This is a genomic window from Lysobacter sp. CFH 32150 (assembly GCF_022758295.1).
Classification (GTDB): domain Bacteria; phylum Pseudomonadota; class Gammaproteobacteria; order Xanthomonadales; family Xanthomonadaceae; genus CFH-32150.
The window spans coordinates 225,257-280,245 of the sequence record NZ_JALDWJ010000007.1 but is presented as its reverse complement, the minus strand read 5'-3'; the positions used below and the strand labels follow the sequence as shown (position 1 = coordinate 280,245).

The 54,989-nt window shown below is 63.9% G+C and carries 59 protein-coding genes and 1 pseudogene (2 of these 60 running past the window's edge); 27 read left to right on the top strand and 33 right to left on the bottom strand.

What is annotated here, in order from left to right; genetic code table 11:
- The 4 genes from MO486_RS11290 to MO486_RS11275 form a co-directional block, all read right to left on the bottom strand.
- Positions 1-1,212, bottom strand: partial view of a hypothetical protein gene (locus MO486_RS11290; protein ID WP_242907560.1) — the 5' portion only. It extends 51 nt beyond the left edge of the window; the window shows 1,212 of its 1,263 coding nt (coding positions 1-1,212); it begins with the start codon at positions 1,210-1,212; the stop codon falls past the left edge of the window.
- Positions 1,213-1,329: 117 nt separating this feature from the next.
- The gene (locus MO486_RS11285) at positions 1,330-2,283 is read right to left on the bottom strand and encodes a hypothetical protein (protein WP_242907558.1); all 954 of its coding nucleotides are present in this window, start codon (positions 2,281-2,283) and stop codon (positions 1,330-1,332) included.
- Positions 2,284-2,624: 341 nt separating this feature from the next.
- On the bottom strand, positions 2,625-5,492 hold the full coding sequence (locus tag MO486_RS11280; protein ID WP_242907556.1) for a serine/threonine-protein kinase: 2,868 nt from the start codon (positions 5,490-5,492) through the stop codon (positions 2,625-2,627).
- Positions 5,489-6,052 (bottom strand): ECF-type sigma factor, encoded by a 564-nt coding sequence (locus MO486_RS11275; RefSeq protein ID WP_242907555.1) that lies wholly within the window; start codon positions 6,050-6,052, stop codon positions 5,489-5,491. The genes MO486_RS11280 and MO486_RS11275 overlap by 4 nt, the downstream gene beginning before the upstream one ends.
- A gap of 221 nt (positions 6,053-6,273) precedes the next feature.
- Between MO486_RS11275 and MO486_RS11270 the strand changes: the two genes are divergently transcribed.
- Entirely contained in the window at positions 6,274-6,984 is a 711-nt protein-coding gene (locus tag MO486_RS11270; RefSeq protein ID WP_242907553.1) for an NnrU family protein, read from the top strand.
- A gap of 93 nt (positions 6,985-7,077) precedes the next feature.
- Positions 7,078-7,812 carry a hypothetical protein gene (locus tag MO486_RS11265; RefSeq protein WP_242907551.1) on the top strand — a complete coding sequence of 245 codons (735 nt, stop codon included), beginning with the start codon at positions 7,078-7,080 and terminating at the stop codon, positions 7,810-7,812.
- Between the two features lie 311 nt (positions 7,813-8,123).
- Here the strand turns inward: MO486_RS11265 and MO486_RS11260 are convergent, their stop codons facing one another.
- Positions 8,124-8,750 carry a hydrolase gene (locus MO486_RS11260; protein ID WP_242907549.1) on the bottom strand — a complete coding sequence of 209 codons (627 nt, stop codon included), beginning with the start codon at positions 8,748-8,750 and terminating at the stop codon, positions 8,124-8,126.
- A 340-nt stretch (positions 8,751-9,090) separates the two neighbouring features.
- Here MO486_RS11260 and MO486_RS11255 point away from each other — a divergent pair, with 340 nt between their 5' ends.
- From MO486_RS11255 to MO486_RS11245, 3 genes are all read left to right on the top strand, one after another.
- The gene (locus MO486_RS11255; RefSeq protein ID WP_242907688.1) at positions 9,091-10,554 is read left to right on the top strand and encodes a catalase; all 1,464 of its coding nucleotides are present in this window, start codon (positions 9,091-9,093) and stop codon (positions 10,552-10,554) included.
- Between the two features lie 104 nt (positions 10,555-10,658).
- Complete coding sequence (locus MO486_RS11250; RefSeq protein ID WP_242907546.1) at positions 10,659-11,243, top strand: ankyrin repeat domain-containing protein; 585 nt, start codon at positions 10,659-10,661, stop codon at positions 11,241-11,243.
- 238 nt (positions 11,244-11,481) lie between these two features.
- Positions 11,482-11,865 (top strand): hypothetical protein, encoded by a 384-nt coding sequence (locus tag MO486_RS11245; protein WP_242907544.1) that lies wholly within the window; start codon positions 11,482-11,484, stop codon positions 11,863-11,865.
- 72 nt (positions 11,866-11,937) lie between these two features.
- Here MO486_RS11245 and MO486_RS11240 read toward each other — a convergent pair whose 3' ends face one another.
- On the bottom strand, positions 11,938-13,035 hold the full coding sequence (locus tag MO486_RS11240) for a serine hydrolase domain-containing protein (RefSeq protein ID WP_242907542.1): 1,098 nt from the start codon (positions 13,033-13,035) through the stop codon (positions 11,938-11,940).
- Positions 13,036-13,191: 156 nt separating this feature from the next.
- Between MO486_RS11240 and MO486_RS11235 the strand changes: the two genes are divergently transcribed.
- Complete coding sequence (locus MO486_RS11235; RefSeq protein ID WP_242907540.1) at positions 13,192-13,569, top strand: hypothetical protein; 378 nt, start codon at positions 13,192-13,194, stop codon at positions 13,567-13,569.
- 33 nt (positions 13,570-13,602) lie between these two features.
- On the opposite strand, the gene MO486_RS11230 is transcribed toward MO486_RS11235, so the two are convergent.
- Positions 13,603-14,538, bottom strand: coding sequence for a cyclase family protein (locus MO486_RS11230; protein ID WP_242907538.1), 936 nt, complete (start codon positions 14,536-14,538; stop codon positions 13,603-13,605).
- 98 nt (positions 14,539-14,636) lie between these two features.
- On the opposite strand from MO486_RS11230, the gene MO486_RS11225 reads away from it, so the two are divergent.
- Positions 14,637-15,488: a LysR family transcriptional regulator gene (locus MO486_RS11225; RefSeq protein WP_242907536.1), complete on the top strand. Its 852-nt coding sequence runs from the start codon at positions 14,637-14,639 to the stop codon at positions 15,486-15,488.
- 178 nt (positions 15,489-15,666) lie between these two features.
- Here the strand turns inward: MO486_RS11225 and MO486_RS11220 are convergent, their stop codons facing one another.
- From MO486_RS11220 to MO486_RS11185, 8 genes are all read right to left on the bottom strand, one after another.
- The gene (locus MO486_RS11220) at positions 15,667-15,933 is read right to left on the bottom strand and encodes a hypothetical protein (RefSeq protein WP_242907534.1); all 267 of its coding nucleotides are present in this window, start codon (positions 15,931-15,933) and stop codon (positions 15,667-15,669) included.
- Positions 15,934-16,106: 173 nt separating this feature from the next.
- On the bottom strand, positions 16,107-17,300 hold the full coding sequence (locus MO486_RS11215) for a hypothetical protein (RefSeq protein WP_242907532.1): 1,194 nt from the start codon (positions 17,298-17,300) through the stop codon (positions 16,107-16,109).
- Positions 17,301-17,361: 61 nt separating this feature from the next.
- Positions 17,362-17,910: a hypothetical protein gene (locus MO486_RS11210; RefSeq protein ID WP_242907530.1), complete on the bottom strand. Its 549-nt coding sequence runs from the start codon at positions 17,908-17,910 to the stop codon at positions 17,362-17,364.
- Between the two features lie 165 nt (positions 17,911-18,075).
- Positions 18,076-19,170, bottom strand: a complete 1,095-nt coding sequence (locus MO486_RS11205; protein WP_242907529.1) for a S41 family peptidase — start codon at positions 19,168-19,170, stop codon at positions 18,076-18,078.
- A gap of 113 nt (positions 19,171-19,283) precedes the next feature.
- Positions 19,284-19,949, bottom strand: coding sequence for a response regulator (locus tag MO486_RS11200; protein WP_242907527.1), 666 nt, complete (start codon positions 19,947-19,949; stop codon positions 19,284-19,286).
- Entirely contained in the window at positions 19,946-21,388 is a 1,443-nt protein-coding gene (locus MO486_RS16500; RefSeq protein ID WP_242907525.1) for an ATP-binding protein, read from the bottom strand. The genes MO486_RS11200 and MO486_RS16500 overlap by 4 nt, the downstream gene beginning before the upstream one ends.
- A gap of 130 nt (positions 21,389-21,518) precedes the next feature.
- Positions 21,519-22,184, bottom strand: coding sequence for a sulfotransferase family protein (locus tag MO486_RS11190; protein WP_242907523.1), 666 nt, complete (start codon positions 22,182-22,184; stop codon positions 21,519-21,521).
- A gap of 118 nt (positions 22,185-22,302) precedes the next feature.
- The gene (locus MO486_RS11185) at positions 22,303-22,653 is read right to left on the bottom strand and encodes an RcnB family protein (RefSeq protein WP_242907521.1); all 351 of its coding nucleotides are present in this window, start codon (positions 22,651-22,653) and stop codon (positions 22,303-22,305) included.
- 245 nt (positions 22,654-22,898) lie between these two features.
- On the opposite strand from MO486_RS11185, the gene MO486_RS11180 reads away from it, so the two are divergent.
- Positions 22,899-23,516 carry an FMN-binding negative transcriptional regulator gene (locus MO486_RS11180; protein WP_242907519.1) on the top strand — a complete coding sequence of 206 codons (618 nt, stop codon included), beginning with the start codon at positions 22,899-22,901 and terminating at the stop codon, positions 23,514-23,516.
- 21 nt (positions 23,517-23,537) lie between these two features.
- Here the strand turns inward: MO486_RS11180 and MO486_RS11175 are convergent, their stop codons facing one another.
- Positions 23,538-24,233 (bottom strand): helix-turn-helix domain-containing protein, encoded by a 696-nt coding sequence (locus MO486_RS11175; RefSeq protein WP_242907517.1) that lies wholly within the window; start codon positions 24,231-24,233, stop codon positions 23,538-23,540.
- Positions 24,234-24,373: 140 nt separating this feature from the next.
- Here MO486_RS11175 and MO486_RS11170 point away from each other — a divergent pair, with 140 nt between their 5' ends.
- The 4 genes from MO486_RS11170 to MO486_RS11155 all read left to right on the top strand — a co-directional run bounded on the left by MO486_RS11170 (position 24,374) and on the right by MO486_RS11155 (position 28,852).
- On the top strand, positions 24,374-25,753 hold the full coding sequence (locus MO486_RS11170; protein WP_242907515.1) for an FAD-binding oxidoreductase: 1,380 nt from the start codon (positions 24,374-24,376) through the stop codon (positions 25,751-25,753).
- A gap of 136 nt (positions 25,754-25,889) precedes the next feature.
- Entirely contained in the window at positions 25,890-27,590 is a 1,701-nt protein-coding gene (locus MO486_RS11165) for a tetratricopeptide repeat protein (RefSeq protein ID WP_242907513.1), read from the top strand.
- Positions 27,587-28,429 (top strand): N-acyl homoserine lactonase family protein, encoded by an 843-nt coding sequence (locus MO486_RS11160; protein WP_242907511.1) that lies wholly within the window; start codon positions 27,587-27,589, stop codon positions 28,427-28,429. Before MO486_RS11165 ends, MO486_RS11160 begins: the two co-directional genes overlap by 4 nt.
- A 117-nt stretch (positions 28,430-28,546) precedes the next feature.
- Complete coding sequence (locus MO486_RS11155; protein WP_242907509.1) at positions 28,547-28,852, top strand: PilZ domain-containing protein; 306 nt, start codon at positions 28,547-28,549, stop codon at positions 28,850-28,852.
- Between the two features lie 13 nt (positions 28,853-28,865).
- On the opposite strand, the gene MO486_RS11150 is transcribed toward MO486_RS11155, so the two are convergent.
- The gene (locus tag MO486_RS11150) at positions 28,866-29,237 is read right to left on the bottom strand and encodes a cupin domain-containing protein (RefSeq protein ID WP_242907507.1); all 372 of its coding nucleotides are present in this window, start codon (positions 29,235-29,237) and stop codon (positions 28,866-28,868) included.
- 334 nt (positions 29,238-29,571) lie between these two features.
- Here MO486_RS11150 and MO486_RS11145 point away from each other — a divergent pair, with 334 nt between their 5' ends.
- From MO486_RS11145 to MO486_RS11135, 3 genes are all read left to right on the top strand, one after another.
- On the top strand, positions 29,572-30,108 hold the full coding sequence (locus MO486_RS11145; RefSeq protein ID WP_242907506.1) for an outer membrane beta-barrel protein: 537 nt from the start codon (positions 29,572-29,574) through the stop codon (positions 30,106-30,108).
- A gap of 100 nt (positions 30,109-30,208) precedes the next feature.
- Complete coding sequence (locus MO486_RS11140) at positions 30,209-30,955, top strand: glucose 1-dehydrogenase (protein WP_242907504.1); 747 nt, start codon at positions 30,209-30,211, stop codon at positions 30,953-30,955.
- A gap of 137 nt (positions 30,956-31,092) precedes the next feature.
- A complete protein-coding gene (locus tag MO486_RS11135; protein ID WP_242907502.1) occupies positions 31,093-32,520 on the top strand; it encodes a M64 family metallopeptidase in 1,428 nt (475 codons plus the stop codon).
- Positions 32,521-32,616: 96 nt separating this feature from the next.
- On the opposite strand, the gene MO486_RS11130 is transcribed toward MO486_RS11135, so the two are convergent.
- From MO486_RS11130 to MO486_RS11115, 4 genes are all read right to left on the bottom strand, one after another.
- The gene (locus MO486_RS11130; protein WP_242907500.1) at positions 32,617-33,210 is read right to left on the bottom strand and encodes an N-acetylmuramidase family protein; all 594 of its coding nucleotides are present in this window, start codon (positions 33,208-33,210) and stop codon (positions 32,617-32,619) included.
- Between the two features lie 89 nt (positions 33,211-33,299).
- Positions 33,300-34,355: a hypothetical protein gene (locus tag MO486_RS11125; RefSeq protein WP_242907499.1), complete on the bottom strand. Its 1,056-nt coding sequence runs from the start codon at positions 34,353-34,355 to the stop codon at positions 33,300-33,302.
- A 96-nt stretch (positions 34,356-34,451) separates the two neighbouring features.
- Entirely contained in the window at positions 34,452-34,883 is a 432-nt protein-coding gene (locus tag MO486_RS11120) for a hypothetical protein (RefSeq protein WP_242907497.1), read from the bottom strand.
- 118 nt (positions 34,884-35,001) lie between these two features.
- Positions 35,002-36,081, bottom strand: a complete 1,080-nt coding sequence (locus MO486_RS11115) for a hypothetical protein (protein WP_242907495.1) — start codon at positions 36,079-36,081, stop codon at positions 35,002-35,004.
- Here MO486_RS11115 and MO486_RS11110 point away from each other — a divergent pair.
- Both MO486_RS11110 and MO486_RS11105 read left to right on the top strand, forming a co-directional pair.
- Complete coding sequence (locus MO486_RS11110; RefSeq protein WP_242907493.1) at positions 36,080-36,352, top strand: hypothetical protein; 273 nt, start codon at positions 36,080-36,082, stop codon at positions 36,350-36,352. The genes MO486_RS11115 and MO486_RS11110 overlap by 2 nt on opposite strands.
- A gap of 33 nt (positions 36,353-36,385) precedes the next feature.
- Positions 36,386-36,847, top strand: a complete 462-nt coding sequence (locus MO486_RS11105) for a hypothetical protein (protein WP_242907491.1) — start codon at positions 36,386-36,388, stop codon at positions 36,845-36,847.
- A 20-nt stretch (positions 36,848-36,867) separates the two neighbouring features.
- On the opposite strand, the gene MO486_RS11100 is transcribed toward MO486_RS11105, so the two are convergent.
- Positions 36,868-37,563, bottom strand: a complete 696-nt coding sequence (locus tag MO486_RS11100; protein WP_242907489.1) for a hypothetical protein — start codon at positions 37,561-37,563, stop codon at positions 36,868-36,870.
- Between the two features lie 530 nt (positions 37,564-38,093).
- Here MO486_RS11100 and MO486_RS11095 point away from each other — a divergent pair.
- Positions 38,094-38,291, top strand: coding sequence for a hypothetical protein (locus tag MO486_RS11095; protein ID WP_242907487.1), 198 nt, complete (start codon positions 38,094-38,096; stop codon positions 38,289-38,291).
- Here the strand turns inward: MO486_RS11095 and MO486_RS11090 are convergent.
- The 5 genes from MO486_RS11090 to MO486_RS11070 all read right to left on the bottom strand — a co-directional run bounded on the left by MO486_RS11090 (position 38,270) and on the right by MO486_RS11070 (position 41,164).
- On the bottom strand, positions 38,270-38,581 hold the full coding sequence (locus tag MO486_RS11090) for a hypothetical protein (RefSeq protein ID WP_242907485.1): 312 nt from the start codon (positions 38,579-38,581) through the stop codon (positions 38,270-38,272). The genes MO486_RS11095 and MO486_RS11090 overlap by 22 nt on opposite strands.
- Before the next feature lie 150 nt (positions 38,582-38,731).
- Positions 38,732-39,265: a hypothetical protein gene (locus MO486_RS11085; protein ID WP_242907483.1), complete on the bottom strand. Its 534-nt coding sequence runs from the start codon at positions 39,263-39,265 to the stop codon at positions 38,732-38,734.
- A 35-nt stretch (positions 39,266-39,300) separates the two neighbouring features.
- The gene (locus MO486_RS11080; protein WP_242907481.1) at positions 39,301-39,942 is read right to left on the bottom strand and encodes a DUF1570 domain-containing protein; all 642 of its coding nucleotides are present in this window, start codon (positions 39,940-39,942) and stop codon (positions 39,301-39,303) included.
- Positions 39,896-40,231 (bottom strand): hypothetical protein, encoded by a 336-nt coding sequence (locus MO486_RS11075; protein WP_242907479.1) that lies wholly within the window; start codon positions 40,229-40,231, stop codon positions 39,896-39,898. Before MO486_RS11075 ends, MO486_RS11080 begins: the two co-directional genes overlap by 47 nt.
- A 15-nt stretch (positions 40,232-40,246) precedes the next feature.
- Entirely contained in the window at positions 40,247-41,164 is a 918-nt protein-coding gene (locus MO486_RS11070) for a tetratricopeptide repeat protein (protein WP_242907477.1), read from the bottom strand.
- Positions 41,165-41,367: 203 nt separating this feature from the next.
- Here MO486_RS11070 and cysK point away from each other — a divergent pair.
- Both cysK and MO486_RS11060 read left to right on the top strand, forming a co-directional pair.
- Positions 41,368-42,366: pseudogene (gene cysK, locus MO486_RS11065) on the top strand (cysteine synthase A); the annotation flags it as partial.
- A gap of 6 nt (positions 42,367-42,372) precedes the next feature.
- Positions 42,373-42,891 carry a glutaredoxin domain-containing protein gene (locus tag MO486_RS11060; RefSeq protein WP_242907686.1) on the top strand — a complete coding sequence of 173 codons (519 nt, stop codon included), beginning with the start codon at positions 42,373-42,375 and terminating at the stop codon, positions 42,889-42,891.
- A 37-nt stretch (positions 42,892-42,928) separates the two neighbouring features.
- On the opposite strand, the gene MO486_RS11055 is transcribed toward MO486_RS11060, so the two are convergent.
- Positions 42,929-43,543, bottom strand: a complete 615-nt coding sequence (locus MO486_RS11055; RefSeq protein ID WP_242907474.1) for a TetR/AcrR family transcriptional regulator — start codon at positions 43,541-43,543, stop codon at positions 42,929-42,931.
- A gap of 79 nt (positions 43,544-43,622) precedes the next feature.
- Between MO486_RS11055 and MO486_RS11050 the strand changes: the two genes are divergently transcribed.
- Positions 43,623-44,822, top strand: a complete 1,200-nt coding sequence (locus MO486_RS11050) for an MBL fold metallo-hydrolase (protein WP_242907472.1) — start codon at positions 43,623-43,625, stop codon at positions 44,820-44,822.
- 94 nt (positions 44,823-44,916) lie between these two features.
- Complete coding sequence (locus tag MO486_RS11045; protein WP_242907470.1) at positions 44,917-45,171, top strand: hypothetical protein; 255 nt, start codon at positions 44,917-44,919, stop codon at positions 45,169-45,171.
- 57 nt (positions 45,172-45,228) lie between these two features.
- On the opposite strand, the gene MO486_RS11040 is transcribed toward MO486_RS11045, so the two are convergent.
- Together MO486_RS11040 and MO486_RS11035 are read right to left on the bottom strand one after the other, a co-directional pair.
- Positions 45,229-46,107 carry a hypothetical protein gene (locus MO486_RS11040; RefSeq protein WP_242907468.1) on the bottom strand — a complete coding sequence of 293 codons (879 nt, stop codon included), beginning with the start codon at positions 46,105-46,107 and terminating at the stop codon, positions 45,229-45,231.
- A gap of 131 nt (positions 46,108-46,238) precedes the next feature.
- A complete protein-coding gene (locus tag MO486_RS11035; RefSeq protein WP_242907466.1) occupies positions 46,239-46,757 on the bottom strand; it encodes a cupin domain-containing protein in 519 nt (172 codons plus the stop codon).
- Between the two features lie 257 nt (positions 46,758-47,014).
- Between MO486_RS11035 and MO486_RS11030 the strand changes: the two genes are divergently transcribed.
- Positions 47,015-47,425, top strand: coding sequence for an SRPBCC family protein (locus MO486_RS11030; RefSeq protein ID WP_242907464.1), 411 nt, complete (start codon positions 47,015-47,017; stop codon positions 47,423-47,425).
- Positions 47,426-47,478: 53 nt separating this feature from the next.
- Here the strand turns inward: MO486_RS11030 and MO486_RS11025 are convergent, their stop codons facing one another.
- Both MO486_RS11025 and MO486_RS11020 read right to left on the bottom strand, forming a co-directional pair.
- Complete coding sequence (locus MO486_RS11025) at positions 47,479-48,642, bottom strand: GGDEF domain-containing protein (protein WP_242907462.1); 1,164 nt, start codon at positions 48,640-48,642, stop codon at positions 47,479-47,481.
- 155 nt (positions 48,643-48,797) lie between these two features.
- Complete coding sequence (locus MO486_RS11020) at positions 48,798-49,016, bottom strand: hypothetical protein (protein ID WP_242907460.1); 219 nt, start codon at positions 49,014-49,016, stop codon at positions 48,798-48,800.
- A 430-nt stretch (positions 49,017-49,446) separates the two neighbouring features.
- Here MO486_RS11020 and MO486_RS11015 point away from each other — a divergent pair, with 430 nt between their 5' ends.
- Both MO486_RS11015 and mddA read left to right on the top strand, forming a co-directional pair.
- Positions 49,447-50,514 carry an alpha/beta fold hydrolase gene (locus tag MO486_RS11015; RefSeq protein ID WP_305037370.1) on the top strand — a complete coding sequence of 356 codons (1,068 nt, stop codon included), beginning with the start codon at positions 49,447-49,449 and terminating at the stop codon, positions 50,512-50,514.
- A 172-nt stretch (positions 50,515-50,686) separates the two neighbouring features.
- The gene (gene mddA / locus MO486_RS11005; RefSeq protein ID WP_242907458.1) at positions 50,687-51,472 is read left to right on the top strand and encodes a methanethiol S-methyltransferase; all 786 of its coding nucleotides are present in this window, start codon (positions 50,687-50,689) and stop codon (positions 51,470-51,472) included.
- A gap of 22 nt (positions 51,473-51,494) precedes the next feature.
- Here the strand turns inward: mddA and MO486_RS11000 are convergent, their stop codons facing one another.
- Positions 51,495-53,288 carry a sensor domain-containing diguanylate cyclase gene (locus MO486_RS11000; protein WP_242907445.1) on the bottom strand — a complete coding sequence of 598 codons (1,794 nt, stop codon included), beginning with the start codon at positions 53,286-53,288 and terminating at the stop codon, positions 51,495-51,497.
- 214 nt (positions 53,289-53,502) lie between these two features.
- On the opposite strand from MO486_RS11000, the gene MO486_RS10995 reads away from it, so the two are divergent.
- Both MO486_RS10995 and MO486_RS10990 read left to right on the top strand, forming a co-directional pair.
- Entirely contained in the window at positions 53,503-54,273 is a 771-nt protein-coding gene (locus tag MO486_RS10995; protein ID WP_242907430.1) for an SDR family oxidoreductase, read from the top strand.
- Positions 54,274-54,369: 96 nt separating this feature from the next.
- A protein-coding gene (locus MO486_RS10990; RefSeq protein ID WP_242907428.1) for a VTT domain-containing protein crosses the window boundary here: on the top strand, positions 54,370-54,989 show its 5' portion. 85 nt of this gene lie beyond the right edge of the window; 620 of the gene's 705 nt are visible here — the first part of the coding sequence; the start codon lies at positions 54,370-54,372; the stop codon falls past the right edge of the window.

Genomic DNA, 54,989 nt, shown 5'->3' with positions numbered 1-54,989 from the left:
GAGCGTGGCCGGGTCTTCGCAATTGTCTGATGGCATGTGCTGCATCAGGTTTGCGTATGCAGGACGTTTGGAAGGGAAATCCGCGGCCTTCCCGAACATGACGCCATCGATGCGGAAGAAGTCTCCGATATCGAACCTCGGGAAGTAGGAAGTCAGCAGAGGGAAGGTTTCGCCAGGGGCGGGGAGCCCAACGTTGAAGTCGCCGACAAGGATCGGTGGATACAGAACGTCCCCACGGCGGAACCGACCTTCCATGTCCGTCACCAGCGCATTGATGTTCTGTGATCCGAAGTCCTCCACCTGGGGCGCTGGCGTGTGATGGCGATCTTCCCAGTCCTGGTTCCAGCCACGGTGCACGTTGTAGATGTGCACGAAGTTGCCCGGCTGGTTGACCAGCTCGAAACGAGTGAAAACGGCGTCCGTGGTAGGCCGTTGGCGATTCTCGCCCTGCGTTGCCAACCGGCTCCGTGCAAAGGCGGCGCCCAGCGGCGTGGCGCAGGTTCCAATGGCGCCCTCATATTCGCCGGCCATCGGCGTGCTGAGCGGACCATCGATGACCGAGCAGACGTCGGTGCGATCGGCTGCCGGGTGGCAGCACTGCAGGCTGCGTGCGAGGTACGTCGACTGCAACGGGATCTGGTACGCCGACACAACCGTGTCGCCGGAACCCGGTGAGGTGATGACATTCCTGAGGCGACTGGGCCGGTACAGCAAAGCCCTTTCCCCTTGCGTGGAGCAGCCTCCCACGCTGGCCGTCCCCATCCAGTCACTACCGTGGCTGCCATGCGGTGTTCCGCCGATCAGGTAGGCCACCCGGTATTGCTCGCCGCTGGCCATGCGGATTCCGTCCAGCAGGAAGTCAATCGCCGCGTAATCGGGCAACTGCCGCCCGTTGCCGGCGCATGACCAGTAACCGGGTGCTTCCTGCAGGACGATCACGTCAGGGAAGTTGCCGGTCTGCGTCATCCAGTCGGAGATGCGCGTATACCGCGTTTGCCACGGCACTCCCGTCGAGCTTGCCCTTGGCGTGTTCAGGGCATCCAGCAGGTTCACCGAGAGAACCGAAATTCCAAACTGCTCGCGGTCCAGAGCTGCGGCCGAATCCCGGACAACGGGATCCGGACATCCGGTCAGCGACAGCAGGAGCGAAGCCAGGATGAGTGGCCGACATAGATTGCGCATGCAGAAGTCCTTGTCGTCGAAGTGATGCACCTTGGGAGTAGACCGAGGCGTGGCGCATCGGTCGAAGGAAGGGCGGAGGTGATTGAGTTGCCTCCGCCCCGTCGCGTTGCGAGCGGGCTTGAGCCCCCCGCGTTTACGGTGTGGCGGTCACGGGCACTTCGTGCAGGCGGCTTCCAGTGGGTTGGGCAAACCGGGATGCAACTCAGGCTCGGCACGGTCGATCTGCGGCGGGCCGGATTCGATGCCGACGTAGTCGCTGTACTCGGGATCGATCAGGATGATGTGATCGCCCCGATCGACAATGGTCGAGGGATCTTCGCCGCCGATCGGCTCGCGGTTCACTACGGTGCGTTTGGTGGCGTTCTGGACGCGCTTCCACGCTGCAAACTGTTCCGGCGTTGGTTCGCCGGTGCCGGTGTCTGCGTCCGGATTGACGTACCAGTCGTCGATGATGTTTCCATCTTTGTCCTGGCGTAGGCCGTGGCCGTCGGCGCCGTCGTAGAGAAAGTCGCCGTTGTCGAGCAGGTAGCCGGTGGAGCCGTCGTCGTAGTTGTATATCTCGGTAACGTCATTGAGCACCGGATCTTCACCGTCGTCGGCACTGATCAGGCTGATCACGACGCCACCCATGCGCGCCTCCGGCAAACCGCTCTTCTGATCATGTTGCAGGGTGAGCGTGATTCCGTCGTGCTCGACATCGAAGCCGTGTTCGGCCATCAGCTCCGTCGGCAGGCCGATCAGCGACATTGCGTCCGCGCGCTTGCCCATCGGGAAGGCCGCGAGTGGATCTTTCAGCCCGGCTTCGATCGTGGATTGGAGCTTGTCCGGATAGACGATGACCTTGCCGACGCCGAACTCGTAGGTCGGCAGCAGTCCCTTGCCGAGCAGCGCCACGACGACGCTCAGTGGAGGCTTGCTGTTCGGGTCGTACGGATCGCTGCCGACGGCGATCTCGTCGGCATCGCAGACGCCGTCGCGATCGGAGTCGACGACGTTCCATGCGTAGTAGCAGGCGGACGTGTCGCAGATGCGGATATGGCGCAGTTCGGGGTCCGCAGCGCGAGCGGGCTGCGCGGTGCACGCCAGTGCCGATGCAAGCAAGGTCGTTGCGAGAAAAGCGGGTGTCCTTGAAGTCCCTTTGGGGTTTACAACAATCATCATGGCTCTCCGATGTGAGGTGTCTTCCTTCGCCCCGGGAACGAGGCATTCATGGGATGCGAAATGCAGCGGAGAATCCGGACACGACCGCAGGGCGGACACGCGGCTGTGCCGTCCGGATTAAATCCGGCGCTGCGCGAGTGTCCGGAATCGCACGCGTTTACCGCATATCCCCGCACCAGCGGCACGGACGCCGCATGAGGAGGCGGGTGATCAGGCAGGTGTTCTTCGAGGCCGTGCTACCCGCGCGTGTACCAGCCGCGGCTGTAGCGGCTGCGATGCGCTCAGATGCCCAGCGTGCGGGCCAGCGCCTCGGCTTCGAGGCGCTGGACGTGTTGTCGTTCTACCGAATGCCGCATGGCCGGCAATGCCTCGCTGAGCAGGCTTCGCGCCCCGGTGCTGTCGCCGCGCTCGAAAAGGATGCCCGCCAGTTCCGCGCGTGCAAAAGCGACATCCATCGGAGGCGCCTTGTCGACGAGTTGCCTGGCCAATGCTGCACGTTGCTCGCGTTCGGCAAGCACCAGGTTGCCTTGCATCTTCGCGAAGCTGGCTCTGAGGCGATGCGCCAACGCGAACACGCGGTGGCGCGTCGGAACCAGTGCCGACCACAACGGCATTGATTCCTCCAGCAGCGGCAAGCCCTGATCCGGGTTGCGCATGCGCTGCGCCAGGAGCGCCAGGTACAACGTGGTGAGGGCGTACTCGTAGGAGTCTTTGCCATCGCGTGCGCGAGCCAATGCTCGCAAACGCTCCAGCCGCACCTGCGCCTCGGTGAAACGGCCGGACAATCCGAGGCATTTTGCGTAACTGCGCTCCGTCATCCGGTATCTCACCTGGTCCACCGGCATGCCGGACTGACGCAGCGTGTCCAACGCATCCTCCATGAGCGCCAGTGCTTTCGGGTAGTTGCCTGCGCTCTCCCATACCAGGCCGAGATTGACCAGGTTGATCGCGGTGTTTTCCGGCCCGGTGGCAGCGTCTTCGAGGCTGTCCGAATGTTGTAGCGCCTCGATTGCCTCGCGATAGCGCCCCAGATCGCTGAGGGTCAGGCCCAGGTCGTTGTACAGCACAGACACCAACGTACCGCCTTTGCCCGCGCTCCGTTCCTGCACGGCGATGGCTTGGCGAATCGCTGCTTCGGCACCGGCCAAGTCGCCGCTCCCCCGGAGGGCAATGGATTTGTTCTGGAGCAGACTGGCTCGCAACGGGGATTCGGCCGGCACGGCCTGCTTGTCGGCGAACGCCAACCCGCGTTCGGCTTGCTCCATCGATTGGGCAATGTCGCCGTTGAACGCAAGCAAGTGGCTCAGCATCTGGTAGGCGTTGATCGTCAAGTCCGCCGGCGGCGCCGGCAGCGTTTCCGCTACCTTCAGTGCCTCGCGCCAGGCTTCCGTCGCCCGATCAAGATCGTTGGCGCTGTAATGGGCCGAGCCCAGCGTATTCAATGCGCGCAATCGCTGTTCCGGGTCGTTCGGGGCAAAGCGCGCGCGCAACGCCGCTGCACGCTGGGCCGCCGCCAAGCTCTCCTTGCCACGTTCCAGTGCGCCGAGCGCATCGACAAGGCCGGACAAGTCATCTGCGACTCCCAGCGCCTGTTCGCGATCCTGCGGTTCCAGGCCCCGCAATCCCGCCTCGTAAAGATCGATGGCTATCGTCGGTTCGCCCAACGAGTAGTACAGATGTCCCAACATTCGCTGGATGGGTTGTCGTACCCGCGGTTCGACGACGCTGCGTTTGTCCAGTTCGGCGCGTGCTTTGTCCAGCAGCTGGCGCACGCTGACCTCGGTGTTCATTGCCCGCTCCGGCGCTGCCGCGGCCAGGGTGTCGGTGAGGAAGCCCAACGCGGCACGGGCATTGGCGTTCTCACGTCCGGCGATGCGGGCTTGCTCGCGCGCTTCGTGCGCTTGCCACAGCGCCACGCCGGTGCCGGCCAGCAGTGCCAGCGCGATCGCGGCGGCCGACACCGCCAGCGTGCGGTTGCGGCGCAGCCACAGTCGTGCACGTTCATTGCGCGACAGCTGCGTGGCGGCGATCGGGCGGTCGTCCAGCCACGCGCGTAGATCGTTCGCCAGCGCGTCGGCGGAGGCATAGCGCGCCTCCGGGTCGCGCCGGAGGCAGGCCTGGACGATCTGCGCCAGGTTGCCGCGCAGCGCGCGCGACAACGAAGCCGGTGTATGGCTGCCGCGTTGCGCGGCCTGTTCCGCGTTGGCGTGCGCGGCGGCGCGGGTCAGCGGTTCGGGCTCGCGTTCCAGCTGCTGCAGCTGCTTCGCCACCGGTGTGTCGCGGGTCAATCCGAAGGGGTGCGCGCCCGAGAACAGGCGATGCAGGATCACGCCCAGCTGCCACAGGTCGGTGGCGGTGGTGATCGGCGCGTCGTGCAGCTGCTCGGGCGAGGCGTATTCGAAGGTCAGCGCGCGATCGTGGGTATTGGTGACATCGGTTCCTTCGAGCTGCTTGGCGATGCCGAAGTCGAGCAGCTTGACCCGTCCGTCCGCGTCCACCAGCAGGTTGGATGGCTTCAGGTCGCGATGCACCACCAGGTTGCGGTGGGCGTAACGCACCGCGTCCAGCACTTGCAGGAACAGGATGGCGCGCTCGCGCAGTCCGAGTCGCCGCGCATCGCACCAGCGATCGATCGGTTCACCATCCACCCGCTCCATGACGAAGTACGGCTCGCCCCCGGCGCTGATGCCGCCGTCGAGCAGGATGGCGATATTGGGGTGCTGCAGCTGGGCGAGGATCTGTCGCTCGCGCAGGAAGCGCTCGCGTGCGGCGGGCGAATCGGCGCTGGCGCGGATCAGCTTGAGCGCCGCCTGCTGCGCATACGCACCGTCGCTGCGTTCCGCCGCATACACCGCGCCCATGCCGCCGCGGCCGATCACCTCGACCAGGCGCCAGGCGCCGATCGTGCGACCCAGCATCGGATCGGTCGTATCGACATCGCTCCCCAGCGCGTCGCCCCACGATGCCGCATTGCCGCGGAACGGTTCCGCGTCGCCCGCATCTGCCGCCAGCAGCGCCCGCGCCTGCGCGAGCAGCTGCGCATCGCCTGCGCACAGTTCGGCGAGCCGTTCTTCGCGCTCTGGATCCGCGAGGTCGGCCACCTCGTCGAAGACCGCCAGTGCACGGCGCCGGCGTTCGGTATCGATCATCTGCCCATCTCCGCGAGCAGGAAGGCCCGGGCCCTGCGCCAGTCGCGGCGCAGGGTGCGGTCGCTAATGCCCAACATCTGTGCGATCTCGGTTTCCGAGTAGCCGCCGAAGTAGCGCAGCTCGACGATCTGCGCGGCGCGTTCGTCGGCCCGGTGCAGCGCCTGCAGCAGTTCATCCAGCGCCAGCACTTCGACCACCGCGCGCTCGCCTGCGTCCAGTCGTTCGGTCAGCGTCAACGCTTGCTGCCCGCCGCCGCGTTTGTCCGCCTTACGCACGCGCGCGTCGTCCACCAATACCTGTCGCATGGCGCGAGCGGACAGCGCCAGCAGGTGGTCGCGGTCGAGCGCCGCCAGTTGTGCGCCGCCGGCCAGCTTGAGGTAGGCCTCGTGCACCAGCGCGGTGGTCTCGAAGGCGTCGCGCATGCGCCGCAGCTGCAACCGCGCGGCGCGCTTCAGTTCGTCATAGACCGCCGCGTAGGCGGCATCGAGCGCGCCGGCCTCACCTGCTCGGGCGCGGGCCAGCCATTGAGTGACGGGGACCGCGTGCGGGGCCTCTTCCATGGCGCCTACCCTTCGTGTCCGGATCTGCGGCCGAGTTTCGCATGCGCGGATCGCGACCGGCGTTCCGCCTGCTCGCCCGTAGACCCAAGCGCATAAACAAAGGGCATAAACAAAGGGGACGGAGGTCATTAAGCGGGGGCCATTTCCCTCCGTTCCTTCGTCCACAAAGCGGCCTAAGATCGCGGACAGGTGACCCCGCCACGTCCAGAAGGACTCCGCCCATGACACCGGAACTCGCCTCGCTCATCGCTGCCGCAGTCGTGTGGGTCTTCGTGCATATCGGGATCGCCGGCACCACGCTGCGCGAACGATTCGTCCAGGTGTTGGGCGAACGCGGTTTCCGCGGCGCGTTCTCGCTGGTCTCCGTCGCCAATATCGTCTGGCTCGGGCTGGCCTGGGGCGCGGCCGGGCCGGTGCGCGTCCTGTGGCAGGCGCCGGGTTGGCTGGTGGTGCTGTGCATCCTGCTGTTGATCCCGGCCACCGTGCTGCTGGTCAGTGCGTTGACGGTGCCCAATCCCACGTCGGTCGCAGGTGCCCGCGCGCTGATGTCCGAGACGCCGGCGATCGGCATCCTGCGCGTGACGCGCTATCCGATGCTGTGGTCGTTCGCGCTGTGGGCGGCCGCGCACATGATCGTCATTGGCACGCTGGGTGGCGCGATCTTCACCGGCGCCTTTCTCGCCGTGGCCGTCGCCGGCATGTTCAGCCTCGACGCCAAGTACGCCAGGCGCGCGCCCGGGCAATGGGCCGCGTTCGCCCGCGTCACTTCGATCCTGCCGTTCGCGGCGATCCGCCAGGGCCGCAACCACTTCGCCTTCGCCGAGATCGGGCTATGGCGCATCGCCATCGGCGTGCTGCTCTGGTTCATGCTGATCGCACTGCATCGGCCGGTCTACGATGTGAATCCGTGGCGGTTTCTCGGGGTCGGATAACAGGGCCTTGGTAAACTTGGCGCATCACTGAGCAGTTTGGGGAACTTGCGCGTGGACTCGACGAATATCCGGACTCGGCGTCCAATGCTTTCGATGGCATGCGCGCTCTCGATTGTCGCGCTCGCGTTCCCGGCGCCCGCCGCGCGCATCCAGGACCGCACGCACCTGACGGCGATCGACATTCTTTCGATGCAAGGCAAGACGATGGCGATCACGCTGCATGCGCCAACGCCTTACATCCGAACGGATCGCGGCGCGGTGTGGGCCGGTGTCCTGGTGCACCCCGCCCTGGCGAAAGTGAAGGACGAGGGATTCAAGACGAGCAACGAACTGACGGACCCCAGCGTCGTCGCACGTGATTTGCTGGCCACCGCACTGCGCGACGCCTACGGACTGCAGCCGCGCGCGGTCGATACCACGCAGACGGACGAAACGCGCCCGAAACGTATCGCCGCGCTGCACCCAGACGTCGACTTCATCCTGGACGTCCGCACGCTGGCATGGCAGCACGTTTACGCGATGAGGAAACAGGGACAACCGCACCTTGCCCTGGAATTTCAATTGATCAACGTCGCCACGCGCCATACCGATGCGTGGATGCGCTGCGACACCGTTGTCGACAAGATACTGCCGCCTCGCAAGGAGGCGCCGCTGTTCGCTGCGCTGGAATCCGACGGTGGTCGAACGCTGCGCCACGCCTTTTCGGTCTTGGCCGCACGTTGCGCGCGCAAGTTTGCCAGCCAACGGTTGCTGATTTCGCCCGAAAAGATGGCCGCGACGATGGCATTGGCAGATCTCGATCCATACGCCGTGCCCGGGGCGAATTAGGCGATGTCCGCTTCTGGCTGAAAGCAGCCGGTTGATCGCGATGCAAATAGTTCTGCTTAATTGCCTCCGTCCCGTTTGTTCCCGTTTGTTCCGGCCTGAGGTGGAGGCCAATCTGCTGCGCGGCTGGAGAAGGAACTCGCGTCCAGCGCGTGGGCGCCGGCGATTCGAGCGCGGCTGGCGGAAGCGAAGTAGCCATCATTCGGCATTCGGCGCATTACGCCTTGGCTAATGCGCCTACGAGTCGCTGAAAGCGAAGGCCCCACACCGGGGCCTTCGCATGACACGGGGTTTGGTAGTGGCAGCGACCGGCTTCACCCCGTACGTCGCCCGCGTCGTGCCACGAAATATCCCCGCATCGCGCTGCGCAGGCGGTCGGCGCCAGGGCGGCCCCAGTCGCGCTGCAGTTCGCATGCCAGCGCAAGTACGGTGATCGGTGTCGCGCCCGCCTGGATCATGCGTTGCACTGCGGCCTCGTGCGCCGTCGTGCTGACACCGCCGATGGCATCGACGACGAAGTAGACCTCGAAGCCCTCACGCAGGGCGTCGAGTGTAGGGAAGGCGACGCAGACCTCGGTCCACAGGCCCGCGATGATCAGCTTGCGGCGACCTGTCGCGGTGACCGCGTCGCGGAACTCGGGGTCTTCCCACGAATTCATGGTGGTGCGATCGATTTCTTCCACGCCCGGCAGCGCGGCGCGCAGTTCGGGATTCGTCGCGCCCATGCCATGGCGCACGTACACCGTGCTCAGCACGACCGGCAGCGCGAAGGCGGTGGCCACTTCGCCCAGCAGCGTGACGTTGGCGAGCAGCTCGTCGTGCGGCATCGACGTGACGCCTGCGTACTGTTCCGGCTGGTAGTCGATCAGGGCGAGAACGGCGTTCTGTGGCGTGATCAACGCATCGTTGCGAGGATCGCGGACGGGCGTGACATCGGACATGGCAGCGCTCCTTCGGAGGAAGGTCAATTCTAGGCCTGCATGTTCAAGAGCCGCAGTCCTAACTGAAAAAGGGGTCAGAGTACTAATTCAAGAAAACCTACTCTGACCCCTGTTTTGGAGGCAATTAAGGAGGACTAATTGCCTCTGTCCCCAATTCGGTGTTGGCCGCAATTCGATAGGCAGAGCCTATTCGGTTCATCCAGAAAATCGATTTTACAGATAGCTAACTTCCCTCGATCCTGCGTGTGGGAGAGCGGCAAACCTCTTTCAAGGATTGCCGATGCAGTACAAGAATCCAGCTTTGTTGGTCGCGCTCGCTGTCGTTGTCAGCGGCTCGGCCATGGCACAGACAGCCTTGACCCGCGACAACGGCGCAGTGGTCGGGGACAACCAGAATTCGCAAACCGCGGGTCCTGATGGACCGGTATTGCTCCAGGACGTACAGCTGATTCAAAAGCTGCAGCGATTCGACCGGGAGCGCGTTCCCGAGCGCGTCGTCCACGCTCGTGGTACCGGGGCGCACGGCGAATTCGTCGTGACCGGGGACATCTCCCGGTACACGCGGGCCAAGGTGTTCGTACCGGGCACCATCACGCCGGTCTTCGTTCGCTTCTCGACCGTCATTCACGGGACTCATTCGCCGGAAACGCTGCGCGATCCACGTGGTTTCGCAACCAAGTTCTACACAAGCGAGGGCAACTGGGACCTGGTCGGAAACAACCTGCCGGTGTTCTTCATCCGCGATGCAATCAAGTTCCCGGACATGGTGCACTCGCTCAAGCCCGGGCCGGACACCAATTTGCAGGATCCCAATCGCGTATTCGACTTCTTCTCCCATGTGCCCGAAGCCACGCACATGCTCTCGCGGGTCTATTCGGACTACGGCACACCCAGCAACTATCGGCAGATGGACGGCAATGGGGTGCATGCCTACAAGCTGGTCGATGCAGACGGTAAGTACGTCTACGTCAAGTTCCACTGGAACAGCCTGCAGGGCGAGAAGAACCTGAGTACCGCCGAGGCCCGGCTGGTGCAGGGCACAGACTTCAATCACGCCTCGCGCGACTTGATGGAAGCCGTCGCGCGCGGGGATTTTCCCAAGTGGGATCTCTACGTGCAGATCCTGCAACCGGACGAGCTGGGCAAGTTCGATTTTGATCCGCTCGATCCGACCAAGATCTGGACCGGTGTGCCGGAGGTGAAAGTCGGCACGATGACGCTCAACCGCAATCCGGGCAACGTGTTCCAGGAGACCGAACAGAGCGCGTTCGCCCCTGCGAATCTGGTCCAGGGTATCGAGCCCTCGGAAGACCGTCTGCTGCAGGGGCGGGTGTTTTCCTATGCGGACACCCAGCTGCATCGCATCGGTACCAACGTGATGCAGTTGCCGATCAACGCGCCGAAGGTTGCGGTCAATAACAACAATCAGGACGGACAGCTCAACTACGGCGGCCGAACCGGCACCGTCAACTACGAGCCCTCGCGGCTCGCGCCCAAGCCACAGAACAGTCGGGATCAGTACAGCCGTCTGCCGCTGTCGGGCAGCACGCAGCAGGCTCGCATCGGCCGTACGCTCAACTTCCGTCAGGCCGGCGAGTTCTACCGATCGTTGTCCGCATCCGAGCGCAAGAACCTCATCGGCAACCTGGCTGGCGACCTCGGGCAGGTCAAGGACGAGGACACCCGCTACACGATGCTCGCCTACTTCTTCAAAGCCGACGCCGACTACGGAAGCCGTCTGGTGCAGGTATTGAAGGCCGATCTGGACAAAGTGCGGCAGCAATCCGCGACCTTGAGCGAATAAACCACAGTTCACGCCCGGGGCGGCGCAATGCGCCGCTCTCCCAAGACGGAGCACCGCTCCGGGCATCCTTTTCCCCCGTGCCGTGACAACCACAACGGATGCTTATGAACACCTGGCTACTGAGCAGTCTCCTCTCCATCGCAATGGCGATTCCGTTCGTGGCAGTCGCGGCGGATATCACCGAACCGAGGGATCTGCGTCCGCAGACGCTGAACGCCTATGTCTTCGATGCCGTGCGCGCCGATGATGCCCCCTTGCTGCGTGACCTGATCGCGAAAGGCGTCGATGTCGAGTCGCGGGATGAGCGCGGTTCCACTCCGCTGATACTTGCTGCCTATTACGGTCGACTCGGGATCGTGGACGTGCTGCTCGAGGCAGGCGCCGATCCCAATGCGGCCGACGCACGCGGCAACACGGCGTTGATGGGGGCGTTGTTCAAAGGCGAAACGGCAGTTGCCGAGCGGCTACTGCGCGAGACGCGAACCGATGTCAACGTGCGAAACACAATGCGTCAGACCGCTGCGATGTTCGCGGCATTATTCGGGCGCGAGTCGTTGATCGACCGTTTGGCCGAACGTGGCGCGGATTTCAGCGCGACCGACGCCAGTGGAGTCAATGCGCAGACGTTGGCTCAGCAGCAGGGCAACGCGGCGTTGGCGGAACGTATCGCCATCCTGGCCAAGCCCTAGTTGGCGTTGAGTCCAAAATCTATACACCAAAGGCCAGCGGTGCGGCGCCGGCGGATGCTGAGAGGGCAGCGATGATCGCGGCAACAAAAGGGGACGGAGGCAATTAACCCGAGGGGGCTTCGGCTTGAATGGATTGTTAGCACTCATCACCTACCTTTCGTCGCCTTTCACCGACCGCTAGGCGCCCCGGCACCCACACCGCCGAACCACTGCAGAACTGATCTGTCGCACTGTCCTCTTGGGCCACAACGAGGTGATCATCATGGGTAGCGTATCTAGCCTGCTTGTCGTGTCCGCTTTGGCTGCAGCAGACGGCCAAGCCCTGCCAGTCCAACCACACCAGTCTGCCGAGCCTGCCTCCATCACCTTTGTCTCGGAGGACCAAACGCTCGTCGGCATTGCCTATGGCATTGATGCCATTGATTCACAGCCACGCGCTTTTGGCCAACGTCTCTCCGCCAACGTCACGGCTGGCCTCAAGACCGTGTGGTACTCCTGTCCCAACGATCCGCAGATGAAGGAGGGTTCGCGTATTACCTTCAACTTCGTTGGCGGCCATCATTACGAGCTTGCGTGTCGGCCTGGTAAAGACGCAGTGATTCGTCCATCGGACGAGTGCTAACAATTCATTCAAGCCGAAGCCGTTTCGCGGCTCGGCTTAATTCAGGCGCGAGGCGGCGGCCACAAAGTGTGGTCAGTCATCTACGAATGCCCGAATAAACGCCTGCGCGAACTCAGAGCGCTGGACCTCCGCTTGGTCGAGTGGGTTATCCCACCAGACACCTTCACTGTTGGCCAACACGATGAAGCTGAGGTCCAGGGCTGGGATCTTCAAATACAGCGCGGAGTACGCATCGTCCCACCATCCCGAGTGCCAGACGAGGGCATGTCCCTGGTATTCCTGCACAAACCAACCAAGGCCATACGGGAGCGCGTCGCCGTTGCCCGATCGCGCCGGCGCCATCATCGTTTCTCGTGACTGCGCCGATATCAGTTTCCCCTGGTCCAGTGCGACGTCGAACCTGGCAAGGTCGAGGACCGTCGTGATGACGCCGCCCGCGGCGCCGTCTCCCTGGGCTGACAGCGCTGGAGCGCGTTCGATGGCACCAGATGCCGCGACTCGATGCGGCGGTGCAAGGCGCTTTGCGAGGTCCTCTCGCACGGGCAAATCCCGATGTTTCCGCGCCGATCGCGTCATGCCGGCAGGCACGAAGACATACCGTTCGACCAGAGTCGAGAAGGGTGTGTCAGCGGCCGCCATGATGGGCCGCGACGCCCAGGAGTACAGCACGGGGTTGTAGGAGAAGTGGTTGCCGGGCGTCGATGTGGCCGTGTGAGAGAGTAAGTGCCGGAGCGTGTGGCCCTGGGGCTGGCAGCGGAGCTCTTTAGCAAATATCGACGGTTGCTGACTGAACTCGGTGCAGAACTCTCCCCATTCGCTGTAGTCCGCCATCGGTCGGTCGAGGTCCAGCACTCCTTCCTCGACAAGCCGGAGAGCAACGACAGCCGAGAGCGGTTTGGCGACCGACGCAATGTCGTAGGGCGTCTCGGCAGTAGCAGGAATGCGGTGTTCGGCGTCTGCGTAGCCCAAGCCCAATGCGAGAACGATCGCTTGATCCTTCACGACAGCGACAGACAAACCCGGGATGTTCGAAGCTTTGCGGAGGACGTCCAGGTGTGCGACAAAGGCGGGAATATCTGGTGATGCTGCGCCCGCATGACGTTGATTCTGCTCCGCCGACACGTCGGCGCATGCCATCGATGCAAGAAGGAAGGCCATCACGCCTTTCATGGGCTCACCTGTCAGTGCCGCCTAACGCCTGGGTCAAGCCGAGCGGCGAAGCAGCTTCGGCTTGAACGAGTAGTGATGCGCCACGGTAGTCGGCGAAGCGGGGCAGTGCAACGGATGCCAAGAGAGCTGCAACAAAGGGGTCGGATCCTTTCGCACATGGCTGGTCGCATGCTGGTATCGGGCGTGGCGCTCGCGGGCGACAACGCGGAGCCCGGAACTGGGCTGGCATTCGGATCGTTCGACACCACCGATTCCGATGTCGGCGTGACGCATGTGGTCCTGATGCGGATCAAGCCGGCCAAGATGTACATGGGCAGCAGTGGCGAGAAGAAGACGGTCACGTTCCAGAACGGCGAGTTCTATTCGGCCAATCTGGCGCCGGGCACTTACGCGGTGATGGGCTTCTTCTCGCGCGATGTGTTCTTCGCGCTGGAGAAGAGCCTGCGCATGAACACCTTGCAGATTGAGCCCGGGCGCGTCACGTGCGCGGGCAGTTACCAATCAAAGGGGACGAATCAAAGGGGACGGAGGTAATTAAGCGCGCTTAATTACCTCCGTCCCCTTTGATCACGTTGTTCCGGACAGCACCCTTGCCCAGGCACGCACCGGGAAAGCACCGATGCCGGCAATCCGCATGGGGGTTGCTGAAAACCGGAAGCCCTCGATGGGCAGCGCGTCCAGGCGCGCCAAGTTCTCCACGATGGGGATGCCCGCCTCGAGCAGGATGGAGTGCGCCGGACGGCGCGGATCGCCGGTATCGTCGATGTTGATGGCGTCGATACCCACCAACAGCGCGCCTTCGTCCCGCAGGAATTCCGCCGCATCGCGCGCCAGGAACGGTGGATCCACCACGTACTCCGGCGCGCCCCACTGCAGCGCACGGCTCGTGTCCAGCAACACCGCGCGGCCGCGCACTTCCGTCGCCGCGAGGGCTTCGCGCGTGATCGCGCGGCCCTGCATCCCCGACAGCCGCACCACGACCGCGTCCAGGTCCGCGATGGACGCCAGCGGCAGGTCGGCGATGTCGATGGCCCCCGGGTAACGGTGGTAAGGCGCATCGATGCTGGTGCCGGTGTTGGCAACCATGTCGACGCGTCCGATCTGGAAGCTGACGCCGTCCGCGTAGCGGTCGCGGCTGTCCTCGTGACTCATGTGCTCGGTGACCCGCGGTGCCGGCAGGCCGGGGAACACCACCTCGCCGTCGCGTACGACGTGGCTGAGGTCGATCAGGTCGCCATGCCTGGTTTCTGCGACGGCCTCCGTCGCGACTTTTGCCTTGCGCTTGTGGCGTTCGCTGATGAACTGCTTGTTGAGGATCCGCACCTCGCCGACCATGAGCAGGCGCAGATCGCGGACGATGTAGTCCGCCAGTGCCTGGTCGGAAATCTCCTCGCCGTCGATGTCCAGCCGGAAGCCCTGGCCCTGGATGCCACCGCCATTGGAGAAGTCGACTTCGAAGTCGAAGCACACTCTCCGATCCTCCACCACCTGCACTGCGACCACGTCTGTTCTCCAATCCGGTTGATGGAAAAACTATAGGCGGGCGACAGCATCAAGAAAATCTAATTAAACTTATCGCATCTATAAGATGGAGCAGAGCGATGTCCACGCTCGATCTCGATTTGGTGCGGACCTTCGTGGCGGTGGCCGAGCGCGGCTCGTTCAACGCGGCGGCCGCACGTGTGTGGCGTAGCCAAGCCGCCGTCAGCCAGCAGATCCAGCGGCTGGAAGCGCAGCTGGGCGAAACCCTGCTGGTGCGCAGCAGCCGCGAGGTGAGGCTCAGCCCGGGCGGAGAGCGCTTCCTTGTATACGCCCACCGGCTGTTGAGCCTGAGCGAGGAAGCCGCCGCGGCGGCGCGCGGGCAATCGCGGACACTGGTGCGAATCGGCGCCCCCGACGACATCGCCGCATATGTACTGATGCCCGTGCTTGCGGAGCTGCGCGCGCAGCGACCGGATCTCGCGTTCGAGATCACCACTGGCAGCACACGTGAGCTGCTGCCGCTGCTGGCTACGCGGCATGACGTGGTGCTGGGTATCGCCTTGCCGGGCAATGTTTCCGGTCAGGCGTTGTCTTCGCTGCCGCTGCGCTGGGCGGGGGACTGGAGCGGGCGTGGCGCGGTGCCGCTTGCGCTGTATCCGGAAGGCTGCGTGATGCGCGGGCAGGCACTGGCAGCGCTCGACGCGGCCGGCGTCCCATGGGAGATCGCCATCAGCGCCTCCGCCGTCACCGTGGTCGAAGCCGCGGCGCGTGCTCGGCTGGCGGTCGGTCCGGTGGGCGTCGGGCTGAGCGCGACCGACCTGCCCATCCCGCGCAAGCTGCCCGCACTGCCGCGCGTAGAACTGCGCATGTTCGTCGGCAAGAGCGATCCGGGATTCGCCGATCTACTCGCACCCGCCTTGCGTAAGAGGCTGGGCGGCAGAACCTCGCGCAGGTCCAAAGCTGCAACCTAGTCGCTGACAACGAAGTACACCAGGCGACAGCGGCCGCGATCGCACTCGAATCCGCGATAGTCCATGCGGCAAAATAGGGGTCAGAGTACGAATTCCAAAAAACGTACTCTGACCCGTATTTTTCGGGGCAGTCGTTGCGGACGATGGCGCAATGCCAGCGCCGATGATGTGCCCACCCTTACCAGCTTGAAACGCCGAGCGTGCCGCCGGAATCGACATCGTTCAAAGAGCCGAGCCGATGGGTTTTCCGGGCGCGCTCCAGTGCCTCATCGATCTGGGCACGGTGCGGATTGGCATCCCAGTGCGGTGCCTTGAAGACGTCGGCACGCGGATTCCTCCGGATGGTGTTGGCATCCTGGAGCCATTGCCAGTCGCCCGGCATGAACTCGTGCTGCAGGGCGAAGATGCGGGCAGTGGCATAGCTACGCGAGTAGATGAGGTTCATGGGACACCTCGCTGAATCATTGCAGCGCGCAGGGCCGGAGGCCACGGTGCGCTGGTCTTATTGCGGAGGCTCGAAAGCGCGCTGTCATTCCCCCGTTTGGGGGATAGCCAGAGGCAAGTGTTGTCTAAGCCAAGCTCGCCAACCCCCCCACGAAAGCCCCGCATAGAAAAGCTCTATCTGGCTGAAGCCGCCGAGGTCTTCCTGACTTCCATCCGTCCCTCGGCGTTGCGTCGCGCCGACCACCCTTCGGCCAGCGTCAGCGTCATCTTGTCCGGCAATGGCCACGGCACATGCGCCGCGTTCCATTCCTTCGCGATGCGCAGCGGCGCGCCGTCGACCGCGATCGTGCCCCAATCGCTCGTCAGCGTGATCTTGTCGTAGACCTGCGAGCCGTCGGGCATCGGCGTCACGCGGTTAGGGTCGAAGTCGAGCTGGATCTTCGCGAGCGGGAGGTGGAGACCGTTGGCCTCCGACGTACGCTGCGTGGCGTCGTCGATCATCTGCTTGCGGCGCGTGGCGCGGTCGGCTTCTTCGCGCGCGATCGTTTCGCCGTTGTACTGCGCGGGCGCAGGCTTGCTCGCGGGTCTCAGTGGGATCAGGTCATGGAGGTCGGCATCGACCTGCTGCACGATCGTCGTCTTCCACTTCGGCGCGAGGTCGTCGAGCAGCAAGCCCCATGCAGGGCCACTGATGTAAGCGAAGCTGCGTGCGAACGACGGGCGGTCGTTGCCGTGCTGCAGGCTGTCGATGGCGAGCGGTATCGCCTCGTTCGACAACACCGTGCCCGTGTATTCCGCGAGGCCTTCGTGGCGCATCTGCGCGCGTTCGTCGCTGCGCGCGGTGGCGTCGGCGAGTCGTTGCTGTCGGAAGGCGAGGGCTTGCTCGATGTGGCGCTTGCGTTCGGCCCCGCTAGTTGCGAGCGCGCGTTCGAGCGCCTGCCATTCCAGGCGCAGCAAGACACGCGCCTGTTCGGACTCGAGGTGCGCGGCAACCGCCATGTTGGCGGGTAGGTCGAGCGACGCCTGGTGTACATGGAAGGACTCGTGGTACACGAGCCGCCGCAGCGCGCCGTCTCCGTCCGGCAGCGGCGCGAGCAGCATCACCCACTTGCGGCCGCCCCAGTCGATGGAGGTGTTGGCGCGCGTCGAAGGCAGCGGCGTCGATGGCGGCGTGGTACTCGTCCAGGCGATTGTGCCGTCCTGCGCTACGACGACCACCGGCGCGCACAACGACACGTTCCAGACCTTGCGCCCCGCAGCTTCGCAATGCGCGACGTAATCGCTGAGTGCCGGTGGCGCGGCCATGTCCGCCGCGAGCGGGGCCGCCGGCACGAGCACCAGCAGGGACAGCCATTTCGATATCGCCATGGTGCGTTCCGAGGGACAGTTGGAGGATTGGGCAAAAAAGGGTGGAGCAGACCCGCGGCCCCTACTTCAAGTACTGCTCCGGCAACTTGACCTTCTCGCTCTCCGCTTCCCACATTAGCGACACGATCCACCAACGCTTGCCGTCGTTCATCAGCTGGATGCTGTTGATGCCACGCAGCGTGTGGTTGTCCTTCTCGATGCGGCCTTCGTAGGTGCTGAACACCTGCGCGATGTGGCCGAACTGTTCGACGCGGCGCGCGAGTTCGCGTTCGTGGAAGCCTTTTTCGAGCAGCAGCGGACCTGAGGTGGCGATGTAGTCGTTCGGGGTCATCAGGCGCAGGCCGAACTGTCCATCAGCACGCGGACCAGTCGGGATCACGCGCGCGGTGGGGACGAACAGGGAGCGGAAGCGGGCCCAGTCGCGCGCTTGTCCCGGCGGACCGGAGATCACGTCGTACAGCGCGTCGACGATGGCGTCGATGCTTTCGACATCCGCCGGCGCGGCGGCGGGCACCGACATCTGCACCGGTTGGTCGGTGCTCACCCGCGGAGTCTGGGCAAGCACGATCGAAGGCAAGGCAAGGCACAACAGTAGGGTCAAGCGACGCATCGGAGCTCCGGAAGCAGGGTGTCTGGTCCGAGCATAGAGGGGTGTGTCTTAGGAGGGATGCGCCGATGGTCATGCATGAATCGTGGCGCCAATGAAACGGAGTCAGAGCCACTTTCAAAACGGTCTCTGACGCCGTTCTTCGTGTTTCCGTGGCGTGCTCCAGCCTTACTCGAGATCGTCGAGCCGGTGCTGCAAGCGTTGCTTCCACTCTGGATCGGTTGCGTTCGCGATCACATCCTTCAGTGCCAATACCTCGGCAACGTCGAGTGCCTTCTTTGCCGGCGAAGCGATGTCGGGTTTGACGCCCACGCCTTCCCAGTCGGTGTGCGTCACCGGATTGATCGGACGACCCGACGGGACGAACATCATGAAGTGGTCGTCCAGGCGATGCGGACTGCCCCCATGCGCGCCACCGCCGGTGGTCTCACCAATCACGGTGGCGCGACCGGCGTTCTTCAACGCATACGCAAAGTCCTCGCAGCCGGAAAACGTGTCGCGGCTGGTGAGCAGATAAATCTTTCGCGTGCCGCCGTACTTCTTGCCCGGTACGGCTGCCGTGGTCCACCGCTGTTCGGTCCGGTTTTCGTCGCGCCAATAGATGTCATTGAGATGGGTGGGCTGGTCGAACAGATAGCTTGCGAACAACATCACCGTTTCCGGATCGCCGCCCCCGCAGTCGCGCAGGTCGATGACCAGGGCTCCGGTATCCCTGAGCAGCGTCATCGCGGCCGCGATCCGTTCGGTCGCGCCATTCGGCCGCGAGAACGAATGCAGGTTCAGATAACCGATGTTGCCACGCATGCGTTGGACGCTCTCGTAACCAAAATTGAAGCGCTGCGCATTGGCGAATTCCTCGGCCTGGTCGTCTGCCTCCTGCTTGGGTGAGGGCAGGGGGACTGTCTTTTCGAAGTACTGGATTTCCAGATGCTTGTCGTGGCTGTCGCGCTGCAGGTCGGCGGTCAAGGCCGCGGCCAGCTTCTCGGCGCTGGTCACGGTGTCGTAGTCGCCGTGCTGCATCCTGGCGCGCAATTGTTTGCTGAGCACAGTCGCTTTGTCGGGAAAGACGTAGTGCTGGTCGATATTGGCGATCACGCTCGCGATGACTTCTTCGCGTACCGCCTTATCGATACGCATGTCGTTCTGCGGCGGCCCCGATTGGGCATGACCGGGCAGTCCGAACAGCGCGAACCCCAACAGGCCCAACGCACCGGCGCTGGCGGCGGCCACTGCGCTCACTTTCTTCTTCTTGCTGATGTTCATCACTCGTCCTCACTGGCTGGCGGAATTCGTCGGTAACCGACGAGGCCAGCGTGGCCAAGCAATATGGAGAAAGTGTGTGGGTGGTTTCAGGTCGCGGGGTGCACTGGGGACCGCTACACGTCGACGCGATAACCCAGGCCGTAGATGGAATGGATGACTTCGGTGTCCGACATCACCGTCGAGATTTTCCGGCGCAGGTTCTTGATATGGCTGTCGATCGCCCGGTCGTTGACATCGAGGCTGTCTCGCCGCGCCAGGTCGAGCAGCTGTGCCCGCGAATAAATCGTTCCGGGCCGCCTGGCCATGGCGACGAACAGGTCGTACTCGGTCGGCGTCAGCTCCAGTGGCCGACCGCGCAGGCGCACCGTTCGCGTCGCCTCGTCGATCTCGATCAGTCGTGTGCCATCGTCCGGCTTGCGTTGCCGACGCAGGATGGCTTTGATGCGCGCGACCAGTTCGCGCGGGCTCAAGGGTTTGCAGAGGTAGTCGTCGGCACCGACTTCCAGGCCCAACAGTCGATCGATTTCCTCGACCCGCGCAGTGGTCATGATGATCGGGACATCGGAAAACGCGCGCACGGCCTGGCAAAGCGCAATGCCGTCCAGACCCGGCAGCGTTAGGTCGAGCACGATGAGGTCGGGCACGGTTCGACGCACGCTTGCCAGCGCCTCGCCGCCATCGCGTATGACCGTCGCTATGAAACCCGCTGCGGTGACGTAGTCGGCAACGATGGCGGCTTGGTCGGCTTCGTCTTCGACGATCAGAATGGCTTCGGTCATGGCGGCGCTTCTAGCAGCGTGTCTTCCAGCGTAAGGACGATCCGGGCTCGCAGGCCGCCAAGAGGGGACGCGCCGAACTCCAGGCGCCCGCCATGGGCGTCGAGAATCTGTCGGCAAAGCGCCAGCCCCAACCCGGCACCGCCGAGCGCATCGCTGCGCGGCGAATCGGCGCGAAAGAACCGTTCGCCGAGGCGCCCCATCGCCGACTCGGGAACGCCCGGTGCCGAATCATCGATCGTCACGTGCAGGGTGTCGCCGACGACTTTCCCGTGAAGATCGATGCGACCGCCAGCCGCGGTATAGCGCACGCAGTTCTCGAGCAGGTTCGTCACCACCTGGCGGATGCGTTCGGCATCGCAACGCACTAGCGAACGCAGCGGCGGCGGTCCGACCGACGCGACCAACCCGGCCACGCGAAACTTCTCGGCAAAGCTCGCCGCGGTGTCGACCACCAGTGGCCAGATGGCATTCGGGGTCTGGTCGTAATGCATTTGGCCGGCATCCGCGCGTGCCAGTTCGTAGAGCTCGTCGACGCGTCGGCCCAGCGACAGGACCTGCCGTAGCATCATCGCGACGTTTTCCGGCGTGGCGGTTCTGACGCCGTCTTGCAATGCTTCCAGTTGTCCGCGCAATACGGACAGCGGGGTACGCAATTCGTGCGATGTATCCGCAACCCACTGCCGGCGCGAACGTTCGGTGTTGGCCAGTCGCGCTGCCAGATGATCGAAGGTGTCCGCCAGCTCGCCCAGTTCGTCGCTGCGGTGGATGCCCAGGCGCGTGTCGAAGCGACCCGCTTCGAGCCGTCGTGCACCGGCGACGAGGCGCGCGATGGGTCTGCGGAAATGCGCAGCCAGCACAGCCGCCGCCAAGGCGCTCAACAGCACGCCGATACCCACGACCACCATCAGGTTGTGTTGCTGTTGGAGCAGGAAGGCCACCGCGAGCTCGTCCGCGGGGCTCTGCGTCTTGGCCATGACGAGATATCCCACCGTCCGGCCGTCGACGACGAGTCGCTGTTGGATCGTATCGATCGAAGCGAACGCAATCACCAGCCGGTTCGCCACCGCACCCGCCAGATAGTGCTTGTCGTGATCGAGCAAGCCGATGCGGTCGCCCAGGTTCGACGAAAACCACCGATCGCCCTGTGCAGCTTGTCGCGCGGTTGGTACGCCCAGCAGCGTCTCGCGCAACCACGTCTGGCGGCGCGTGGCATTGGGCGGCAGGAACGACCAATCGTGGTGGGTCCGGAACTGCGCGGACAACGCATCACCCAGATCGTGAAGGCGCTCGCGGTCGACGCTTTCGGTTTTCCCGGAGTCTGCAAATGCGCCACTGCTGTCGAACAATTGCCAGCGCACCACTTCCAGGCCGACGGCCGCCACCGCCATGACAGACAGCAGTACGGCCACGAAAAGGCGATAGGCGATGGAAAACTTCACTGGCACCGTCCATCTGGCAAGGTCGGCCGACGCTAATGGAGAACACGGACCGAGGGCAAGCTAAAGGTCCGTGCTGATGAAAACTTTGCCACGGCCAGGTTGCCTGCCCGACATTCCAAGTTTCCACTGATCAGAGTTGCATTGGCTCGTGAGTCCACAATGCGCCCTGGAGTATGCCGCGCGTGCTCTCTCTGTCGTTGAGACGCGGGAAGGGAGCGTCCGGGACGTCAACGTCCAGGAACCCACAAAGCGGTTCCCAACCATCGGTGACTTTGAACTCCAACAGCTTGTGCGCGGGCACGTCTCGCCTGACGGATTCGTTATGGGCATTGAAAACCCTGATGTTGGAATCCCGCTCGATCTTCCCACCAAAGTGCCGATCGAGGATTGCGTCCATCACCGGCAAAAACTTGTGATACCGAACCACCTTGCGTGGCTCTCGCGCCTCCTCGAACGCTGACCAAAGCGCCTGCCAGGAATCGAACCATTCGTCGGGATCACGCGTGGTCAGGACGACCACCGCCTCGGGGAAAGCCTGCATCAACTCGCGGTAGTGCAGGCAGTTGGGAGTGTCGACCGATGCTTGATAGCCTTTCAGCAGCCACTGCCAGTCCATCTCCCTTCCGCCAACGTAGTAGTCATACCAGGCGTCCAGATGCTCATCGTTGAAGCCAGGGCGCGGAAGAACAGCCTCGGCCATGTGATAGCAGGGCGCAAATCCAAGTCGTTCCAATGCCGATTTTGTGCTGAGCGTACCCGTCCGACTAAAACCAGCGCCTATCACTTTCAGTGCCACGACGACTCCCCCACATTCGATGCGCCAACGACAAGAGGCGCCGACACTTGGCGGGCATTTTAGTCACGAAGGCCCCGCATCGCGGGGCCTTCGGTTCCGGTGTTACACAGCGTGGTGATCAGTAACCCAACGCCTGCGCGATCAAGCCGGTCGCCACTTCCACCAGCAGGTAGCGGTCGTCCATCGGACGCACCCAGCGGTAGCCTGTCGGCGGCGGGCTCAGGTTGTAGACGTGGTAGTCAACGACGTAATAGCGCGGATCGACATCGGCCCACACGATGCGGTCGCCACGCTTCCATTGCTGCTTGTACCAGCCCAGGTGCAGGCCCTGGTCGTGGCGGCCCTCGGTCTTGTGTGCCTTCGACTTCGCGTGCCCCGGCGGCCCGTCTTGCGCGTTGCCGCCCAGCGCTGGCGAGGCGCTGAACACGAACGCGGTCAGGGCGGCGGCGATCAGCGTGTGCTTGTTCATGTCGTCCTCCTCGTGCCATAGGTGCATGCACCATAGGCAGGCACGGGTGAAGCCCGGGGCAGATTGCGATGAACCTGCGGCAACGGTTCAGTTGGCGCGATTGTGCAATTGATCAGCTGCGCCTCAGCTCCGTAGGGTGGGCTTTAGCCCACCGCTTTAGCCAACATGGCAACGGTGGGCTAAAGCCCACCCTACGACGCAGCCGCGATGAAGTAACTTGTGCACCATCTGTTACGGAGTCGTGCATGAGGACCAATACCAAGTTCGCCCCAAGTTCGCCGGATGCCATCGACCACTTGGTTGCCGCGCATCCTTTTGCATTGGTGATCAGCGCAAACGGTGACATGCCACTCGCCACGCCGCTGCCGCTGCTGCTGGAGCGCAGCAGCGATGGCACGGCAACATTGATCGGCCACTTTCCCCGCACCCACCCGCACACGGAGCTATTGCGCCGGGATCCACGCGCGCTTGTCGTCTTCATGGGCTCGCACGGCTACATCTCGCCGTCATGGCTTGCCGATCGCACCCAGGCACCGACCTGGAACTACGAAACCGCGCAACTCGAGATCAACGTCGAGTTCGACGACAGCACCGATGCCACCGAAGCGGCGCTTGCGCGACTGGTCGAGCACATGGAACACGGGCGCCCCAACGCCTGGTCGATCGCGGACATGGGCCCGCGCTACGCCAAGCTGGCTGGGGCCGTTGTGGCGTTCCGCGCCCACGTCACCGCGGTCCATATGAAGTTCAAGCTGGGTCAGGACGAGCGTAGCGACGTGCGCGCGGACATCCTGGCCGGCTTGGCGGACACCGGGCAACAGCCATTGCTGGAGGCTATGACCAGGGAGAATTGCCTGGGTTGAGGTAAAGGGGTCGACGATGTTTCAGCCTGCAGAGCTCGCTGCACTCGTGACCGGCTTGATGTGAGCGAACATGCTCCGGGCATTCCACGTGGGGAAGGCTCGGACGAGCGATGACGGACCGTAGAGCTTGATGCGGCGGTCCCGGATGGCTGTGGCCCAACTGAGCTGGCCGGCGTGCCATTTGACGAAGGCTTCGGCGTCCGCGGTGATGTACAGGTCTTCGTCCAGGCCCGGGTACGTTTTGCAGATTTCGGTGTCGCCGAACTCGATCAGCAGCCAGTACCGCTCGAGGGACTGGCGACCGGTGAAATCGAACCGAATGACGACGCGTCGATCCGGGAGCCGGTCTCGGCGCAGCGCATTGCACATCGACCACAGCGCCACGAATGGATCGAGGTTCTCCGGAGCGATGTCGAGCCAGCGTGCTCCCCACTCGCCGAGCGACACGCAGACCTTGAACAGGTCATGGCCGGCGGGCGTGAGCTCGTAGCAGCGCCCGCGTCCGCCTGGTTTGGATGTGGACGCAACGATGCCGAGCCGTTCCAGCTGCTTGAGGCGATGCGAGAGCAGGGTGCGGGACAGACCCGGCGCACCCGCCAGGATCTCGGTGAAATTTCCGCAGCCCACGGACAGGTTGCGGACGATCACCGGTGTCCAGCGCTCGGCAAAGATCTCCGCACCACGGGCAATGGGACAGTACTGGCCGTAGGTCCGCATGGCGCCATGGTCCCCCTCTTGCGGCCGGTTTTGAAGTCCAGATTTTTGACTTCACAGCCGACGCCCACCGTGGTGCGATGGAAGTCGTCGGTGGGACGACACCGACACCAGTCGGCCACCTGAGAGCGGAGGCGACGACCATGGAGATCAACGAATTCCAGGGCCAGCGGATCACGGCTGGCCACGCCGAATACGACACTGCCCGAGCCGTGTGGAACGGCGCCATCGACCGCCATCCGCGACTGATCGCGCGATGCAGCGGGACCGCCGACGTGGTCGCTGCCGTGCGTTTCGCCCGCGAACACGACCTCGAAATCGCGGTACGCGGCGGCGGCCACGGCGTGGCCGGCTCCGCGGTGTGCGACGACGGGATCGTCATCGACCTCTCGGCGAAGCGGGCCGTCCGCGTCGACCCTGCCCGCCGCACCGCCCAAGTGCAGGGGGGCGCCCTGTGGGGCGACGTCGACCAGCAGACCCAGGCTCACGGCCTCGCCACCACCGGCGGTATCGTGGGCCACACCGGCGTCGCTGGACTCACCCTCGGCGGTGGCATCGGCTGGCTCATGCGCAAGCACGGGCTCACGATCGACAACCTGCTCGCCGCCGAGATGGTCACCGCCGAAGGCAGCGTCGTCCATGCGTCCGCCGACGAGCACCCCGACCTGTTCTGGGCGCTGCGCGGCGGCGGCGGCAACTTCGGCGTCGTTACCTCGTTCAGGTTCGCGCTGCATCCCGTGGGCCCGACCGTCGTCGCCGGACCCGTCTTCTGGGCGGCCGAAGACGCCGCCGAGGTGCTGCGCTTCTACCGGGACTTCGCTGCCGATGCGCCCGACGAGCTCGGCAACATCGTCAAGCTCTGCACCGTCCCTCCGCTGCCGGTGATTCCCGAGGATCTGCACTGGCGGCCGGCCATCGCCGTGGGTTCGTGCTACGCCGGTGGCATCGAGGAGGGCGAGCGGGCGGTCGAAGCACTCCGCGGGTTCGGGTCGCCGCTCATCGACCTGATCGCACCCAAGCCGTACGTCGCCCACCAGTGCGCCCTCGACGACACCGTTCCCCACGGGTGGCACTACTACTGGAAGTCCACGAACCTCGCCGGCCTCTCCGACGACGTGATCAGCGTCATCGCCGATCACGCGTACAGGGCCAACTCGCCGCGAACGTACGCGGCAATGTTCCACTTCGAGGGCGCCGTCGCCCGTGTCCCCAATGACGCCACAGCCTACGCCGGGCGCGACGCCGTCCCCCACAACATCATCATCCACGGCGCGTGGCTCCCCGAGCAGGCCGACGAGATCGGCGCGGCCGAGACAGAGTGGGCGCGGGGCTTCCTTCGTGCGCTCGAACCGCACCGCGCCGAGAGCGTCTACGTCAACTTCCTCAGCGCCGACGAAGGTCCCGGCCGTATCCGCGAGGCCTACGGCCCCGGCGTCTACGACCGGCTGGTGGACATCAAAACCAAGTACGACCCCGACAACGTCTTCCACCACAACCAGAACATCCGCCCGCGTTCCGGGTGAACAGCCGCCACGTCGAGACCAAAAGGGATCGGATCCCACGCCTTTGGCTAATGCTTCCTACGGGTTCTGCCCGCCCCAATTTGATTCGCGATCCCTGGCGGCGTAGAACGAAGGCCCCGAAGGCAAGGGGTCTCCCATGAAACGTCTATTGGCCGTCGCGCTGATCGTCGCCGTCGCTTTGGCGGGTGTGTTCTACGTGCGCAAGCATCGGGAAGAACGTTCCGGACCTTCCACCGCATCTGCGCCCGTGGTGCCAGGCATCGTCGGCGCCACCCTGCTGGAAGGTCTTGGCAATTACCACTTCGCCATCACCACTTCCAAGCCTGAAGTGCAGCGCTGGTTCGACCAGGCCCTGATGCTCACCTACGGTTTCAACCACGATGCCGCCGAGCGTTCGTTCCTGCGCGCGACCGAGCTCGATCCCGACTGCGCCATGTGCTGGTGGGGCGCGGCACTCGTGCTGGGTCCGCACGTCAACGCGGCCATGGACCCGGCCAACAACGCCGCCGCCTGGACGCGGCTGCAGAAGGCGATCGCGCTGGCGCCCAAGGCCACGCCACGCGAGCAGGGCTTCATCCGCGCGTTGTCTGCGCGCTACGCCGAAACTCCACCGGAGGATCGCAAGCCGCTCGACGCCGCTTACGTCGACGCCACCGGCAAACTCACCGCGGAATTCCCGGACGACCTCGACGCCGCCACGTTCCATGCCGAGGCGATGATGGACACGCAGCCGTGGGACTACTACGACGCGGACCTGCAGCCCAAGGGCCATACCGCGGCGATCGTGTCGACACTGGAATCGGTCATGAAGCGCAACCCCGACCACGCCGGTGCGCTGCATCTGTACGTGCATGCAGTGGAAGCCTCGGCCGATCCGGAACGCGGCGCCGCGGCGGCCGATCATCTGCGCACGCTGATTCCCGGTTCCGGCCACCTGGTGCACATGCCGGCGCATATCTATTCGCGCGTCGGTCGCTGGCATGACGCCGTGCTCGCCAACCAGGTGGCGATCAAGGCCGACGACGCCTATCTCGCCATCTGCCGCGGCAATACCAAGGGCATCTATCCGCTCGGTTACGTGCCGCACAACCATCACTTCCTGTGGTTTGCAGCCAGCATGGAAGGCAGCGGCGCGATGGCGAAATCCGCTGCCGAGCAGACCGCGAACCGGACCAACTTGCCCGAGCTGATGCGCCAACCGGGATTCGCTGGCTTGCAGCAGTACTGGCTTACGCCGTGGTTTGAACGCGTGCGCTTCGGCCGTTGGGACGAGATCGTCGGCGCACCGAACCCGGCGCCGGATCTCCCTTACGTCACTGCGATCTGGCACTACGCGCAAGGCATGGCTGCCGTGCGGCAGAAGCGACTGGACGATGCCGATCAACACCTCAAGGAACTCGCGAAACGCGCGGCCGACCCGGTGATGGAAACACTCACCGTCTGGGATCGCTATCCGTTGGCGCACGCGGCCCATATCGCCGAACGCACCCTGGCGGGCGAACTCGCCACCGCGCGCGGCGATCGCGCGGCAGGCATCGCGGCGCTGCGCGAAGCTACGGTGATCGAAGACAAGATTCCCTACGACGAACCGCCCGGCTGGCATGCGCCGACGCGGCAAACGCTGGGTGTGCTGCTACTCGACGACGGCAAGCCCGCCGACGCGGAAGCCGTGTATCGCGACGAACTTCGACGCAATCCCGACAACGGCTGGTCGCTGTTCGGCCTGGCGCAAAGCCTGCGCGCGCAGAAGCGCGATGCCGAGGCAACAGAAGTAGAAGGTCGCTTCGCGAAGGCGTGGCAAAACGCCGACATCAAGCTCACGGCGTCGCGCTTGTGAACATACGCCTTCGCCACATCGCCGCCGCGTTGCTTGCATTGCCCTTGTCGCTTGCCGCAGCGACCCCGGCAGCGAAACCCGATGTCCGACTGTGGCGCCTGGATTGCGGCTCGCTCTGGACTTACAACCTGGACGAGTTATCCGATACGCGCGCCTATGTCGGCCAGAGCAAGAATTTCGTGGGGAGCTGCTACCTGATCCGGCACGGCGACGCTTATCTGCTCTGGGATACGGGCCTGTCCAAGGAATATTTGAACAAGCCGTTCACCCAGGGCGATGCGGATTCCACATCGCTCGCGACGACGGTGGTCGACCAGCTCGCGAAGATCGGCGTCAAGCCGGCACAGGTATCGATGATCGGCATCAGTCATTACCACCTAGACCACATCGGCCAGGCAGCGGATTTTCCGCAGGCGAAGCTGCTGATCGGCAAAGGGGACTTCGCGGTGTTGAGCCAGCCGGGTCACGAAGCGCGCGCGAAGTTCTTTTCGCCTTGGCTGCAGAAAGATGCCAACGTCGAAAAGGTCACCGGCGACTACGACGTGTTCGGAGATGGCAGCGTGGTGATGCTCGATCTGCCCGGGCACACACCGGGCCATCATGGCCTGCTGGTGCAGCTGCCGAAGCGCGGCGCAGTGCTGCTGTCCGGCGATGTGGTGCATTTCCGCGAAAATCTGGAATCGGCGGGCGTGCCATCGTTCAACACCGACCGCGCGCAGTCGTTGTCCTCAATGGACCGTTTCGCCAAGCTTGCGCGGAACCTGGACGCGACGTTGATCATCCAGCACGAGGAAAATGACGTCGCGAGGTTGCCCGTATTTCCAGAAGCGGCCGAATGAGCTTGGCCGCCAAAAAGGCCCGTGGGATGGGTTGAGCGCAGCGATACCCGTCGCCCCGTGGCTACCGATCGTCGCCTCATAGATGCCGACCACTTCACTCGCGCATAGGATCAGCATATGGACACGCTCGTAGAACTGCGCCAACACCCCCGCGAAGAAGTATTCAGCGCGGTCATGTTTGCTTCGGATGAGCACAACGCCATGGCCCTCGATCTGTCGGCGGGCGGCGCGCGCGTTGGGCTGCTTGACGAGTGGCGGCCATCCTGCGGCAGCGTACTGCCGGTGTCCTTTCTGTCCGATACCGACCAGGCGATCCAGCTTATGTGCCGGGTGACGCGGGTTGCCGTCGATCATGTCGGCATGGCGTTCGAGCCTGAGCAGGACGAAGGCATCCGGCGCTTGCTTGCGCTCGCGCTGCACTAGTTCGACCGTATCCCTACACCGGGCGTAGCTGCTCCACCAGCGAACGCGTCCTCTCGTTGACCACGTCGCCGGTATGCAGCGTTGATTTGCGCTCGATGAGCATCACGTGGCATTCGTCCTGCGCGACCGGATTGTGACGCACCCCCTTGGGCACGACGAATAGCTCGCCTTCGGCGAGCTCTACCGCCCCTTGCTCCATTTCGATGCGCAACACGCCCTTCAGGACGAGAAACAGTTCGTCTTCATCTGCATGGGCATGCCAGCCTAAGGTGCCTTGTACCTTGGCCACTTTTACGTAAGCGTCATCCACTTCGGCGATGACGCGGGGCGACCAGAGTTCCGTGAGCGAGGCGGCGATCTGCTTGGGTGAAGCGGAGCGAGTCATTGGAGGCTCCTCGATAAAAGGATTCGGCATCAAGCCAGGCGCTAGAGAAAAGGGGCGGCAACGGGGAGCAAGGGGGCGGAGGCAATTAGGACCGTAGGGTGGGCTTCAGCCCACCGCTTTCGCCAACAAGGCCCACCCTACGAGTTTTCCTTGCAGTTTGCAGCCATCCCATCTGCGGGACATTTCATCCCTCTTTTCCGCTCTTTTGCGCAGCCACATTGCATCCACTTCTTCTGGGCATCGATGGCTGTCCAGGCATTCCGCCGGGGCCCATCGCACGGAAATCGACGCTCCCTCCCCTAGGCGCGATCTCCGTTGCAGGAGTCCAAATGCAATGAGCAAGAACAAGATGTTGTCCCGCACCCTGCTTGCCGTACTGATCGGCGCCGCCGCTTTCGGCGCGCAGGCGGCAGAAGACACAGGGTTGTATGTCGGCGTTGGCGCTGGCCAGTCCTTCGTCGACGAAGGCGTGTATGACGACGAAGACACCGCGTTCTCGGTGTTCGGCGGTTACCAGTTCAACCGCTATTTCGCGATCGAAGCCAGCTACAACGATTTCGGCAAGCTGGAGCCGGAAGGCGCCGGCCAGGCGGTCGAAGCTGATTCGGCCGCGCTAACCGTCGTCGGCACCGTGCCGTTCACCGACAAGTTCTCCGGCTACGCGAAGGCCGGCTTCCACAGCTGGGACCTGGACACGCCGATCGCAGGCGTGATCGGAACGTCCGATGACAGCGGCACCGATCCGACCTACGGCGTCGGCCTGCAGTACCGCTTCACCGACAGCGTCGCCTTGCGCGGCGAGTACAGCCGCTTCGAAGCGGAAGACCTCGATCTCGATCTCGCGCAGTTGCAGGTGCGGTTCGATTTCTGACCGGTTCCCTTTCTGAGATTGCGATCGGGCAGTACAGGCCGCCGGTTTACACCGGCGGTTTCAACCGACGCACGCTCGCCAACACCCCACAGGAAACGTCATGAGCAAGCTCACAGGTAAAGTCGCCCTCGTCACGGGCGCATCCAAAGGCATTGGCGCGGCCATCGCCACGTCGCTGGCCGCCGAAGGCGCGTCCGTCGTCGTCAATTACGCGTCCAGCCAGGCGGGCGCCGATGCGGTCGTCGCCAAGATCAACGCGGCCGGAGGCAAGGCGGTTGCCGTGCGCGGCGACGTCTCGAAGCAGGCCGACGCACAGGCCATCGTCGACGCAGCCATCGAGCAGTTCGGTCGACTGGACATCCTCGTCAACAACTCGGGTGTCTACGAGTTCGCATCCATCGAAGACGTCACCGAAGACCACTTCCACAAACACTTCAACGTCAACGTGCTCGGCCTGCTGCTGACCACGCAGGCGGCGGTCAAACATCTTGGCGAAGGCTCCAGCATCATCAACATCAGCTCTGTCGTCACCCGGATCACGCCTCCGCACAGCGCGGTCTACACCGGCACCAAGGGCGCGGTGGATGCGATTACCGGCGTGCTGTCGCGCGAACTCGGCCCGCGCAAGATCCGCGTCAACACCGTGAATCCCGGCATGATCGAAACCGAAGGCACGCATACGGCCGGTTTCATCGGTTCCGAGTTCGAAACCGGCGTCGTCGCACAAACGCCGCTGGGTCGCATCGGCCAGCCGGACGACATCGCCTCGATCGCCGTGTTCCTGGCCTCGAACGATTCGTACTGGCTGACCGGCGAGCAACTGCTTGCGGGTGGTGGCCTGCGATGACGGCGTAGGAAAAGAGGCCAGGGTGATTGCGCTTGCAACGCGATTCACCCTGGGCACTTTTCCCCGCCCGTGGTCCCTTGCGCAGCCGGTGCTGGGACTGTTCTGATGGCGGCCAGAGCCCTCCTGGGGAAAGCCTGATGCGCCATTTGCTCCTTTTCATCGCTGCCCTCTTTCTGTGCAACGCCACGGCCGGCGCGCAAACGCCAACCGCGTCGGCAAAGACCGCGCCTGCCACGCTCCGCGTCGACATCCAGCACGGTGGCGACGCCAAGTCCGAGCACTACGCGCTCGAGCGCGTCGTGCTCGAGCCGTTGCCGTGGCCCGGCAATCCGGCGCAGCCGCTGGACACCACCAACCGTGGCAGCCAGAAGTTCGAGGTGGTCGACCCGGATAGCGGGCGGGTGCTGTATTCACGCGGCTACGCCACCATTTTCGGCGAGTGGCGCACCACTGAGGAGGCGAAGGCGACGCAGCGCAGCTTCCAGGAGTCGCTGCGCTTCCCGATGCCGGAGAAGCCGGTGCAACTCAAGGTGTATGCGCGTGACGCGGCCAATGCTTTCGTGCCGGTGTGGTCGCAGCGCGTGGATCCGCAGGCACTCGACGTCGAGCGCACCAGCCGACCGGCACCGGGCAAGGTCATTGCGATCCGCAACAACGGCGACCCGTCGCGCAAGCTCGACCTGTTGTTGCTGGGCGACGGGTACGCGGCGGACGAGATGGACAAGTTCGAGGCGCAGGCGCGCGCGCTGGCCGACCATCTCTTCAGCGTGTCGCCGTTCAAGGAGCGCGCCGCCGACTTCAATGTGTGGGCGCTGGCCGTGCCGGTACCGGTGTCCGGGGTCAGTCGTCCGTCCACCGACATCCACCGTGCCAGTTCTGTCGGCATCCGCTACGACATCTTCGGCAGCGAGCGCTACGCGCTGACCCTGGACAACCGTGCCTTCCGCGAGTTGGCCCAGTACGCGCCCTACGACGCGGTCGAGATCGTGTTCAACAGCGAGACTTATGGCGGCGGCGGCATCTTTGGCCAGTTCAGCACCGTGGCGGGCGGCAACGAGTGGGCGAACTATCTGTTCGTGCACGAGTTCGGCCATCACCTTGCCGCCTTGGCTGACGAGTACTACACCTCGCCGGTGGCTTACGCTGCCGCCGACGCGCATCGGGTCGAGCCGTGGGAGCCCAATGTCACCGCGCTGCTGCAGCCTGGAAACTTGAAGTGGAAAGACCAGGTGAGCCCGGTGACGCCGTTGCCGACGCCGTGGCCCAAGGCCGAATTCGAGACCTATGAGCGCGATGTCCAGGCACGCCGCAAACAGTTGCGCGCGGACAAGCGCCCGGAAGCGGAAATGAGCGCGTTGTTCCGCGAGGAGCAAGCGCACGTCGAGGCGCTGTTCGCCGGCCATCCGCATCGCAATGCCGTGGGCGCTTTCGAGGGCGCGAACTACGCCGCCACCGGCTATTACCGCTCGCAGATGCAATGCCTGATGTTCACCCGCGCCGACGCGTTCTGTTCGGTGTGCCAGCACGCGATCGAAGACATCATCGATCTGTACAGCGGGGAGTAGGGCAAGAGCGGTGCCAGAGTCACTTCGGTAACTATCCCTGGCACCGTTTAACTTCTGGCACCGTTTAACTTATTTGTACTTGGCGGCATCAACGCATCACCGGACCAAAGCGTCATCGCCGCAGTACCTGGCATATGTGGCGGCCAGCCTGCTGTCGTAACGATTTTTCGCGTAGCTCGGTCCGTTGTACGCATACGCGAAGCGTTTCCAGTCCTTGGCCCGTAGCGCGCCGAGGAACGGCCGGCGTGCAATGAAGCGCGCAAACGCGGCAAGCTGCTCGTCTGCGCCGGTCTTGTGCGCAGCTACGAAGGCATCGACGTCGTCAAAGCCACAGAGGCGATAGTTGAAACCCATGAGTTGGAACGCGCCCCAACTCGCGGACTGCAGGGCGGCGTCCTGGTCCAACGCACAGGCGGCGTCAAGCCGCTTCCACTCTCCAGCGAGCGTGCCGGAGTACTTCGACCGATCCCAGTGCGGATAGCTCAATCCGGGAGAACCCACATCGAAGTGGCCTTGGGTCAGGCGGTGGAACACATGCCCTTCAAAAAGGACCTTCGGAAGAACTGAAGGTGACGGAAGGAACCCTCTGCCGGAGGACTCGACAATCGCAACTGCGCGCAAGCACGCTTCGTCTACACGCAGTTTACGCGCAAGCGTTGTCCAGGCTTGCGCTGAGATATTGCGGTTCATTTTCAGCCTCCAAGGACGCTGGATCATTCGATCCTGTCGAACGAAACCCCGTTTGACCCGCACGAAGTGCTGACCACGTGCGGCGTCTCTTATGCGGCCCCGTCGCTCGTTATCTTGATCGGGGTACCAATCCTCAGCTGGCTCGCAAGCTTCTTCAGCTCGGCCTCGATTAGCTCGAGTCTTCGAGTCGGAACTGGGTTGCTCTTGGCCAGCCGCCACATGTCCGCCGAGAACTCCGCATCGGGACTCTGCAACTTGAACGCATTGGGCTTGCGCTGGGCAATGGTCTTGACGACGCTCACCATGACGGCCCAGAAATGCGGGAATGTTGTCCTGCCAAGGTCATCGGAAAATTCCGACTTCTTGAGCCAGTTGTTCACCGCCTCCAGGCCGATCTTCTCTTCGGCTTCGGCCAAATGCGGGCTCTTCTTCAGCTGCAGCAGCCCTTTCAGTTGTTTCCCGAGCGCGCTCGAGTTGCTGAACGTGGCAAAGGTTTCGTAGTAGTACATCTGTTTGGTTGGCAGATGCGCTGCTTCGGTGACATGGCCACCGGGCGGGGCGGAGTGCGGGCCATTCGCAATCAGGGCCTTGTACCCGGGGAGGTTTCCGATATAGGCATTGGTCGAAGCAATGTTCCGGGTCGAAAAATCGGACAAGACTTCACCGGCGTTGATCAGGCCCTGCATGAACACGGCATGGTCGTAGGTGACTTTCGCCTCCCGATCGGAGTAGGCCAATCCCCTTTCCCAGGGCCTCATGGTGGTGTCGTTCAACCTCTGATCATAGAGTCGGTAATCCGCCTGAGCCTCCCAGTTGAGCAGCTCGTACACCACCGCCTCGGCACATTCGGAGATGGCCAAGGCGGGCAAGTTGGCGGCGGCCGTTGCGTGACCGATCCCGTAGTGGCGGGGGGGATTGAAGACAATGTCGTTCGCTCCCAGGTAGATCTTTCTGTCACCGATGTCGTAGTGAGCTCCCGTGCCTCCGACCGTATCCCGGATTTCCCCGGTGATATTGGTGGGGGCCGCATTCTCCGCCGCGTTGACGAGCGTATCGACGCCTATGGACGCGTTGCGAAAGACAGTTAGTCGAGCCGTGGTGGCGGTCTCGAGGTTCAGCCAATTCGATCTATTGATGATGCGCATGGGTTCTCCTCCCACTGACGCGGCTGCCGAAGACGACTGGCAGCCGCGGCGTGTTGGGTATGGGGTAGGGGTAAGGGGTAGGGCTTCATTCAAACCCTAGCGTCGACCTTCGTCCTGGGCCGGCCCTGTGTACTGCCCGATCGTCGACCAGACTTTCACGGCAAGTTTGTAGATCGTTCCGATGACGACGTGGGATCTGATGTCGAGTCCAAGTTGATATGCGTGCGGCAGTTCGCCACACACCATGCCAACGATGTGCTGGGCGTTGTCACTGAGTGCTGTCCAACCGCTGACGTAGTCCAGCGCGTGAGGGTTGGTCGCGGGGACGTCTCGATCTTTCCGGGACTTGCTTCCCATGCTTATTGCGAGCTGTTCGGCGGTCGCGTCGTTGGCAGCGTAGGTGTGAGGGTTGGGATGAAGTGGCAGGAGGTGCGTCGTTGCGTTATCGCATGTCGTTCGTAGTTCTGTAGCGTCGTGGACGTTCTTGTTGATGGCCGCTTCAATTTCTCGATCGAATAAGTAAGGCATTTCGTACTCCTCTAATCACGCTCCCGGCCGGGGAGTCAGTGCGGTTAAATTCAGGATGAGAGTCCTGCCGGGCCGCTGATTGCGGCCCGTAGGGGTAAAACGCATAGCGGGCAAGCGCCTACTCCAGGCCCGCCTCGGCATCGACTGCACGCGTCTGGCCCGGCCACACGCCGTACAGGTCGATATGACGCACGCCGTTGACCCACTGCCCGCGCGGGCTGTTCCATTGCAAGGTGTGGGTCTCATCCGTTCTCACGCCACGGAAGATCAACTCGAGCTTGAGGTTGCTCGCATCCAGCGGAATGTCGGCGATCGTCGCGGTCAGGCCGCCGGTCACGTACGTGGTATTCGTCTTGGCACCGCGCGGCGTGTCGTACGTGAGTTTGACGTCAACTTTGTAGGTGCCGCCGTGGGTGTTGCGGATCACCAACTGGTAGGCGCTGATGTGGGTGATCCAGCGCGGCAGCAGCAGGCGACCGTCGAACGAAGCGAAGGTGAATGCCAGCGGCACCGAACCAGTGGGCACCACGCCGGCTTCACTCGGCCACAGGTGCTTGTCGACGCTCTTGCTCTCGCTCGTGGAAGTGAACGAGCCCTTGCCGCTGGCCTCGCCGAGCAGCTTCTGCACGCCCGATGCGGTGCCGGTCAGCGAGAACGTATTGTCGGCCGCCATTGAGCCGACGTTGAGTCCGCTGCGCGCGTACAGCACGCTGGTGACGACACCGAACCCCTGCGCGATGCGGCCGTCCGCACCCATGCCGGACTGGCCCGCGCGCTCGACCAGCCAGTCGATGTTTTTACCGAGCACGGCATCTGGATTGTTGAGCACGGTCTCCGCATCCAGCGCGCACTTCGAGACCATCGAGCCCTCGGTGCCGAACTTCCATTGCACCTGCACTCCGGCCTTGGTGGTGATCCCGGTGTCAGGGTCGGTGACCTCGCCCTTCAGGTCGATGTCGGTTTCGGTGCGCGAGACATCGCTGGTCATCGCGTTCCAATCCGAGCTGACATGGTTGCGCAGGAAGTTGCCCTCGCTGACGCCCGGAATCGTGGACGAGATCAGCTTGAAGAGGCCGGTGGCCGGGTCGACGATGCCGACTGCGCCCGGTGTGATCTCGCTGCTCAACGACCAGTTGCCCCAGTAGGCCTGGTTGGTCTTGCGGATCATCTGGGTGAATTGTGCGTTCCAATTGATCATGGCTTGCTCCTTTGTGGGTGGTGACGTCTTGCGTGTGGGTTGGGTGACGCTCTTGTTCGAACGTCGCAACCGTCGGAGTGTGAAAAGCGTCATGCTCGATTGCGTCGATCAGGCGCGCGCGCAGCAACTGCACACGCTTGCGCGCCAGCGGCTCGTTGATGCCCATGCGTTCGGCGATCGCCGAGTACGGCAGGTCGTCGAGGAAGCGCAGGACGAACAACCGCTGCTGCTCGCGAGGCATCGCCTGCATGGTCGTGGCGACGATCCGTAGCTGCTCGCGGCGCTCGTTCCATTGCACGGTCATGTGGTCGCCACCTGCTTCGGCAACGCCGAGGTCATCGTCGATTTCGACCGAGACGTCGAACAGCCTGTGGTCGCGTACACGTCGACGGACGCTGTCGAGGAAGACATGCCGCAACACCACGAACAGGAAGACCTCGGGATCGGTCACCTTCTCCAGCGAGCGGCGCATGAACTGCAATGCCTTGATGGCGACGCCCGCGAGCAGGTCATCGGCCTGGTCCGGCTGGCCGCCGGCGAGGTGTCGCGCACGACTGCGCAGGGCCGGATACGCTGCGCGCCAAGTGCGTTCGAACAACTGGTCCGCCTGCGCCCTGTCGGCCGCCACGCCGCAACTACCGGCGGGCGGCCCCTCTTGTGCTGGGTACGTGGGAACGTCCAAGGCAACTATCCCTGTCGTGTTGCTCCGCGAAACAACTTCCGTCGGTCAGCGCGCCATGCATGGCCCGACTCGAAGGCGCTTTAACTCCCACTTGCGAGCCGCAGTTACAGCTGCTCGTCGGGGCACGGGGAGTTGGGACCGAACAGGACATCGAGCGATGTCTGTGGCGCATGGCTCAGCACGCCCGCCAGGCAACCGGCCCCTTTGATGACGCGTGCGTCCTCGCGCCAGTCGCAATCCGTGGCATTGAAACGAAAGGCCTGTTTCTGCCAGTTGTTGCGGGCACCACCGCACTGGGTAGCCGCCGGAAACGCGTACCAGCGACCGCCGCTATCGGACTTCTGGTCGAAGCCGGCCACCTTGCAAACGGCGTTGTTGTAGCGACAGATGCGCACGCACTGTTGCAGCGTCTGCAGGGGCGTTCCGTCGTGGCAGCCCTTACCCGCATGCTCGAGATTGCAGTTGCAGTAATCGTTGGGTGGGATCGCGATGCGGGTCACCTGGAAGCGGATCGCCAGCTTGGTGGAGGCTGTTGCACTCAGCAGGCCGCGGAATGCGGTTGCGTCGCTGGCATTGGCCTCCTGCAGCGACACCAGTGGCCGTCCGGCGGCATCCGTGGTGATCGGCGGCTGGGAAACCGGCATCCTCGATTGCAGTCGATAGACATAAATGGTTTCGCAGGGATCGCCGTTGGGGCATTGCGCCTCGACCCGGTCGCTCCAGCCCAAAGCAGTCAAGGCACACGCCCACAGCCCCAGCAACCACAGCGATCGCAGCGCGATCTGGTTCAAACGGATCATGTCGTTCTCCCGTTGCGTTCCCGATGGGCGAGACGAGTAGTCGTCGCGCTCTCCCTTGTTGGAACGTCGCAACCGCGTCGGCGTGAATCGCGCGGTGAAATGGAGATCGTTGGTCTCGTGGAGAACTGGCGTCAGCTGTGGGAACAGGTCCTAGGCGCATCCGCCGAAAGCGGAGTGCGCCGGATGCAGCGGACTCTGGGGGCCATGCGGTCGGAAGTATCAGCAAGCCGTTCGAGCGGACTGCGATCGGTACGAAGGCGTTCGCCCGATCAGTATCTGGCCCCGGCGTCGGTTCTATAGGCCCAAAGGATCAGAATGAAGTTGCGCTTGAAACGCGGGCTCACGCTCCGGGCCTAAACCATTCAGCAGGGCCTCTTCCTGCTCACGCAGATGCGTTCCAAAGGGCGTAGGGCGTGGGGCTCCGGGTGTTCTCTCCGCGAAGGGCTGGGGGTCCATGAAACTTGGCGTGTATTCCCGACCCGACGGGCTCGAGGCCGTTGGTGCTGGTTGCGTTGTGCATGCGACCGCCGATGGAAGCAGAGCACCGCTATGGCCAACTCCACTTCCAAGGTGCCGTAGAAACCGACCATGACGTGGAAGGGATCGACTGGTTCGTGGTGATCGCAGAAATCCTCGACGCCGCCTACGCCACGATCGAACGCAACGTGGTGGGGCATCGGGTTATCTCAGTGATGGATACCGAGGCTCAATCCACTGACGCGCCTTGATCGCCGTCAGTATGGGCAGGCGCTGCGTGCCGCTCGGATGAAACCGCAGGATCACTGTTGGCCGACGTATCGCTCAACAGGCCGCGCGACTTCAGTATCGTGTTGATGCGCTCGGAGACGTACTGGTCATCGTGAGCGCCCGTCATCGACAAGATGGTGTCGGCATACGCGCTGTAGTGGGCCTGCAGGTCGCTAAGGCGATACGACAACTCTTCTTCGAATTTGTCGATCAGCGCATCGAGTTCATCACGACGCTTGTAAGAAAATTTCCACGCGCTTGACTCAGGCATAAACTTCTCCTGTTACGCCCCGCGGATTCTCCAAGGCGCACCGTCTGGCGGGCGTGAAACACGCTCACAAGATGTCCTACGCTTGAATCGTCGGGAGTAGGCCAAGCTGGTCTTCTTTTGCTCACCACGGCTGTCCATGTGCGCTAATGCTCACCGCACCTTGGGCCGCTGGCGCGCCAGGCGGGCTTTGGCTGCGTGAAGGAGGACCCGGGAGTAAAGCTTGTGGAAGCCGAGCAGCGAACGGAATGCAAAACCGAGCGTCTTTTTCCCGGAACCAGCGCTGGTCATCGGAACAACGGCGGAACCGAAGTACAAACGCGTGCGATCACAGGGATCGGCGTCCTCGACCGGCACTGCCATCAGCCAGGACCGGGTGCGGCCCGCAAAATCGCACAGCAGCAATTGATGGGAAGTTTGCCCTTCCACACTCCACGCAGCGAACGAGCTGAGTGCACCGGCCGCGAGTTGCCCGGCTTCGATGTCGGTCGATGGCCTGGAAGCGAACCAGGTGAGTAGCTGCCGTTCCAGTTTGAATACGGTCGTGGTGTAGAAGGCCTCCACATACTCGGCCTGGGAAACGGGCCATGCGACTTCGGTGACGTAGCAGTCCGTGTAAGCGCCACTGTCACGGTACTTGTGGAGCAGTGCGCCCTCTGGAAGTTCGCAGGGCTGGATAGCGGGCATGGTCGACGTCCGTTTCAGGAGAGGGGTTGGCGCTTTCAGGGATCAATGAAAACAGGTTCGGAGGCCGTTTCAGGTTCCGCAACCTCGTCGATCCGCTGCTGCAGGTACCGATACCACTGGCCTTCAATGCGTTCGACCGGGCCAAGCAGTCTTTCGAAGTTTTCCAGCGAGCCGCCACTCGTCATCAGCTTGCGGTAGCTGCCGGCGTAGCGTCCGTTGTCGTAATGGAACAGGAAGTGGGTCAGGCTCCAGTAGCCGATGTAGTACAGGTTGACGTTCCTGCCGATGTCGTCGCGACCGCTGTTGATCAGCGCGCGCAGCGAAATGATCCGGCCCCTGCGGATGTCGTCCTGCCGGTTCCCGCTCAACGCGACAGTGGGTAGCCACCAGATGGGATAGGCGCCGATATCGATGGTCCCTGGCTTGAGCTTTTTGTCCTGGATCCGGCTGGCGCCGAAATAACTCGCAATCCCCTCCTCGATCCAGGTGACGCGCGGGCGCCTGGCCACTTCGTGGTTGAGCTGGTGCGTCGCCTCGTGGAGCATCCAGTGGTACGGGTTTGGGCCGTCGCCGTAATACGCATGGCACAGCGGCGCCAGGTAGAACGCCTCGGCCCACGGGCTGCTGCGGTTATGCGCCTTGAATTCCTGCCGATCCTTGTAGAGGACCAGTTTCAACTTGGGCCGATCGACATCGATTTTCAGTGAGTCGCCAGAACGTGGTGTAGGCGCCATGCAAACTCTCGACAGCGTCCGACACCAGCGCGGTCTGCGATGGCGCTGCGGTGGATGCGATCGCGTAATGCGCGGTTTCGAGCGTGGCTGTGAACCGTGCGGGTTCGGCAGGCCTGGTGGCCACTGGTTGTTCGGCACCAGCCCGATGGCCATGCGCATTCAGCCAGTAGTGGCGGCCGGCAGATGCCGCCAGGGCCATGAGGACCAACACAATGGCCGCCTTGGTCTTCATGGCTCGGTGTATGCGTTATGCCCGTGACTGTTTCGGTGGTGGCGGCGGAGGCGGTGGCATCGGCGGACAGATCCCGCATTCGCCACCATTCGCCTTTGCCTTCCCGGCTTGCGCCAGTACCCGCTGGATATAGCTCTGTCGATTGCGCATCAACGCATCGCGCTCGGCACCGTAGGTGACAGCGAAGTCATAGAGCACGTCGGCCGTTTCGATGGGACCGCCCGCGAGGTTCAGGGTGGCCCAGTCGAGCAGGAGGTTGGCGACGATCGGGTCGGTTGGGCGAACGAATCCGGTGCGCTCGTGCAACTGGTAGGCAAGCGCCGAATTGAGTTCCCATGGCTTGACTGGTCTGCCGTCGTTGCCCGGTGGCATCGCGATTGGAAGGGCGGGCACGAGCGTCCGTTCGAACACGACACCGGTGATGGACCGTCCTTCCAGGTAACGCGGGTCCCTGGCCAGTGCAATCTTGGTTTCGAGTATCCGCGCATGCAGCCATTCGGAGCCGAAATGCTCCTGCCGATTGCGCTGGATGCCGATGCCGATCCATTTGAGGGCGACCGCGTCGTGGCCGGCCAGTTCGAGTGCGGTGCCAAGATTGGCGGCCGTTTCGTGGTGACCAGGGAAGAGGCGTTCGAGCTTGAGGAAGTGACGTACGGCCAGGTCGTACTGCCCTTGATAGACGAGGACGATGCCGAGGTCGGTCAGGTTCTTGAAGTCGGGTTTGTTACGGGCCTGCTTGATCACGTAAGACGCCTGTTTCAGCCAATAGCGCTGGGCGTGGGGCTTGGTGAATCCGTCGACCAGATCTTTTCCGACGTAGTCGTCCGGCGAGAAGCGACGCCCCTGGTGGTCGGTACCCACTGTATTGATGCAGGCGTGCGCCATCGGCATGACGGACAGGAGGACAGCGACGGCCAGCGTCTTGATATGCATTGGATTTCCCGTAACCGCCTTGATTGAGCGCCCAGTGTGCCGTTTCGCCAGAAGAAGTGTGGAACTGGTACGTCGCTCCCACACTACCGATAGGGGTGGTGGGCTCGGCCTTGCGACGTTGACAGCGCGCATCGCTGGGCAGAGTGTGCAGCTGCGGTGCCGTGATCCAGCCCCGCGCCTGCCGATCGCGGAGGACAACTTCCATGCAAGGCAACTTCGGAAACCTGAAGTTCGAGAACATCCTCGGAACGGTCGGACATACGCCGATCGTGCGGCTGACCAAACTGGCGCCGCCACACGTGAACCTGTTCGTGAAGGTCGAGGCGTTCAATCCGATGGGCTCGGTCAAGGACCGGCTCGCGCTCGGCATCATCGAGGACGCGGAGCGCCGCGGCACGTTGTCGCCGGGGCAGACGGTGATCGAGGCGACCAGCGGCAATACCGGTATCGGGCTGGCGATGGTGTGCGCGGTGAAGGGTTATCCGCTGGTGGTCACCATGGCGGAAAACTTCAGCGTCGAGCGGCGCAAGATGATGCGTTTCCTCGGCGCCAAGGTGGTGCTGACGCCGGCCGCGCAGAAAGGTAGCGGCATGTTGGCGAAGGCGGTGGAACTGGCGAAGGCACACGGTTGGTTCCTGTGTCGGCAGTTCGAGAATGAAGCCAATGCCGACATGCACTCGCGCACCACGGCGCCGGAAATCCTCGCCGCCTTCGAAGGCGAGCGACTTGACTACTTCGTTACCGGTTACGGCACCGGCGGCACGCTGAAAGGTGTCGCGCGCGTGCTGAAAGCGCAGCGCCCGGACACACGCATCGTCGTCTGCGAGCCGGACAACTCGCCGATCCTCGGCAGTGGCATCGCGCAGGCACGCGATCCGGACGGCACGCCGAGAGAGAGCCATCCGAGTTTCCGTCCGCACCTGATGCAGGGCTGGTCGCCCGATTTCATTCCCAAGCTGACCGAGGATGCGATCGCGTTGAAACTGATTGATCAGATCCTGCCGATCAACGGCGCCGATGCGGTCCGCCTGTCGCGCGAACTCGCCCAACGCGAAGGCATCTTCGTCGGCATCAGCGCGGGCGCCACGCTGGCAGGGGCATTGCAGGTGTGCGACTCGGCACCGGGCGGCGCGACGGTGCTGTGCATGCTGCCGGACACCGGCGAGCGTTACCTCAGCACGCCATTGTTCGAAGGGGTCAGTGCGGAAATGTCCGCCGAGGAACTGGAGATTTCGCGCTCGACGCCGGGCTGCCGGTTCGACGCGCCGCCGCCGGCGCCACCCACGACCGCCGCACCGAAATCAGAAAGTCCGGTCGCTGCTCCTGTGGTTTCTGACGAAGTGGAAGCCTTCGTCGCGCAGGTGCTCGCCGATCGCGAACAGCCGCTGGTGTTGTTCGCGCTGGAGTGGTGCGAGTTCTGCTGGTCGCTGCGCAAGCTGTTCGCCAGATGCAGCATCCCGTATCGCTCTGTCGACCTGGACTCGACCGCGTACCAGCGCGATGACCGCGGCGGACAGATCCGCGCCGTCCTCACATCACGCACTGGCAGCAAGACCATCCCGCAGGTTTTCGTCGGCGGCGAGTTCATCGGCGGCTGCACGGAAACGCTCGACATGTTCAAGGACGGTCGCTTGCAGACTCTACTCAGTGCGAACGGCGTCACTTACGACGAAAGCGTTCGCATCGATCCCTACACGTTGCTGCCAACGTGGTTGCATCCGCGTTGATCGTTGCGCATCGGATTCCCTGCGTGACCGCAGGGCCTCAACCGTAGTAGGCGAGGAACATGTCCACGGCCGATTCGGCCACCTGCTGCTGCTGTGCGGCGGTCAGCGGCGGCTGGCCCAGCGTGATCTGCGGCCAGAACGCGAAACCCTTCACCAGGCCCTGCAGCTGCATCGAGGCGAACAGCGGATCCTTGGTCTTCAGGCGGCCGTCGGCGGCAGCGGCGCGGATCCACAGCGTGAGGCCTTCTTCGCGGTCGCCCATGCGCGCAACCATGTCCTGCGCGCGTTCGGGCGAGTGGATGGTGGCGGCGATCGCGACACGTGCGAGGTCGACGAAGTTGCCGTCGTGCAGCAGGCGCAGCTTCTGCTTCACCAGCTCGAGCAATTGCGTGCGCAGCGGGCGATCGCTGCGGTAGGCGAGGTCGAGGCCTTCCACGCTGCGCTCCCACAACTGCTTAAGGATCTGCGCGAACAGCGCTTCCTTGCTGGGGAAGTGGTTGTACACGGTGCGCTTGGACACGCCGGCGCTGGCAGCGATGCGATCCATGCTGGTGGCCTCGTAACCGGACTGGCGGAACTCGGCCACGGCCGCGTCGAGGATCGCCGCGCGCTTGCGGTCGGTCAGGCGGGCAGGGGCGGGCTGGCTGGACATGGGGGAAGTTTACACTTGGTAGTTTACTTTTCCAAAAACGGAAACTACACTGTGTCGTGTACTTCTTCCGAAACCCGCTATGAACCGACGCCCCGGCCCGCCACGCCCCCGTTTCCGCCGCCTGTGCCGGGCCGTCCTGCTGCTAGGAGTCCTGATCGTGAGTGCCTGCCTGCTGTCCGCCGCCAAGACCAACCTTCCCGTCGGCGGTTACCCCGAGTCGCCGCAATCCGCCGATGGACGCTTCCGCAATCCCGTCCCCAAGCCCGACGAGGGCGTCGCCAAGACGCTGGGGATCCTGTGGAACTTCTTCTTCAACAAGCCGGCCAACACCATGCCGAAGGCGTCGCTGCCCATTGCCACGCTGACCCGCGCGCAATTGGAGGCCGCGCCGGATCGCAGCCTGTTCCGGCTCGGGCACTCGACGATGCTGATCAAGCTGCGCGGTGGTTTCTGGATCACCGATCCGGTGTTCGCCGAACGCGCCTCGCCGGTGCAATGGATGGGGCCGAAGCGCTTCCACGCCCCTCCTATCGCGCTGGAGGACCTGCCGCCGCTGCGCGGCGTGATCCTCTCGCACGACCACTACGACCATCTCGATCGCGCCACCATCGTGCAGCTGGCGAAGACGACCGGCGTGTTCCTCACGCCGCTCGGTGTCGGTGATCGGCTCATCGACTGGGGCGTGGATGCGGACAAGGTGCGGCAGTTCGACTGGTGGCAGGGCACGAGCGTCGATGGCGTGCAGTTCACCGCCACGCCGGCGCAGCACTTCTCCGGACGCGGTCTATTCGACGGCAACAAGACATTGTGGGCGTCGTGGGTGATCGTCGACGGCGCGAAGGAGGCAGGTACGGATGCAGGCACGCTGCGGCTCTTCTTCAGCGGCGACACCGGCTACTTCGACGGCTTCAAGGAGATCGGCCGCCGCTTCGGCCCGTTCGACGTGACCATGCTGGAAACCGGCGCCTACGATCCGCAATGGCCGTACGTGCACATGCAGCCCGAACAGACCGTGCAGGCACACCAGGACTTGCGCGGGCGCTGGCTGCTGCCGGTGCACAACGGCACCTTCGACCTGGCCCTGCATGGCTGGCAGGAGCCGTTCGAGCGCGTGGTCGCGTTGACCAGCGAGCGCAACATCGCGCTGACCACGCCACGCATGGGCGAACGCCTGGACCTGTCGGCGCCGCATGCGGCGACGCCGTGGTGGCGTGAGGCGGATGCCGAAGTCGGGCTGGCTTCATTGCCGGGCTATGTGCCCGAGCAGAGCGCGCCATAGGACCAGGATCTTTGATGCCCAAGTCCCGGCCAACGGCCTGTCTGAAGGTGAACAGCGCGGTACGCGCGCCCTGGCTCATCAAGGTGGAGAAGCAATGAAACTGCTCGTCAATGGTATTCGTGGCGGAGACTACGTTCGTAGCATCACCAACGCGCTGCTCGAGGTGGATCTTGGCGCCCGCATCAACTTCAACCTCCAGGCACACTTGGTGCGCGTCGAAGGTCGTTTGACGTTGAGCGATGCGACTGCCGCGATCGAGCGGTGCGGATTCCAGGTCGTCTCAATCGTCGACAGCACGGTCGTGGACGCCGTGTTCCGGTCAGAACGTCGCGAAGTTCTCGCGTTCTAGATCGAGAGTCGGGGTACGAACAAGGCAGTAAGGGTGCTGAACCGCGTGCTGCGCCGTTCAGGCCACCTCAAGCAGATCCCGCACCGCTCGACCGAATCCGGCGCCTCCCTCGCGATCGGCGCCGAGATAGAAGTCAGGCTCGATCAGTTCCGCCTCCATCAGCAACCAGCGGCCATCAGCGTCGGGAACCGCATCGATGCGCGCGTAGAGCAGCGGCGCATCGATCGCGGCCAGGGTCTGTTCGGCCAGTGCCAGTGCGCCGGCGGGCGGTGCCGGTAGCAGGGTGTAGACACCGCCGTACTGCACCTGGACGCGGAACTCACCCGGCAGGGGCTGCTTGTTGACCACGTGGCTGAGGCGTCCCCCAAAGAACAACATCGAGGTCTCGCCTTCGGTCTCGATCGTCGGCAGGTAGGGTTGGATCATCGCCGCCCCGGCAGGCGCATCGTCGAGGACATCGCCTCGGCGCAGGCGCTGCGTTTTCCAGGCGCCGCCGGATACGGCCGGTTTGACGATCAGCTGCTCCGCGCCGGTGGCCGCGAAGACTTCATCGAGCTGGCGCTGCGTCACGCGGTCTGTCCAGGTGGTCGGTGGAATCGCCACGCCGCGTTGACCCAACTGTTCCAGGTAGCGCTTGTCCGAATTCCACGCCAGCACCGCGGCGGGATTGGCCAACGGCAACGCAGCCGCGTCCCAGGCCCGGCAAGCCTGCAGCCAGCGTTCGTGGTCGTGGTGGTAGCCCCAGACGAGCAATGGCAACACCAGTGCAAAGTGCTTGAGTTCGTCGCAGTCTTCGACGTGTGCCGTCCAGGGCGTCGGCGTTGCCGTGACGCCGGCACTCGCGAGGGCGATGCGCAGGCGATCGAGCACGCCTGACCAGAGACTCGAATAGGAAGCGTCTGCAGGATCGGGCGTGAGGATGGCGACCTCGGTCATCGGAGCTCCGGCGTTGGAATCGAGGGTAGGGAGTATCGCCTCGTTCAACGCCCGAGCAGGCCATTGCTGAAAGGGCGGCTTCAACGAACCCGCCCTTTTGCTCGCATCCGTGCTTTCCGCAGCGTGCCTTGCTACTTGCTTTTCGCCTCGGCTGCAGGCGCGCGCTTGCGCGGATCGTCCTTGGGGTCGACATAGATGAGTTCGAACGGGCCGGCGCCTTGCACCTGCACCACCACGCCACCCGAGGTCGAACCGGCGTGTTGCATCTTCGCCGGCAGCAGCACGTAGTCGCCCGGGCCGAAGGTGGCCGAGTGCATCTGCGCGCCTTCGCCCATCTCCAGCGTCAGGTCGCCTTCGATCACGGTCACGTGTTCGTCGGTCGGGTGCCAGTGGCGTGCGATGCGGTAGCCGGCCGGGGTCTTGAGCCGGAGCACGAACACCCCGGCCTCTGCGGGATTACCGGACATCACCGCCGCCTGTGCACCGCGTTCGAGCGCGGGTGGGGGATCGCCCCATTTCACCTCGGAAGCCTTGACCATCACGTGTGTCGATACGGGTGCATCCGCCGCGGGCGCGGCGGGGTCCTGCGGTGGCGCCGCGGCCAGCGCGCAGGGCAGCAGGGACAACAGGAAAAAAGTCGGAAGTTTCATCGGCGACGTCTCCACGGGGGGCAGTCGATCGCGGCTGCCGGAGCGGCAGCGGGCCTGTGCCGGAATCGGCTACGACGCGGCACTGCGCATTCTTCTCCCTGCGCTTGTTAAGTCGGTGCGAACATCTGCGAAGGACAAGTGCGCGTTGCAATGCACGTGGACTTGCGCCGCGCTCCTGCGAAGCAGGTTCACGCACGTTTCGCCTTCCATCTGTTTCGCTGCGCGTCGGCCAGTTCCGGTGGCCTGGGAGCATCCGCATGGCATCGATCCGCAGGGAAATCCACGTGGCCGCTACGCCCGGTCTCGTGTGGGACGCGTTGCGTGATGTCGGCCGGATCCATGAGCGACTGGTGCGGGGGTTCGTGACCGACTGTCATCTCGATGGGGATACGCGGGTGGTCACCTTCGGCAACGGCATGACGGTGCGCGAACGGATCGTCGACATCGATGACGCACAACGCCGCGTGGTCTGGTCGGTGGTGGGCGCGCCGTTCACCCACCATAACGCTTCGGTGCAGGCCTTCGACGATGGCACCGATCGCACCCGCCTGGTCTGGATCGCCGATTTGTTGCCTGACGAACTGGAAACGCAGATCGGCGGCATGATCGACCAGGGCATGGCTGCGATGAAGCGGACGCTGGAACAAAGCGCGGCGGCGGCCGCATAGCTGGGTTGATCCCGGGCGAATGGAATCACGCGAATAAAATCACGCGAATGAAATCAGGGGATGCTTTCGGCGGCAGCCAGCGTTGACTCGTCGTCGCGACAGACCCGATTGCGGCCGGTGGCCTTGGCTCGATAGACCGCGCTGTCGGCCGCACTGTAGAGCTCATCGACGTCGCGATGGATCGCCTTGTCGAACTCGGCGATCCCGATGCTCGCCGTGATGGCCAGCACAAGGCCTTCCGGAGCACCGTTGTTGAGTGCGATGGGATGCTGGGCGAGATTCTCGCGGAAGCGTTCTGCACGGCCTGAAGCCGTCGCCAGGTCCTGTCCGCTGAGCACGACACCGAACTCCTCGCCACCGAGCCGTGCGGCCAGGTCGCCCTCGTCACTGAAGACGCTACGCAGTCGTCCTGCGATGGCCACGAGGCATGCGTCGCCGACGGCGTGGCCGTGGGTATCGTTGATCTTCTTGAAATGATCGAGATCGAGCACCAGCAGCGTCAGCGGCTCGCCGGTGCGGGTGGCATGCGTGGTTGCCTCGGCCAGCACATGCGAGAAATACCGGCGGTTGGCGAGTTCGGTCAGCGGATCGATCTTGCTTTGCTGCGCGAACAGGTCGCGCTGATCGCGCAGTTCCTGGTCGAGGTCCAGGCGCTGCTGGTATTCGGCATGGCTGCGCACCAGCGAGATGAGCACATAGACGAGGTAGATCGACATGACCAGCGCGATCGCGCGGTCGGCGGGGTCGGTCCAGAGCACGAACAGGCCCGGCAGGTACAGCACGCTGATGCTGGACAGGGCAAAGCCACGGCGCATGCTGAAGGCATGGGCGGCGGCGGTGGCGAGCCCCAGCGTGCTGAGCAGCGCCGCGGTGCGCGCGCCACCGAACCCGGGGTCGAGCAAGGCCCAGCAGAACACGCCGCCCCACACCGTCGTCGTGAGGACGACGATGCCCCAGTGCCATCGCAACCAGCGCAGGTGGCCGGCGTCATCGACACCGGGGATCAGGCGATGGGCGAAACGCGCGATCGTCAGGCCAACGAAGACCATTACCAGGAGCCAGCTGGTCAGGGGCGCGCGCGTAAAAGCACCGCCATAAAACCCGACCACGAGCCACGCCAGCACGTAGAACACCCCGCCGGTCAACGCGCGTTGATAGGTGTCCCCTGCTTCCTGCGTAAGCCGGCGCGATTGCACATGGTTCATCCGCTCGACCATAGCGCAATTGCGCGCTGCGATCTGCTGTCAAAAAGCGTCATGGCGATGGGCGCTTTCGCCCAAAAGTGCCCAAGCGGGGCATCGATTTTGCGCCGCGCAGCCTAAAGCGGAAACGCCGCCGTCACGGCGGCGATGTCGGCATCCCAACCCGGCAGTTAGTCGCCACCGCCACCACCGCCATCGCAACCACCACCATCCGAGCCGCTGCTGCAGCTGCTGGCGTCGCTGCCGAGGTAGACGAAGGTGGTCGTGCCGGCCTCCCCGGCGACAGCGCCGCGGCGGCTGCGCGACGCGGGCAGGTGCCGACGCGCGGCGATCAGCACTACGAGGATCAGGACGACACCAACAACAAGGGCGAGCATCGCGATGGTCATGGCAGGTCTCCGTTTGGCGCGGACTATGCAGTGCCGTGGTGGTGGCTGTGTTACGCGCGAGTAAAGCGGCCCGCCGTCCGCCCGATGGATAACTCCTTTCGGCGCGCGCACGAAGATCGAAAACCATGAACGCCTGCACCAGCTGCGCTCGATGAGGCCTGCATTCACCCTTGTGCTGGGCATCACCTCGCCTGAACGCTGCGAAGGCTGTTTGGCATATGCTCCGGGCCATGCGATCCCATGTGCGCCCGCAAGCGTCGCAGCCGGAACGTACGCGCGCGAAGCAGGCCTCGACGCGCGCGCATTCTCCGACGAAGGCGTGGCCCAGCGTTGGCTGCACTTTGGGGTGGACGAGTCCGACTAGGATCGTCGTCGACGCGCCTCGCAGAAGCGCTATCCTCCCGCGGACGCCACTCCGGCCAAGCGTTCGATGAAGCAGACCATCCGCTACGTCGCAACCGCCGACCAGATCAACCTGGCGTGGACCGAGATCGGGCACGGCATGCCGCTGGTGAAGGCGGCGACGTGGCTCACGCACCTGCAATACGATCTGGAGAGTCCGATCTGGTCGCACTGGATCCGCTTCTTCGGCGAGCATTTCCGTTACATCCGCCATGACGAACGCGGCTGCGGGATGTCGGACTGGAAGGTGCAGGACCTCGCGTTGCCGCAATGGGTCGACGATCTCGAAAGCGTGGTCGATGCTGCCGGGATCGATCGGCCCTTCGCGTTGCTCGGCATCAGCCAGGGCGCGGCCACGGCAATCAGGTATGCCGTGCGCCATCCGGACCGCGTGTCGCACCTGATCCTCTACGGCGGCTACGCCGTTGGCGGCAACAAGAGCGACAACCCCGAGCGGCGTGAGTTGTACAAGGCGGTGATGGACGTCGTTCGCCTGGGTTGGGGCAGCGACAACCCGGCCTTCCGTCAGCTGTTCACCTCGCGCTTCGTTCCGCAAGGGACTCAGGCTCAGATCGACTGGTTCAACGAACTGTGCCGACGCACCACTTCGGTCACGAATGCGAGCGCGTTGCTCGTGGCGCGCGGTGAGATCGACGTGCGTGAGTACCTGCCTCGCGTGCGCACGCCCACGCTGGTGCTGCATGCCAGCCACGACCAGATCGCGCCGTTGTCGCAGGGCAAGGTGCTGGCGGGGCAGATTCCTGGCGCGACGTTCGTCGAGCTGGATTCGTACAACCATATATTGCTGGAGAACGAACCAGCCTGGCACGCGTTCAAAAAAGCGGTCCTGGAGTTCACCGGACAACACGCCGTGGCTGAAGGTGCGATCGGGGACACGCTGACCCAACGCGAACGCGTGATGCTGGGCCTGCTGTGCGAGGGCCACAGCAACGCACAGATCGCCTGGCAGCTCGGGATCGCCGAGAAGACCGTGCGCAATCACTTCTCGAATCTCTACCGCAAGCTGGGCGTGCGCAGCCGCGCAGAAGCCATCGTGCGGGCCCAGCGGCAGCCACCCCCACATTCAACGGGTTAACCCGGGACATTTGTCCCATACGGGGACTTGCGTGGGGACGCGATCGGGACAAGGTTCCCATGGCGAAGAAGCACCGGCTTCGCAGAATCGCGCTTGCACAATCACCGCTCCGCGAAACGCACCGGTGGTCGTAGCGATTCCCCCGAGATCACCGTCTTTCGAGGTCCACATCATGTTCCGCTTACTTGCCCTGCTTTACGGCGCTGCGTGCTATGCGCTGTTCCTGGCGACGTTCCTGTACGCCATCGCCTTCGTCGCCGGCGTCGGCGTGCCCAAGCACATCGACAATGGCGTTACCGCACCCTTCCTTGTGGCGCTCGGCATCGACTTGGCCTTGCTGAGTCTGTTCGCCGTCCAGCACAGCGGCATGGCACGGCCCGCGTTCAAACGCTGGTGGACGAAATTCGTGCCTGCGCCGATCGAGCGCAGTACGTTCGTGCTGGCCAGCAGTCTCGTGCTGGTCCTGCTGTTCTGGCAATGGCGTCCGCTGCCGCAGCTCATCTGGAGTGTCGACGACGGCATCGCGCGATGGGCGTTGTACGCACTGTCGGCAATGGGTTGGCTGCTGGTGCTGACGGGTACTTTCGTCATCAACCACTTCGACCTGTTCGGCCTGCGCCAGGTCTGGTTCTATGCGCGCAAGCGCCAGGCCGTCGACGAACCCTTCGTCACCCGCGCCTTCTACCGCATCGTGCGGCATCCGCTGATGCTGGGCTTCCTGATCGCGTTCTGGGCCACCCCGACGATGAGTGCAGGCCACCTGCTGTTCGCGCTGGTGACCACGGGCTACATCCTGGTCGCGGTGAAGTTCCTCGAAGAACGCGATCTGGTCGCGCAGTACGGCGACACCTATCGCGCTTACCAGCGCCAGGTGCCGATGTTGTTGCCCTGGTCGAAGCGCCGGCACGCCGAATCAAAGACCGGTGCCGTGGCTTATGGGAGCCATCCTCGGTTATGACGAGGGCTGAAACATGGTGGGTTCATAACCCCTTGCGCGCATCGGTTTTGAGCCCGCCTGTTTCCGCGTCGTCCACGCACTGCATGCGGCAGGTATTGCGGCCGGCTTTCTTGGCAGCGTACAAGGCCGCGTCCGCGCCAGACATCAGTGTCGCAGCTTCCGTCGGTTGACTGGCATACGCGATGCCGATGCTGGTCGTGACCTGCAGCGTCGTACCTTCGACGGTGATGTCGGCACCCATCGTCGCGATCAGTTTGCGTGCGATGACTTCCGCGGCGGCGGGCAGTTCTGCGTCCTCGATCAGCACCACGAACTCATCGCCGCCTTGGCGCGCGACGAGGTCGCTGGCACGCGTGCAGTCGAGCAGGCGCTGGGCGAACGTGCGCAGGACCGCATCGCCGGCGGCGTGACCGAAGTTGTCGTTGATGCGCTTGAAGTGGTCGACGTCCAGGTACATCAGCGCGACCGGCAGGCCGTGTCGGCGTAGGCGGAGCAGCGCGAGTGACAACCGCTCGTCGAACTGGCGCCGGTTGGCAAGACCGGTGAGGGTGTCGACGCGCGCAAGTTTCTCGAGCTCCAGCCGGCTTGCCTCCAGTGCCTGTTCGGCGGCCACGCGCCGACTGATGTCGCGACCGGCATAGATGATGTCCATCGCGCCTTTCACGTCAGCGCTCGGCATCGGTCGCGTGACGACCTCGACCCAGACGTAGTGTCCGGCCTTGTGGCGCATGCGGTAGACCTCGGTATGCGGTTTCCCCGTGGCGATCACGTCGGCCATCGCCTCCACCTGCGCAGCGCGGTCATCGGGATGCACCAGTTCCCAGCGCGAGCCGAGCATTTCCGCCGGCTCCCAGCCGAGGATGTCCCGCGCCGACGGCGAGACGTACAGCCGCTCGCCGTCGGCGCGCATGCGTACCACCACGTCGTTCGAATAGTCGGCGAGCATGCGATAACGCTGCTCGCTGTCGCGCACCCGGGCGGCCAGCCGCTTGCGCTCGGCCATCGTCAGCGCGACCGGAATGGTCATCAGGCAACCGCCGGCGATGTAGATCTGCAACAGCGCGATGCGCCCGGCCGTGCCGATGTCTTCCACCAGCCAGAAAGGCCCCCGGCCCAGTACGGTGGCGACGCTGCCGATGATGGCGAGCAGCGTCACGCCTGCGGCGACCCCCGCGAACCGGTGCTGGAAGGCAGCCATCAGCAGTGGCGGATAGACCAGGAACCCCACCGGATAGGGGAAATAGAAGGCGCCGATGCCGACCAAGGCGATCAGCAGCATGCTGCGGGCAAAACTCCAGCGTCGTCCGGGTGCGATGACCAGACGCAAACCTTCGCGCTGCGCGACCAGGGTAGTGGTCCCGACGAACACCATGCCGACGACGTGCGCGGAATACCAGGTGATGAAGTTGGTGAAGAAACGGCCAGCATGCATGGCTGCAATGACCGTGGCCGCGAGCAGGCCGGACACGGCACAGGCCACGAGTGTGCTCGCCGTCGCGATGCCGCCCAGGGTGAGCCAGTGCCCGGGCTCGCCCACGTCGGGTACCCGACGCCGGATCGCTATCGCGATGATCAGTACCTCGATGAGGTCGCACGCGCTGAGCGCGACGGCCTGCAGCACCGGGTCGCCCGGTACCAGGCGTGCCGTCAATTCGGCGGCGAAGCCCATGGCCAGATAGCCCGGCCAGAGATGCGTCGGCCGTGACAGCAGCCAACCGGCGAAGATGCCGTTGCCGATCCAGACCGCGGAGAGTTCGCCGGGGCCACGGGCGAGCGTGAGGGACAGCCATGCCGAGACGCCGATCAGGATCGCCATGACCATTCGATCAAGCCAGGGTCGTTGCGGCGTTATGAACGATCTGTTCAAAGCGCATCTCCCATCCTGGAAGCCCGCCGATCTTATAGGAGCGGGTGTGATTCGAAGCGCAACCCTTCCCATCCGCCGACCCAGGGCATGAAAAGCAATATCCGGATAGCTGGCAGCCGACAAGGCGCGCAAATTCTCCAACACCACAGGCAAGGAGTTGGACATGCACGCACTCGTCAACAAAGTCGCCATCGTCACCGGCGCGAGTTCCGGGATCGGCTACGCGACGGCACTGCTGTTCGCGCGGGAAGGCGCCAAGATCGTCGTGAGCGCACGACGTCAGCGCGAACTCGATGCGCTCGTCGCGCAGATCGAGGCGATGGGAGGACAAGCTGTCGCGGTGGCCGGCGACGTGAAGGACGAGGGCTTGGCCAAAGCGCTGGTCGACATCGCGGTGACGCGCTTCGGCGGGTTGGACATCGCGTTCAACAATGCCGGTGGCACGGGCGAGATGGCGCCGGTTGCGGACATGTCGCTGGACGGATGGCGCGACACGCTCGACACCAATCTGACGGGTGCGTTCCTCGGCGCGAAGTACCAGGTGCCCGCGATGATCGAGCGTGGCTCGGGATCGCTGATCTTCACGTCCTCTTTCGTCGGCCACACGGTCGGCATGCCGGGCATGGCGGCGTATGCCGCGAGCAAGGCAGGTTTGATCGGTCTGACGCAGGTCCTTGCGACAGAACTGGGTGCGAAGGGCATCCGCGCGAATGCCATCCTTCCCGGCGGCACCGATACGCCAGCGAGCATCACCAATGCGCCGGGAGCGACGGCGGAAGTCCTGGCCTTCGTCGAGGGCCTGCACGCAATGAAGCGGATGGCCAAGCCCGAAGAGATCGCGCAATCAGTGCTGTATCTCGCGTCAGGTGCATCGAGCTTCGTCACCGGTGCGGCATTGTTGGTGGATGGAGGCGTATCCGTGAATCGAACTTGAGTGCGGATGGGCCTCATTGGGCACCGACGAGTCGAGGGCACCCGGGCATTAGGTGACAGAATCACCTTCGTCCCGCCGGCACTTATGTCCACGCCCATGAAAGCGTTGCTGTCCAGGCTGCATGCGACCCAACTTGTCCATCACTGGCGACGCGCGCTGGGCGTGTTGCTGGTCTGCGCGCTGCTGGTCGTGTTGTTGTCGATCGATTCCCTGTACGCGCTGCTGCAGCAATTGCTGGTCGCTGCGGAGCCGGTGATCGCCGCGCACCCGATTTCGGGAAGCCTGCTGTTCGTGGCGCTATCGGGGTTGTCGGCGATGCTCGCGTTCTTTTCCAGCGCCTTGCTGGTGCCGGTCGCGGTGTACAGCTGGGGGCGGCCGGCGACGATGCTGCTCCTCTGGCTGGGTTGGTTGCTGGGCGGCATCTGCGCGTATACGGTGGGGCGGTTCTTTGGCAGGCCACTGGTGCGGAGCCTGGCGTCCGCGCGGACCAGCGACTTCTATCTCAAGCGGTTGCCTGCGCAGATCGATTTCCCGATCGCGCTGTTGATCCAGCTGGCAATGCCTTCGGAGATTCCTGGCTATCTGTTCGGCACCTTGCGCGTGCGATTCGGTCTCTACCTCGCCGTGCTGGCCTTGGTGGAAGCGCCTTTCGCTGTCGGTACGGTGCTGCTGGGCGAAAGCGTCATCCAGCGCGAGGGCGGCTGGCTGCTGACTCT

Coding starts and splice junctions, on each gene's coding strand:
- MO486_RS11280 (WP_242907556.1), bottom strand. CDS start 5,492: ATGATCGATACCGAACGCCGGCGCCGTGCACTGGCGGTCTTCGACGAG.
- MO486_RS11275 (WP_242907555.1), bottom strand. CDS start 6,052: ATGGAAGAGGCCCCGCACGCGGTCCCCGTCACTCAATGGCTGGCCCGC.
- MO486_RS11270 (WP_242907553.1), top strand. CDS start 6,274: ATGACACCGGAACTCGCCTCGCTCATCGCTGCCGCAGTCGTGTGGGTC.
- MO486_RS11265 (WP_242907551.1), top strand. CDS start 7,078: ATGGCATGCGCGCTCTCGATTGTCGCGCTCGCGTTCCCGGCGCCCGCC.
- MO486_RS11260 (WP_242907549.1), bottom strand. CDS start 8,750: ATGTCCGATGTCACGCCCGTCCGCGATCCTCGCAACGATGCGTTGATC.
- MO486_RS11255 (WP_242907688.1), top strand. CDS start 9,091: ATGGCACAGACAGCCTTGACCCGCGACAACGGCGCAGTGGTCGGGGAC.
- MO486_RS11250 (WP_242907546.1), top strand. CDS start 10,659: ATGAACACCTGGCTACTGAGCAGTCTCCTCTCCATCGCAATGGCGATT.
- MO486_RS11240 (WP_242907542.1), bottom strand. CDS start 13,035: ATGAAAGGCGTGATGGCCTTCCTTCTTGCATCGATGGCATGCGCCGAC.
- MO486_RS11235 (WP_242907540.1), top strand. CDS start 13,192: ATGGCTGGTCGCATGCTGGTATCGGGCGTGGCGCTCGCGGGCGACAAC.
- MO486_RS11225 (WP_242907536.1), top strand. CDS start 14,637: ATGTCCACGCTCGATCTCGATTTGGTGCGGACCTTCGTGGCGGTGGCC.
- MO486_RS11220 (WP_242907534.1), bottom strand. CDS start 15,933: ATGAACCTCATCTACTCGCGTAGCTATGCCACTGCCCGCATCTTCGCC.
- MO486_RS11215 (WP_242907532.1), bottom strand. CDS start 17,300: ATGGCGATATCGAAATGGCTGTCCCTGCTGGTGCTCGTGCCGGCGGCC.
- MO486_RS11210 (WP_242907530.1), bottom strand. CDS start 17,910: ATGCGTCGCTTGACCCTACTGTTGTGCCTTGCCTTGCCTTCGATCGTG.
- MO486_RS11205 (WP_242907529.1), bottom strand. CDS start 19,170: ATGAACATCAGCAAGAAGAAGAAAGTGAGCGCAGTGGCCGCCGCCAGC.
- MO486_RS11200 (WP_242907527.1), bottom strand. CDS start 19,949: ATGACCGAAGCCATTCTGATCGTCGAAGACGAAGCCGACCAAGCCGCC.
- MO486_RS11185 (WP_242907521.1), bottom strand. CDS start 22,653: ATGAACAAGCACACGCTGATCGCCGCCGCCCTGACCGCGTTCGTGTTC.
- MO486_RS11180 (WP_242907519.1), top strand. CDS start 22,899: ATGAGGACCAATACCAAGTTCGCCCCAAGTTCGCCGGATGCCATCGAC.
- MO486_RS11175 (WP_242907517.1), bottom strand. CDS start 24,233: ATGCGGACCTACGGCCAGTACTGTCCCATTGCCCGTGGTGCGGAGATC.
- MO486_RS11170 (WP_242907515.1), top strand. CDS start 24,374: ATGGAGATCAACGAATTCCAGGGCCAGCGGATCACGGCTGGCCACGCC.
- MO486_RS11165 (WP_242907513.1), top strand. CDS start 25,890: ATGAAACGTCTATTGGCCGTCGCGCTGATCGTCGCCGTCGCTTTGGCG.
- MO486_RS11155 (WP_242907509.1), top strand. CDS start 28,547: ATGGACACGCTCGTAGAACTGCGCCAACACCCCCGCGAAGAAGTATTC.
- MO486_RS11150 (WP_242907507.1), bottom strand. CDS start 29,237: ATGACTCGCTCCGCTTCACCCAAGCAGATCGCCGCCTCGCTCACGGAA.
- MO486_RS11145 (WP_242907506.1), top strand. CDS start 29,572: ATGAGCAAGAACAAGATGTTGTCCCGCACCCTGCTTGCCGTACTGATC.
- MO486_RS11140 (WP_242907504.1), top strand. CDS start 30,209: ATGAGCAAGCTCACAGGTAAAGTCGCCCTCGTCACGGGCGCATCCAAA.
- MO486_RS11135 (WP_242907502.1), top strand. CDS start 31,093: ATGCGCCATTTGCTCCTTTTCATCGCTGCCCTCTTTCTGTGCAACGCC.
- MO486_RS11130 (WP_242907500.1), bottom strand. CDS start 33,210: ATGAACCGCAATATCTCAGCGCAAGCCTGGACAACGCTTGCGCGTAAA.
- MO486_RS11125 (WP_242907499.1), bottom strand. CDS start 34,355: ATGCGCATCATCAATAGATCGAATTGGCTGAACCTCGAGACCGCCACC.
- MO486_RS11120 (WP_242907497.1), bottom strand. CDS start 34,883: ATGCCTTACTTATTCGATCGAGAAATTGAAGCGGCCATCAACAAGAAC.
- MO486_RS11110 (WP_242907493.1), top strand. CDS start 36,080: ATGGCTTGCTCCTTTGTGGGTGGTGACGTCTTGCGTGTGGGTTGGGTG.
- MO486_RS11115 (WP_242907495.1), bottom strand. CDS start 36,081: ATGATCAATTGGAACGCACAATTCACCCAGATGATCCGCAAGACCAAC.
- MO486_RS11100 (WP_242907489.1), bottom strand. CDS start 37,563: ATGATCCGTTTGAACCAGATCGCGCTGCGATCGCTGTGGTTGCTGGGG.
- MO486_RS11095 (WP_242907487.1), top strand. CDS start 38,094: ATGGAAGCAGAGCACCGCTATGGCCAACTCCACTTCCAAGGTGCCGTA.
- MO486_RS11090 (WP_242907485.1), bottom strand. CDS start 38,581: ATGCCTGAGTCAAGCGCGTGGAAATTTTCTTACAAGCGTCGTGATGAA.
- MO486_RS11085 (WP_242907483.1), bottom strand. CDS start 39,265: ATGCCCGCTATCCAGCCCTGCGAACTTCCAGAGGGCGCACTGCTCCAC.
- MO486_RS11075 (WP_242907479.1), bottom strand. CDS start 40,231: ATGAAGACCAAGGCGGCCATTGTGTTGGTCCTCATGGCCCTGGCGGCA.
- MO486_RS11070 (WP_242907477.1), bottom strand. CDS start 41,164: ATGCATATCAAGACGCTGGCCGTCGCTGTCCTCCTGTCCGTCATGCCG.
- MO486_RS11060 (WP_242907686.1), top strand. CDS start 42,373: ATGTCCGCCGAGGAACTGGAGATTTCGCGCTCGACGCCGGGCTGCCGG.
- MO486_RS11055 (WP_242907474.1), bottom strand. CDS start 43,543: ATGTCCAGCCAGCCCGCCCCTGCCCGCCTGACCGACCGCAAGCGCGCG.
- MO486_RS11050 (WP_242907472.1), top strand. CDS start 43,623: ATGAACCGACGCCCCGGCCCGCCACGCCCCCGTTTCCGCCGCCTGTGC.
- MO486_RS11045 (WP_242907470.1), top strand. CDS start 44,917: ATGAAACTGCTCGTCAATGGTATTCGTGGCGGAGACTACGTTCGTAGC.
- MO486_RS11040 (WP_242907468.1), bottom strand. CDS start 46,107: ATGACCGAGGTCGCCATCCTCACGCCCGATCCTGCAGACGCTTCCTAT.
- MO486_RS11035 (WP_242907466.1), bottom strand. CDS start 46,757: ATGAAACTTCCGACTTTTTTCCTGTTGTCCCTGCTGCCCTGCGCGCTG.
- MO486_RS11030 (WP_242907464.1), top strand. CDS start 47,015: ATGGCATCGATCCGCAGGGAAATCCACGTGGCCGCTACGCCCGGTCTC.
- MO486_RS11025 (WP_242907462.1), bottom strand. CDS start 48,642: ATGGTCGAGCGGATGAACCATGTGCAATCGCGCCGGCTTACGCAGGAA.
- MO486_RS11020 (WP_242907460.1), bottom strand. CDS start 49,016: ATGACCATCGCGATGCTCGCCCTTGTTGTTGGTGTCGTCCTGATCCTC.
- MO486_RS11015 (WP_305037370.1), top strand. CDS start 49,447: ATGAAGCAGACCATCCGCTACGTCGCAACCGCCGACCAGATCAACCTG.
- mddA (WP_242907458.1), top strand. CDS start 50,687: ATGTTCCGCTTACTTGCCCTGCTTTACGGCGCTGCGTGCTATGCGCTG.
- MO486_RS11000 (WP_242907445.1), bottom strand. CDS start 53,288: ATGGCGATCCTGATCGGCGTCTCGGCATGGCTGTCCCTCACGCTCGCC.
- MO486_RS10995 (WP_242907430.1), top strand. CDS start 53,503: ATGCACGCACTCGTCAACAAAGTCGCCATCGTCACCGGCGCGAGTTCC.